Here is a 57,671-nt window from a genome sequence, read left to right on the forward strand (position 1 = left end):
TGACCCTCTGCTCTTTGACTTAAGTTACGACTATGTTGGCGAAATGAGCGAAACCGTAGCGCACTTGTGGTCAACATGTTGTGATACGCCCACTAGTAATAACCCTCACCTTTCACTGCCAAGCTTGAACGAAGTGGTGACTCAATTTACTGAGCTGGGTAAAGATGATGCTAGCGCTTATTTGGTTCAGCTACTTAATATAATGACGCCTACACAGCGCTGGGCACTTTTAAAACTAGGTACTAAAGGGCTTAGAATAGGCGTGTCGGCTCGCTTTATTAAAAAAGTACTAGCCCTTTATGCACAAGCGAATAATCAAGATATAAGTATAGAAGAGATTGAACGAATTTGGCATGGCGTTACCCCGCCATATTTAGATTTATTCGATTACTTAGAAGGCCTTGCGCCGGCACCGGATGTGAGTAACAAACTTACGTTTCAACCTCTTATGCTGGCACACCCTATAGATGAAGCTACCTTAAACACGCTAAATACCAATAACTGGCAGGCTGAATGGAAGTTTGATGGAATAAGAGTGCAACTCCTTAAAAATCAAACCGGCATAGCCTTGTATAGCCGAACCGGTGACGATATTTCAGGGAGCTTTCCTGATTTGTTAGCGGCTTTAAATGACATGAAGATTGAAGGGAGATTTGATGGCGAGCTGCTTGCGCTAAATCCTATAGATTCAGTTGAAAATGGGCAGGCTGATTCTTTTATGAACCGTGTAGCGAGTTTTAATCAACTGCAGCAACGTTTAAACAAGAAGAAACCCAGCAAAAAATTAATGCAAAGCATTCCTGTGGGCATCATTGTTTATGACGTTTTGCATATTGAGAGCCTTGATATGCGAGAGCGTCCATTACATCAAAGAATAGATGCCTTACATGCTTATTTTAAGCAACACCATAGCGATATCAACAACAGCATTGGAGTCTCCCCCTTGGTGCCATTTACCGATGCGGCGTCACTGCAAAATTTAAAGCATCAGGCCAGTAGCGGTGAGTTTGCTTTTGTAGAAGGCCTAATGCTTAAACACAAGCAAGGTGCCTACATATCGGGGCGGCCAAAGAATCAATGGTATAAACTCAAGCGCGACCCATTGCTAATTGATGCAGTTATTATGTATGCCCAGCGTGGGCATGGAAAACGCTCTAGTTTTTATTCTGACTTTACCTTTGGTTGCTGGGAAGGTGAGCAGCTGCTCCCAATTGGTAAAGCTTATTCAGGCTTCACCGATGAAGAACTTAAAAAGCTAGACACTTGGGTTAGACGTAACACCCTAGGTAGATTTGGCCCCGTAAAAGAGGTGAAAAAAGAGCTAGTATTTGAGGTGGCGTTTGACTCGGTGCATCACTCTAACAGGCACAAATCAAAACTTGCCTTAAGATTCCCACGCATACATCGTATTCGCTGGGACAAACCTGCCCTTGAAGCGGATCATGTAGAAACGCTTAAAGGGCTAGTTCGTTAACTTATACTACCAACCGCACTGGCGGTCTGCATTTTGCTCATCAAGCCAAACTTTTAAAGGAGCAAAGTAATCGGCAATAGCTGAGGCATCCATATTAGGAGCGCCTGTTAATACTTCCATCGCTTCTTGCCATGGGCGGCTTTTACCCATTTCAAGCATATTATTCAGCGCAGTTCCCGCTTCTTTACTGCCCACAATAGAACAACGATGAAGCGCCTCTTCACTTCCGGCTATATCACATAAGGCTTTGTGAAACTGAAACTGCAAAATATGGGCTAAAAAATAGCGCGTGTATGAAACATTAGCCGGTACATGGTACTTAGCACCTGGGTCAAAGGCATTTGCATTTCGCTCAATAGGTGCGCCAACGCCTTGATATTGCTCACGTAGCTCCCACCACAACCGATTATATTCTTCGGGGCTAGCCTCACCAGCAAGTACTTTCCAGCGCCATTGATCAACCATTAATCCAAAGGGGACGAAAGCAATTTTATCTAGCGCCACTTTAAGCAACATACCAATATCATTAGACTCATCTGGAATTTCATCTATCAGCCCTACTTGTTTAAGGTAAGTAGGCGTAATAGACAAGGCTATTGTATCGCCAATTGCTTCGTGAAAGCCTGAATTAGCAGAGCCTCTATATAACATAGGCTGGTCTTTATAAGCGCGCTGGTAATAATTATGGCCTAACTCATGGTGAATAACATTGAATTCTTCGCCAGTTTTTTGAATGCACATTTTAATGCGTAAATCATCTTTATCATCTAAGTTCCATGCAGAAGCGTGGCACTGAGCCTCGCGGCCTTCTGGCTTTTGAAACATTGAACGTTCATAAAAAGTATCTGGCAGGGGCGCAAAACCTAAAGATGAAAAGAAGTTTTCAGCTTGCTTTACCATGGCTATTTCGTCATAACCTTGGGCGTTTAATGCGGCGGTTACATCAGGTACATTCATTTTTTGTTTTGGTTTAACTATGTCGTAAATATTCCCCCAACTTTGGGCCCACATATTGCCTAATAAATGCGCGGGAATGGGTTTATCAAGAGGAACAACATCTTCTCCATAATGATCTGACAACTCAGCTCTAACATGGCAATGCAATGCTTCGTAAAACGGTTCTACTTGCCCCCATAGGCGGTCAACTTCTTTGGGAAAGTCGTCAGCTGGCATGTCGTATTTGGCGCGCCAAAGTTCAGAGGTATTTGCATATCCAAGTTCTTGTGCACCTTCGTTGGCAATGCTTACTTGCTCAGCAAACATGCCTTTCATAGGGACTGACACTTCACGCCATGCATTCCAAAACTCAAGCATTACTTGTGGGTCACTGCCGGTAGCCATTTCGTTACTCATATCTACCAATGAAAAACATTCATTTTCATTACGGCAGTACTTGCCCGCGCCATACATACCTGACATTTCAGCACCAATTTCGGCGAGTCGTTCCGCCTTTTTTGGATCAGCTGGCGGAGCTATTTCTAAGCTCGCTTTAAGTAGTTCTAGCTGGCGGCGGGTATCTGAATCTAGTTCAAGATCATTAAATTTAGCGGCCTCAATCGCGTACTTTGCCACCAACACCGAATATTGCTCATTAAAATAAGCATCTACCTGAGCATTGTCATAATTGATATTAGTCGCATAAGCCCACGCTGCATGGGCCGCTGGCTTGCTTAACTTTTCAATATCACGCTCTACTTTGTTTAAAAAGTCTTTTGCGTCTTGCGCGCTAAGCTCTGGCGATTCATGGGCTAGTTGGGCTTGCTCTGTTTGATCTGTGCAAGCGCTAAGGCCTAGGCACGCAATAGCAACGGCCGCTGCTAACAAATTTGTTTTTATTATTTTCATTTGCTTCCTCTGGTGGGGATATTAAAATTTAATGACAAGGCCTTAAACGAACATTAGGCCTTTGCCGATGGTCGGCTACTCACTTTATCGTACCATTTGGCTAAGTTTAAATGGCTTTCATCCATTCGCACGTCAACCACTCGTCCGAAATCAATTGCGCACATAGCCGTTATATCGGCAATACTAAAGCTATTACCTGCCATAAATGGATGTTTGGTAATTTGCCGCTCAAGAACGTTTAAGTATTTTTGCGCGTTAATACCCGATACTTTGCCAAACTCTGGCACTGGCGTCATGCGGTCTTTAAAGTAGCCGGTGGTATGCTGAAAACACATACCAATTTGATTAAACAAGCACATCTCAATTTGGCGCTGCCACATTGCTATTGTGCCTTTTTCAAGAGGTGTACTGCCAAAAAGTGGAGGCTCAGGTTGTAGCGCTTCAAAATAAGTACAAATAGCGTCGCTTTCACCGATACACGAGCCATCATCAAGCTCAAGCACGGGTACTTTACCAATTGGATTTTTAGCTCGCATTTCTTTACTTAAATTCTCTCCCTTGGCTAAATCAACTTGAATGTAGTCCATATCAATCCCTTTTTCAGCTAGGAATATGCGAACGCGTCGGGGAGTGGGTGCAGTTTTAGTGTCGTAAATTTTCATATTTTTATTATCAGTATCGTTGCGCATTAAATGCCGGTGTTTCTACCATACTCTTGTTGGTAGTTAAGATACAAATAACGATTGTTTATGATAGTGGGCTTAGTCTCTTATACTGCCTAGTCGTTCGTATACTTGTACGTAATTAACCGCTAAGCTTGAACTAGTGCGCCACTGTTTTGTGAATAAATTATATTTCATTCCCATTTCAGTTATCAACTTTGTGCGCGCTATTGACGCCATACTGTTAAGCTCAAAGGGCGTTACAAATAAGTACCAACTGTGCGTGCCTATTGGCAAATATCGCATTATGTATTCGGCACCTATAATTCCCACTAAAAACGATTTAAGCGTGCGATTTAAGGTTGCCATTATCAAACATCCACCAATTTTGGTTAAATCACTGCATTGTTTAACTAACTCTTTTTGATTGGGCACATGCTCTATTACTTCGGCATTAATTACTACATCAAAAGGCTCATCGTTTTCTTCTACTGTTTGCTTTGCGTGTTGGTGTATATACCTAATATTCAGGCCTGATTTAATAGCATGCCTTTTGGCGACTTGAATACTCATTTCACTTACGTCTATTCCCGTTACTTCAGCTCCGGCCTTGGCCATTGCCTCACAAACTAAACCGCCGCCACAGCCCACATCTAAAATCCGCAAGCCTGCTAAAGGTTGCGCCTGGTTTGTATGGCGCTTGTAGTGCGCACAAATTTGTTCAATAAAATATTCAACCCGCGCACGGTTAAATTCCAATGCCGTTTTGTACTGGCCATTTGGGTCCCACCAACTTTCAGCTAAGGCATCAAATCGAGCTATTTCTTCTGGGCTAATGTTGTTGCTCTCATCTTCTACATTTTTTTGTAAAGAGCTGAGCTTACTTTTATCTAACATCGTATACTGACCTAAATATTATCTTTTATAAATGAAGGCAAACGCTAATGGCTAATCAATTTAACGTGCTTGGAACGCGTTTACAATTATGTTGTGGTAATACGGGATATACCCGCGAAGGGTTTTGTTATGTTCCCGAATCCGATCGCGGTAATCACAGTGTATGCGCAATTATGACTGACGAATTCCTCGAATTTTCAAAATCCCAAGGCAATGATTTAAGCACACCCAATCCCATGTTCGAATTTGATGGCTTAAAAGCCGGTGACAAATGGTGCTTGTGCGCAATACGCTGGTATCATGCAGTTGCAGCAAATGTAGCCCCGCCTGTTGTACTCGCGGCAACCAATAAGAAGTCTTTAGAAATTATTCCAATTGATGTTTTAAAAGCACACGAATACCAAGCATAATTAAAAGGCAGCACTAAATCGCAAAACGAGCCTTTAAAGCCCGCACTTATGCTTGTTTTTGCTCACCTTCCCAAGCCTTGATGCGTTGCTGAGTAAGCGCATCAATCTTGTCTTTATTTTGCGATACCCACCATTTTTCCATAATGCGTACATTGCGCAGGTTTGCTTTAAAGAATATATCAACAATATCCCCTAAAAGAGGCACAAAACCTAAGCCATAATCTATTAATGAATTTCGTATCATTATTGTTCGTAAATCGCTGGGAACACCCAGCTTATGGCCTAAGTAAATAATGCGTATTGAAGCAAGTAGCATAATGGTATCGCCAATGCCTGGAATCAATCCAACTAAGGAATCTAGGCCCACTCGTAAACCAATAAACGGTATTTTTACCGCCGTATCCAAGGTATTGGCTAATGATTGTGCTTTAAGCAACGCTTTGGGAGCCGCGAAATCCTCATCAACCTCAATTGGATCAGGCTTGTTAACTATTTGGCCATCGGGAGAATAGGTTTTTACGCCATTATTGTGCTCTGTAGTCATCATCAATCCTTGTTATTCACTCAATTGCTGTTACTTCTCAGCGCCCATTTGTTTTGCCATTTCACCGCGTTTTAGATAGTCATCCCCTACTTGCCAACCGTGTAAATTCTGCTCTAACAATTCAAACAACATATTTAAGTGCTCACTTGAATCATTTAAAGCCGGGATATATTCGTATCGTTCACCGCCATTTTCCATAAAATACTCACGGTTCTCTTCGCCAATTTCTTCAATGGTTTCTAAGCAGTCAGATGAAAAGCCAGGACAAATCATTTGTACTGATTTAACACCTTTGCTTGGCATACCCTTTAATGTTTCATCGGTATACGGTTTGAGCCACTCTTCTCGGCCAAAGCGTGATTGAAAGGTAGTTAGGTATTCGCCTTCTTTTAAGCCCAGTGCTTGCGCAACTAACCTGGTGGTTTTGTGGCATTGGCAATGATATGGGTCACCATTTAATAGGTAGCGCTTAGGAATACCGTGGTAGGTAAATATTAGCTTGTCGGCTTTTTCGTGAGTAAGCCAATGTGCTTTTATAGAGTTGGCTACACATTGTATGTAAGGGTCATGATCATGGAATTGGTTAATAAAGCGTAATTCTGGCAACCAACGGCGTTTAGTAAAATCATTAGCTAAGGCATCGAAGGTAGAGCCCGTAGTAGACGCACAATACTGCGGGTACAAAGGGAGCACTACAATTTTTCTAGCGCCCTGCTCCAGTAATCGATTTAACGCGTTTTCAACACTTGGCTGGCCATAACGCATGGCATACTCAACCACTACGTCGTCACCGTACTTTTCACTAAAACGCTGTTGTAAACCTTTGGCTTGATTTTTAGTGTGTACTAATAAGGGTGAGCCTTCTTCAGTCCATACCGTTGCATACGCCTGCGCCGATCGCTTAGGGCGAAAATTCAAAATTATGCCATTAAGCACAAACCACCAAATTAGCTTGGGAACTTCTACCACTCTAGGATCAGATAAAAACTGCTTTAGGTATGGCTTTAAAGCTTGCTTTGTAGGCGCCTCAGGCGTGCCTAAGTTGCTTACTAAAATGCCTATTTTATCGGCCTGAGTATGTGTAAACGCAGTCTGCGACTGATATTTCATGTCTAAATATTACCTTTTATAACGCTATAAAATAAATACGCTTAATGTCATATTTTGGACTACCCAAAATCAGGCCTTTAATTATTTAGCCTGCAACTGGGTAGTAAGTTGGCGCACCTGGCCCTACTGGTAAGCCAAACATGAACACCCACACATAAAACAATAAGGTCCAACCCACTATGAATACTAAGGTGTATGGCAGCATGGTGGCTATTAGCGTACCTATGCCTAAGTCTTTTTTATAACGTACACCTATGGCTAATATTAAGCCGAAGTAACTCATCATTGGGGTAATAACATTTGTGACTGAATCACCAATTCTATAAGCCGCTTGAATCACTTCCGGTGAATAGCCAATTAACATCAGCATGGGTACAAAGATAGGGGCTGTAATAGCCCACTGCGCTGATGCACTGCCTAAGGATAAGTTAACAATGCCGCACATTAATATAAACAGTACAAACACTTCAGGACCGTCTAATCCGGTTGCTTGAAGCGCGGCAGCCCCTTTAATCGCTAACACGGTGCCTAGGTTTGTCCATTTAAAAAACGCAACAAATTGCGCTGCAAAAAATACTAATACTATATATAAGCCCATAGAGCTCATGCTTTTTGCCATGGCATCAATAACATCACGGTCATTTTTCATCGTGCCAACAATTTTCCCGTACACAAAGCCAGGAATTGCAAAGGTAACGAAAATGTATACCACAATACCTTTTAAGAATGGCGAGCCTTTGACTAAACCGGTTTCCTGATTGCGCAAAATCCCGTTCTCAGGAACAACGGTAAGGGCAAGTAATGCAAGAAGCAGAACAAAACTTAATCCCGCCCATTTCATCGCTTTTATTTCAAGTGCACTGGGTTTTTCAAGTTTTTGCTGGCCTAAGTCAATTGATGCTTCATTCGGGTTGTAAACACCTAAGCGCGGTTCAACTATTTTTTCGGTCACGTATGCGCCCATCGCAGCCACTAAAAATGTGCTAGCAATCATAAAGTACCAGTTAATTTCAGCACTTAACGTATAGCTTGGGTCTATGATTTGCGCCGAACTTTCAGTAAATCCCGCGAGTAAAGGGTCAACCGTACCTATTAGCAAGTTGGCGCTATACCCTGCTGACACACCAGCAAAGGCCGCTGCTAAGCCCGCCAATGGATGCCTGCCTAATGAATGAAAGATCATAGCAGCAAGCGGCACCATTACCACATAGCCTAGCTCAGAGGCTGTGTTAGACAACACACCAGCGAACACTATTACAATGGTTACACTGCGTTTAGATGCGTTCATTACCATTGAGCGCATTATGGTGCTTAACAGGCCCGAATGTTCCGCCAGTGATACCCCTAGCAGGGCAACTAATACCGTGCCAAGGGGAGCAAATCCGGTAAAGTTTGTCACTAAGCCGGTGACGATTCTGCGCAAACCATCAGCATCCAGTAATGACACCACTTGAATTACGCCATCTGCCGCGCGCCCCGATGCTCCCTCAGGACGAGGATCAAGCACGCTTATATCAAAGTATGCTAGCACTCCGCTTAGCAATACAATGAAAATAGAGAGTATGGCGAATAAAGTAATTGGATGAGGAAGTAAATTTCCAAACCACTCTACAGTGGCCAAAAAACGTGAAAACCAACCGCTTGGTTGTGCTGCTGGTTCAATTGCATTGTTATTATTTTTATTATTGGTCGACAAAACGGCCTCGTTATATATTGAGAGTATGCAATTAAATGCACACTACTTTTTTGATTATTATTATGTTGCGCAATGTTCTTCGCTATTAATAGCTTGAATATACTTTGCATAAGCAAAATCATACCTAAATTTTCGCTATTTTTCATGTTTTAAACATCAAGGTATTGATACATAAACGTATAGCGAAAAAAAAACGATACAAAGTGTGGTGAAATTACTGTATTTTTATAACTTTCCAGCTTTGTATACCAAGGAAGAAATTATGTCGAGTAATGTTGACACAGTCACTTCACAAGACGCCTCAAACGAGGCACTTAATGAACTTGAGCAACTTCGCTTACTTGTTTTTGGCCAAGCAAAACAAGCTTTAGACTCGCGAATTGACAAGCTTAGCCAACTATTAGCTCAAGAAACCCAAACCTTGCAAAGCAATTTTGACGAGCGTTTCTCGGCTTTAGAGCGCTCATTAAATAAACAGCATGAAAGTATGCTCACGCAAATTAACGATTTAGCTAACGTACAAGAAAGCGACAAAGCCGAGCTGATGCAATCTCAAAATAACATGTTAAGCCAATTAGAAATGGCTGAAAACGCATCAAAAGATGACTCTACACTTATACACAAGCGTATTGATGACGAGGTTACTAAGTTAGAAGCCGATGTGGATAAAGCTACGCTAGAAATATTGGAAAAACTAGAGCAAGTAACAAAAGAGTTGTCAGGCTCTAAAACTGACCGTAAAAAACTTGCACTGTTGCTTTCAACAATGGCTAGCAACCTTGACGCAGACGACTAGTTTTTATTAAGCCAAGCACATATTTGGCTTAATAAAAACGGACTTTCACATGAAAGAATCTAAAGCGAGCCAACCGAATCAACCCGATAGCAAACTTGCTCAAAGCGAGCTAGAGCGTATTCGCTCAATTATAAATGCCCAGGCTTTTCAAAAAGAAGCGAAAAGACACGACGAAAATGCGCGTGATTATGTTAGCAAAGTGTTTACAGAAGCGCTTCACGATAGGCAGCAAAAAGACCAAAGCCTTAGTAAAGTTTTAGTACCTATCGTTGAAAAATCTGTTCAAAAATCCATAAGTCAAAATCGCGCTCAGTTTATTGATTCACTTTATCCATTAGTGGGTGATTTGGTACGCAAATATACAACTGCCTTGCTTCGTGATTTCATAGAAAAAACCAATGAGTTAATTGAGAAAAGCGTTACCTTTAAAAGTATGGCTTGGCGCTTTAAAGCATGGCGTGCGGGGGTTAGCTACTCACGATACCTAGCTTCACAAACCTATCTTTTTCAAATTCAGCAAGTTCTATTAATTCACCGCGAAACCGGGATGTTGCTTAATTCAGCTAGCATCAGCACGCTCAATGATGAAAACTCTGACTTAGTATCGTCAATGCTTACTGCTATCAATGATTTTGTGAGTGATTCTTTCTCATCTCAAACCAGCGGCGAATATTTAGATGAAATTAAAACCGATAATTTTACGCTCTATTTGCGCAAGGGCCCCAGTGCTTATTTAGTTGCTGCGGTTACAGGCAATATATCGCCCAAAGCTAAGCACAAATTGCAGGCCACTTTAGAAAACATTCACTCGTTGTATTCGAAAGAACTAAAAGCTTACCAAGGTGATAACAGTATATTTGACCCTGCTCATAGCGAACTTAGTGAATGTTTGATTGCGGAAGAAAAGCAGCCCACTAAACAGAAAAAACCTATTCTAGCGACTTTATTTATGTTGCTATTATTAAGTGCCGCTGCGTACTGGGTATTTTTAAATTGGCAAACCAATAGCGCTATTAAGCGGATTGAAACACTGGGTACCCAACAAGGAATTGTACTGCTAAATGCAAAGCACAGTGCGGTACATAATATTGATGTATCCGTACTGCGTGACCCACACGCCATGCCAACAAATGATTGGTTAGCCTTAGCAAAGGTTAATCATGAATGGCTAAATATAACTGAAATACCTTATGTTTCTTTGGCACCTAATGTTATTAACGAAAGAATTATTCGAGCAATAGCCCCCTTCTCTGATATTAATTTAAATCAAGCAAATAATACTATTTCAGGTAGTATCAATACTTCTGAGTATTATTCACTGCTTGAACAATTAAATAAAATACCGGGGATTAACAACTATTCGCTAGAATTTAATGTTTTAGGTTCTCTGAATGAGGCAAGTAGCGAAGCTTTAAACCAAGCTATTAATGTTCTGGCTGCAGAAATAGGGCAGTTACAACTTACGTTCTCTGTTGCGAGTGCGCAAATCGAGCCATCGCATTTAAAGCAATTAAGCCAAGTGGCTGAAAAAGCGAAACTATTGCAGCAATACGCAAATCAGCGTAATCAGAAAGCCGTATTGCTAGTAATAGGTACAAGTGATCAAGTAGGTAACGCGCAAGTAAACGACACACTGAGTTTTCAAAGGGCAGAAAATACGAAGCAGGTCCTCATTAGTGCCGGCTTAGGCGAAAACGATGTACTAGCATCTGGCCATGGTAATATTAACGTTGAACAACAAAATGTTAATGTCAGAAAAGCTTTAATTACTGTAATTTATAATAACTTATGAACATGCTCATATAATAAATAGGAAAAAACAGCGCTTATGTTGCAAAAGAAGGTTTGTATTTTGGGACCCACTGGTGTGGGTAAAACCAGTCTTATCAAGCAATATGTTGAGGGTATATTCTCTGAGAAATATCAAACCTCAATAGGCGTGAAGATTGACAAAAAGCTCGTTTCTTCTGGATACACCCCGGTGCAACTAATGATTTGGGATTTAGAGGGTATAGATGAATACTGCGGGTTTAATCCACGCTATTTAAGAGGTGCGTCAGCACTGGTATTTGTGTGCGATCAAACACGTTTTTCTTCTTTGGCACAAGTAATGGATATTTTATCTATTTGCCGAAACCACTCTGATATTCCAGCCATATTGGTTTTAAACAAAAATGACTTAGTGCCCGCTACCAATTGGGATGATGCTGAGCTTCAAAAACAAGCTTCGAAATTTAAAGACGTATTTTTAACCAGTGCTAAAACAGGAAGTAACGTTGGTAAAATGTTTGATGCGCTAGCCAATATAGTGACCTATTAAAATGAATGCTTCAATATTATCAACATTAGGCATAGTGGACTGTGCCGTGTTATTACGTGATGAAACCGGCTCATTTGAGCTAAAAGAAGGCGGAAGTGATTGGCTAAGCGCTTTAATTCCTAACGCAAAAAACCAACATAATTTTGAATTAGGAGACACCTCTTTATTTTTGGCTGATTTTTTAATTGACGCAAACCAATTGTGGCAATCAAGCGACCAAAATGACAATTTAGGCAGTGGTATTTGGACCGAAGAACTTCCGCAACTCACCCTATATCTTGAAGCTTTTGCCTGCAAAATAGATGGCGAACATTTTCTTATCATAAAAAATGCTGAGCAGTTTTATTTTGAACGTCGAGAAACCTTGCAAATAGCACGAGAGCTTTCTATATCAAATGACAATATGGTTGAACGCCATGATTATTTAAATGAGCGTTTGCACTCTTTGCTAGTAGACAACGCAAATAATGAAAGCCGCCTGCCACTTCACGAAGCTATTAGGTCTGCTAGTATAGGCGTGATTATCACCGACCATCATTTACATGTTCAGGATATTAATCCCGTTACTTACAAAATTTTTAATCAGCCGGAACATCAAAGTCATCATCAAATTTTATCAGACTTAAAAGATAATATTGAGCGCCAATATCCTGAAAAGGATATTTTTACAGCTAACATTCCTTGGCAGGGAGAACTGTTTTTTCACACGCCTCATAACTCAAGTAAGTGGATCAAAGTAAATGTGAATCCTGTTGTGGCACCTAATGGGAAAATAAGTAATTGGATAATAAGCTTGAGCGATCAAACCCGCTTAAAACATTTATTGCAAACCAATGAAACGCTAGCCTTACACGACCCCTTAACAGGCTTGCCCAATAGGCAGTACTTTTGGCAGAGCTTGCAAACAAGCATCAATGATGAAAGCCCGTTTTTTCTTATTAATATTGACATAGTAAACTTCAAAAATATTAATGAGGTGTATGGCTATTTAGCCGGTGACGAACTTCTTAAACAAGTTTCGAAGCGTATTTCTAGCGAACTACATGAGAGTGACTTTATTACCCGCTTTGGCGCTGATGAATTCATGATAGTTAGATATGAAAACCCAAGCGACTTAGTGTCAAAGGGAAGAAGTTTCGAAGAAGATACTTTAGCAATAGCAGAGTCACTGCGAACTGCGTGTGAACAAACTTTGTATACGTCTGATTTTAGGCGATGTGAGTTATCAGTAAAAATTGGGCTTGCCCAATATCCACAAGATTCAAGCCGTGCTGAGGAATTATTAAATTTTGCAGATTTAGCGCTTAGCCAAGCAAAACTAAAATCAAGTTCGGGCATTGAGCTATTTAATGATGAAATTAAGAAAGCCTCTAAACGACGCGTATTATTAGGTGAGGCAATTCGCTTAGCTATTGATAACAACGAGTTAGAAATTTACTTACAGCCTATTTTTGATATGAAATCTGGTAAGGTTGTGAAAGCAGAGGCTTTATTGAGGTGGAAGCTAGGCAACGATTTAGTGATGCCTGATGAGTTTATACCCGTTGCTGAAAATTCAGATATGATAAACGTATTGGGGCGCTGGGTAATTGCAAGAACTTGTGAGTTATTAAAACAATTAGCCGAACAAGATATTCATATACCCATTAGTGTTAATTTTTCGCCCAAGCAAATTTACGATGTAAACCTAGTAGGCTTTATTAAAACTAACCTTGAAACAATGGGCATAGACCCTCAGCTATTAGACTTAGAGATAACTGAAGGCGTTCTGATTAAAAACCATGACAAAGTAAGTGCTTTTCTGCGTGAGTTAAAGCAAATTGGTTTGTCTATTTCTGTTGATGATTTTGGCACCGGTTATTGTTCATTGGCATATTTGAAAAACTTGCCTATTGATACACTAAAAATTGACCGCTCTTTTATAATAGATATAGCAACTGATGAAGGTGACCACGCAATTGTAGAAGCGATTATTGCGTTAGCACAAAAGTTAAAATTGAATGTTATTGCAGAGGGTATTGAAACATCTGAGCAGCAAAACATGCTATTGAGTGATCAGTGCCAAAATGCGCAAGGCTTCCTATATTCCAAGGCACTTCCTATTAAAGATTTTATGCACTTTATTAAGCATTAACTTGCATGTACTTTATTATGTAAACATAAAAAAACCGAGCTTAACGCTCGGTTTTTTTTGTTTACTTACTTATTACTTTTTACCGCTACTTGAATTTAAATAACGGAAAAAGTCGCTGTCAGGCTCAACCACAAGTACGTCTTGTTTACTATTGAAGCTGTTACGATACGCATCCATACTTCTTAAAAAGCTATAAAACTCAGGGTTTTTATTATAGGTTTGCGCATAAATTTGTGCAGCTTGTGCATCCCCTTCACCTTTTAACTGGCGTGCATTACGTTCGGCATCAGCAAGCATTATTTCAACGCGAGCATCAATGTTCGCTTTAATAATTTCACCTTGCTCTTTACCTTCTGAACGATATTCACGGGCAGCAGCAGCACGTTCAGCGCGCATACGGTCAAATATGGAGTTACTAATCTCAATAGGTAAGTTGATTTGCTTAACTCGCACATCAATTATACGTATGCCTAGTTCATCAGAACTACCCGACGCTTGGCTCATAGCAGAATCCATTAGTTCACTACGCTCACCAGACACTATCTGCTGAATTGTGCGAGTACCAAACTCAGAACGTAAGCCGTTATTTACTTTTTGCTTCAGTAAGCTTTCAGCTTGCGCTTTGTTGCCACCGGTAGATAAGTAATAACGACCAAAATCTTCAATTTTCCACTTCACATATGAGTCAACAATCAAATCTTCTTTTTCGCTGGTAACAAAGCGGTCAGCACGCTCATCCAATGTTTGGATGCGGGCATCTAATGGTTGAACGCGGTCAAATACTGGAATTTTCCAATGAAGGCCTGGTTCGTAAATTACGGCCGTTCCATCACTTTGCCCTTCAACTTTACCAAAGGTAATTTTAATCGCGCGGGTACCTTCATACACAACAAATAATGAGCTGTATAAAAGTATTCCTATAATCACGATAACAACTGCTAATAAATTTTTCATGATTTAGTTTCTCCCTGAGCGATTAGAAGTGCTGCGAGTTACTGGTAAGTCTGGTAACTGGCTTTGTAAGTCAGCTCCTTGATTGCGTAAACCTTCTAAGGTTCTACTTACATTCGCACCCCCAGAACTACCTTGTCTTTCCATGATTTTATCCAAAGGTAGGTACATCATGTTACCGCTCCCCTCAGTGTCTATCATCACTTTGGTTGTGCTAGAGAACACTTGTTCCATCGTTTCTAAGTAGATACGCTGGCGAGTTACCACTGGCGCCGCCTCAAATTGCGGTAATAATTCTTCGAAACGAGCAACCTCACCTTGCGCTTCTAGAATAGAACGTTCTTTGTAAGCTTGCGCCTCTTCGTTCATTCTATTCACTTGTGCACGTGCACGTGGCTCAATTTCTCTTGAATAAGCTTCCGCTTCACGAATAAAACGCTCTTCATCTTCTTGTGCTGCAATTGCATCATCATAAGCGGCTCGCACTTCTTCAGGCGGGCGAGCGTTTGTAAAGTTAAGCTCAATTAAATCTACACCCATGTTGTAAGGTTCAATAATGCTTTGAAGTTCCTCAAGTACGCGTTGACGAGCTGCTTCTTTACCATTAGTAAGTACGTCATCCATTTTTGAATGGCCCACTACATAACGTATCGCACTATCAAATGCTTGGCTTAAGCTTTGCTCAGGAGAAACCACTGCGAATACCCATTGTTTTGGATCAACAACACGATACTGCACTTCCATTTCAACACTAACCACGTTTTCATCTTCGGTTAACATAGAGCCCGATGAAGCCTGGTCACGGATGCTTTGAATATTAACTGGAATTACACGGTCAATAAAAGTTAAACGCCACTGTAAACCCGGTTGAGCTAAAGAGTGGAATTCACCGAACCGCAACACTACGCCGCGCTCAGCTTCCTTTACCGTATAAATACCACTTAACAAATAAATGATAATTGCGAGAACGGCAACTAAACCAAATCCTTTGCCCGATAAACTTGGACCTCCAGATTTGCCGCCACCATTGTTATTGCCACCTTTTGAAAATTTTCCAAAAAGATTTTTTAACACATCATCTATATCAGGTGGACCTTGCTCTTTTCCACCGCGATTTTTCCAAGGGTCGTTTTTATCACCACCCGGCTCATTCCAAGCCATACGTTTACTCCGAAAGTTAACAGTTCTAAATAAAAGTTACATAAAGTATATACTAGTTCATTCTGCGAATAGATTGTCTTTTTAGTAAAAATAAATTCTCACTACACATTATTCTTGTATGTAATCGCTCAATCGATGCTCTAATTTTTTGTCAATTCTATGCCAATCAGCGGCTAGCATAGTAATATTTACAATCCAATCACCGTTTTCAGCATAACTCTGAGAGCTAATACAATTTAGCTCATACAACATACCACGTACCTTTCCGTCTGATTGAGGAACGTGTAATTCGTAATTAACCATTTCTTGGCGTAAACATTCAGTGAGGGCATCTTTTAATAAATCAATCCCTATTCCCTGTTGCGCCGAAAGCCATACTCTTACTGGACGGCCTTCATCATCACGGTCAATCTTAGGCTCTACGCCTTCTAAACGGTCAATTTTGTTACAAATTACTAATTGAGGTACTTCATCAGCGTCAATTTCCTCAAGAACCTCATTCACCTGATCCATATTTTCTAAATATTGGTCATCGGCGTAATCAACCACGTGTAATAGCAAGGTTGCCTCTTGAGTTTCTTGCAGCGTTGCTTTAAATGCAGCTACAAGATCATGTGGTAAATGGCGAATAAAACCTACTGTATCAGCCAATATAGCTTGGCCTACTTCGTTTAATTCAATTTTGCGTAGGGTTGGGTCAAGAGTCGCAAATAACTGATCTGCGGCGTATACACCCGCTTCAGTGATAGTATTAAATAGCGTTGATTTTCCAGCATTAGTGTAACCCACTAAAGAAAGCGTAGGAATTTCTGCTCGCTTTCTGGAACGACGACCTTGCTCACGCTGTTTTTGAACACGCTCTAAGCGCCTTAAAATGGCTTTAATACGCCCGCGTAATAATCGACGGTCGGTTTCAAGCTGAGTTTCACCTGGCCCACGTAAGCCTATTCCGCCTTTTTGGCGTTCCAAGTGAGTCCACCCTCTGATTAAACGTGTAGATAAATGACGTAGTTGCGCTAATTCAACTTGCAATTTACCCTCATGAGTTCGAGCTCGTTGCGCAAATATATCTAAAATTAGGCTGGTTCTGTCGAGGACTCGACATTTACATAAACTTTCTAGGTTTCTTTCTTGCGAAGGAGATAGAGCATGATTAAAGATAACAACGTCAGCCTCTAGGGCTTTAACTGTATCAGCTATTTCTTCGGCTTTACCACTGCCCACAAAGTATTTAACAGAGGGGGCTGCGCGCGAAGCTGTAATTATAGCAACATTGTTAACACCCGCAGAAGATACGAGCATTTGTAATTCATCTATATCTTCTTTGTTTTGTTCGTCAGAGAAATCAACATGTACCAGCACGGCCTGTTCGCCGGCTTCGTAACGATCAAACAAAAAATAACTCCAATATAATTATTCGGCGGCGCCGTCTTCTGGATGGTTTGTAGGCATGCTTATTGCGCGAGATGGCACAACCGTTGAAATAGCATGTTTATAAACCATTTGGCTTACTGTGTTTTTTAGCAACACAACAAACTGATCAAAAGATTCAACTTGGCCTTGTAGTTTAATACCATTTACTAGGTATATAGCAACTGGGATTCGTTCTTTTCTAAGTGCATTTAAAAATGGGTCTTGCAGAGACTGACCTTTCGCCATTAGTCGTCCTTATTTATTATTATGAGGTGGTTCAACCTGACTGAATTCAGTGTACACCAAATATACCTTAGGTTGCACCTAATTTTTGTACTAGCTTGTTAATATTCGAATTATCACCGCTTTCTAAGGCCAAAACATCAGGCCAACCGCGCAACCACGTGAGTTGACGTTTAGCCAGTTGCCGAGTAGCAATAATACCTCGTTCACGCATATTATTATAGTCGAGTTCCCCTTGCAAATACTGCCAAACTTGCCTATAGCCTACGCTACGAAGGGATGGCATGTCAGGATGCAGGTTATATTTTTCGCATAAATATCGCACCTCTTCTACCAAACCATTTTCTAGCATTTGATCAAATCGAAGGGCTATATTGGTGTGCAAATCGGCTCGTTCCTTGGGCATAATGGTACATTGCACGAAATCGTAAGGTAGTTGCGATTTTTCTGCTTGTTGCCACTGCGTGAGGGTTTTACCACTAGCACGATACACTTCAAGGGCGCGCGTTGTGCGTTGTAAATCATTCGCGTGAATGCGTGCAGCGCTTTGCGGGTCTACTTGAGCTAATCGCTCATGCATTGCGGGTAAACCAAACTCTTCAATGTCAGATTGTATTTGTGCTCGCACTTCTGGAGCACTTGGTGGTAACTCATTTAAGCCTTTTATTAAGGCATTGAAGTACATCATAGTACCACCGGTTAAAATAGGTAATTTGTTACGTTTGAGTATGTCATCTATCGCTAACTGCGCATCTTTTATAAAATCAGCAACGCTGTAACTTATTTCAGGGCTGACAATATCAATAAGATGATGCGGTACACCGTCTTGTTCTTTTGCATCAGGTTTTGCCGTGCCTATGTCCATGTCTTTATAAATAAGCGCTGAATCTACGCTGACTACTTCGGCATTTAAGGCTTTTGATGCTTCAATCGCTAAGGCTGTTTTACCAGAGGCCGTTGGCCCCATAATACAAATAACTTTGGCTTTATTTACTGATTCAGGTGTTAGCATAGAATTTACTGTGCTCTTAGCAATGGCAATATTTTATCACCTATGGATACAGACATAACATGCTCTTTTAATAACGTGTCTACACTTTGTGTACTTAATTCACTTAGCCAAGTATTGACAGTAGCAAGCATTGAAAATTGGCTATTAGCCGATTCATTTTTTTGCGCAGGCGACAGCAGCTTCAACCATACGCTTGCTAATTCATCGCAAAATAGGCGTGAGAAACCCTCACTGCTAGAAAAATCGCTATTCGCAATTAATCCTTCAAGGACCGCCGAAAATACACCTGACCACGGAAGCTGGCGCAAAGTAGAAGGAACCTGTTTTAAAATTACTTTTTGTGACTTCCTGTCAACCATAACACCAAGGGTAAGTAAGTGCTCACAAATACTTTCCATGGCATTTGCTTCCAGCGTTTCATTTTGCCCAACAGACACAGGCATCAATAAGGGTTGAGAAGCACTTGATTGCTTAATTTTTTCCTGTAAATATGCACTTAAAATACATTGTAGGTGCAGCGATTTCACGTCAGCTTGCTGAATAAAAATAAGCTGATTTTGCAAAAGCGCATAAGTTGAAGCGTTTAAAATATTTGCGTTTAATTGCTTATCTATATTTTCGTCGCTGCTTGTAGGCGAAGAATTCCCCGCCTCACTCCGATTTTGCATACTTTGATAAAAGCTGTGATTTGCTTGTTTTTCTACAGCACTTACATTTTCGCCACGATAAGGGGATAACCTTGCTTGGCCAGTACTTTGTGCGCGAACACTAGGAAAAGGCGATGCCTCACGAGCTTCATTAGAGTAGGTATGGCTTGCAGTATGCTCAAGAGGCTGTATGTAATCATGATTACCGTAATTATGTGCCGCTTCAGTGGGCTCAAGTGTATGAGGTTTGGCCATATTGGCAATATCGTTTTCATCCCCCCCTTGCTCGGTATGAAAAGACGTAGATTGAGCATCGGTAATAGCTTTAAAGACGATGTCATGAACCTTGCGTGATTGATGAAAGCGTACTTCATGTTTTGCTGGGTGAACATTAACATCTATTTGATCTGCCGGCACACTCACAAACAGCACGTAGCTAGGAAAGGTTTGCGGTGCGAGGGTATCTTCAAAAGCCTGGCGAATTGCATGCGACAACAACTTGTCACGCATCATACGCCCATTTACAAACGTGTATTGATTGTCACGCGTGGCTGCGCCCACGCCTAAGCCACTGCACCATCCTTTAATGCTCATATTCTCAAAGCTATAATCAACGGGTACAGCGCCCTCAAGTATGCTTTTCCCGCACACTTGTTCAACCCTTTTAGCTAAACTGCTGCAAGCCGCATATTTAAAAATCTGTTTTTGATTATGAATCAATGTAAATTGCACATCTTTTCGCGTTAGGGCTAGGCGCTTAACAATATTTTCAATGTGTTGTAATTCAGTTTTTCCCGAGCGTAAAAATTTGCGCCTTGCGGGGGTGTTGAAAAATAAGTCCAATACTTCAATAGAGGTGCCATCAGGGTGAGCCGCGGGAAGTACTTGTACTTCCATATTCGGTCCTTCGGCACAAGCTTGCCATGCCTCACTTTGCTCGCTAGGTTTGGACGTTAATTGCAAACGACTTACCGAACTAATACTGGCAAGTGCTTCCCCCCTAAATCCCATGCTCACTATATTTTCAAGGTCATTTATATCTGATATTTTGCTGGTTGCATGGCGGCTTAAAGCTAAGCGTAACTCATCTTTAACTATACCTTTTCCGTCATCGCGAATTAATATACGTTTTTGACCACCTTGATCAATTTCAATATGAATTCTTGTCGCTTTAGCGTCTAAGCTATTCTCAACAAGTTCTTTAACCACTGACGCAGGGCGTTCAACTACTTCACCCGCAGCAATTTGGTTTGCAAGCTGAGCCGAGAGTACTTTAATAGAAGCATGCATATTTGAACTGGAATTACTCAATTACAATTACCTTGGTATATTTAAAACCTGACCAATGCGGACAAGATCTGAGTTTAGGTTATTTTGTACTTTGATTTCGCGTACCGACACACCGTATCGTTGCGCCAATAGCGACAGCGACTCTCCGTTTGCTACCGTGTGACTAATAGGAGCTTTACTTTTCCATTGGGCCCATAAGGTGCCATCAGGCGGCGTTTTTTGAAAATAACGTTTAATAGACGTAAACATTGCCGCAGCCAAACGTTGACGATGCAATGCCCAGTTTAGGTTTTTCTCTTCTTGAGGATTAGAGATAAACCCCACTTCAACTAAAATAGAAGGCGTTTCTGGCGCAGTTAGCACCGCTAAACTAGCACTTTGTGGGGTTCTTTTGTGCATTTTAGTAATGCTTTTCATTTCTTTGATCACTTCGTTACTTAATTCGTAACTTAAGGCTCTTGATAAATCCATCGACATATTAAATATGGTTTCAGCAAAATAGCGTTCGGTGTCTCGGTCATCTATTACGTCAGCAGCTGCACCTAGTAACTGCGAGCTTCTTTCTGTTTGTTCTAATAAACGCCCCAGTTCACTGTCGGCTCGCCCTTTAGACAATACCCAAACTGAGCCCCCTTTAGGCTGCGGTGTGGTAAAAGCATCGGCATGAATAGAAACTAATAAATCCGCCTTTTCTTTAGCCGCAACTTTAGGGCGATCATTGGGAGATATGTAGTAATCCCCTTTTCGTGTTAATACAGCGCGCATGCCTGGCTCTTCGTCTACTAACTTGGCGAGCATTTTGGCTATACTAAGAGTAATATTCTTCTCATAAGTGCCTGTAGGACCAATAGAGCCAGGGTCGGCACCACCATGACCTGCATCAATCACCACAATGATATTCTTGTCGCGGTTAGGCCCTGAGTTATTAATAGTAAAAGCCGGCGGCGGATTAGGGTCTACAAGCTCAACAACCATTCGATGAGAATTCCCATCGCCGGGTTCTAATAAATAGATTCTAGGATTAAGTTTTTTGCTGGTTTCAATCACTATTCGCGTATCACCTTTCGATTTAGGCGTACTATGGCGAATTCGATTTACCTTATTACCCGTTAGGTTCAAATCATTAAAGTTATAAGCTTTTGGCACGCCTTTTATATCAACAACAAGGCGATCAGGATTTTTTAAGGAAAAGTATGAGAAGGTAGGCGCTTGCTTAAGCTCAAACACAATGCGCGCTGTATCACTAGAGTCTGAAAAGCGTGCTTGTTCTATTTTATTCGCCGCTAAGACAGTAAATGCACAGAAAAAAACAAAGCAAGTAATAAAAAATCTAATCACGCTTTGTTTTCCTGTATAAGCGAAAAACATTGCTCAGCAAAGGCCGAGCATGCTTCAAGTTCAAATGAGCGACCTTCATTTTCGTAACGAATATCAATAATTATATCAGGCTTAGGCAACAAACCCTCTCCTCTGTCAGGCCACTCTACCAAACTTGCACTCAAATCGTTGAAGTAGTCACGAATCCCCATGAATTCGAGTTCTTCGGGATCAGCTAAACGATATAAGTCAAAGTGATACATAGTAATATCACCTAAATCGTAGGGCTCAACTAATGTGTAGGTGGGGCTTTTAACTTTACCTTCATGCCCTAAGGCATGAAGTAATGAGCGACTAAAGGTTGTTTTTCCTGCACCTAATTCTCCGCGTAAATAGCAACATGTGCCGCCATAGCCTAGTTGAATAAAGGCACGGCCTAGACTAAAGGCCAATTCACGTGAAGCTGTTTCATTTGCGCAGTAACGTTGTATTTTCATTATTATTCGTTTATTAGCTTTCTTACAGTGTTGAACAAATCGCTCGCTAGCAATCCGCGTTGCCCATATTTTTGCGCTACTATATCACCCGCTTTGGCATGAATCGAGACACCATATTGGCAAGCCATTTCACTACTTAAACCTTGTGACATCAGCGAGCCTAATATTCCTGCTAATACATCTCCCATCCCAGCGGTTGCCATACCTGGGTTTCCATGCCTGCAAACCCAAGAATGTGACTGGTTATCTACAATACTTCCTGCACCTTTTAATACACAAACAGCATCATAGCGCTGGGCGCATTGGCGCGCAAAATTAAACCGATTGGCTTCAATTTCTTCTATCGAAACATTTAACAAACGCGCCGCTTCACCCACATGAGGCGTTACCACGCAGTCAGTCAGGGCAACAAAACTGGTGTTAACCGCCTTCAGGTTCAAAGCATCAGCGTCAATCACAATGGGTTTATTATGTTGCTGGCAATAATCCATGGTGGTATCAAAGGTGTCTTTACTCCACTGGTTTTGCCCTAAGCCTGGGCCAATAACAATACAAGTGGCCCATTGCAAAGCTTCTTTAAGACCTTCGCTACTGACCATAAGTTCCGGGCGGCCAGCGCTAATTTGGCGAACAGATTCTGGGTGAGCAAATACTTTAACAAGGCCTGTACCAGTTCGCAGCGCTGCTTCAGAGCTTAAGCGAATTGCGCCCGACATCCCTTCATTTCCACCAATGCAAAGTAAACGACCATACGTACCTTTATGGCTATGCACGGGGCGAGGAGCCAAACCTTTAAAATGTTTAAAATCAAGAGCGCTTGCATCGCTTCGGGCGTACTCGGCAAACACCTTACCAATGCCAAGGTCTTCGAATATAAGTTTGCCCGTGGCTTGCTTACCAGCCCCTGTGGTTAAGCCTAATTTTATACCTACAAAAGTTACGGTAGCGGTTGCTTGAACACACTCACCTAAAGTATTTCCCGTGTTGGCATCTAAGCCGCTTGGTACATCAATACTTACCACGGGGCAACTATGGTGATTAATCTCTTCAATAATAGTAGCAAACTCTTGTCGAATCACACCATTAATGCCAGTACCTAGCAAGGCATCAATTACCACATCGGCTTTATCAAGGGCATCTTTGGAGTACGCATTGACCTTAGCGCCCGATGCTAGCCAAGCAGCCTTTGCCTTCGCCACATCACCTGACACCTCACGTTCTGGCTCAACGGCACAAAGGGTGACATTTTTGCCTGAATTGGCAGCTGCCAACGCGGCAACGTAGCCATCACCTGCATTATGGCCAATGCCTACTAACACTAAATAGTTGTCTACATTGGGGAACAAAGACACGCAATGTTGATAAACACTCGCTCCCGCGCGCTGCATTAAACTGAACATATCAACGCCTAATGCTTTGGCTGCGTCCTGCTCATGCAATCTAACTTGGTCTGCGCGATACAATTTTTGTGTTAAGCTATTGCCACGTTTTTTTTGCAACATAAGTGCATGTCCTTCTCTGAATCAAATTTAACCAGTGCAAACAGTACTGATGCATTGTCTATTGCTAACCATATCAAGGCTTGTGCAAAGGCGCTAGGATTTCAACAAGTTGGCATATGTGATATTGACGTAAGTCAACACAAAGAGGCCCTTGAAACCTACCTTGCGAAGGGTTATCACGGTAATATGTCATTTCTAGAGCGCAATGTTGATAAACGCTTACAACCCAATCAATTACACCCAAATACCTGCCGAATCATAAGTGTAAGAATGGATTACTTACCGCCAAATGCACAATTCGCTAATAATTTAGCCAATGACTCGCTTGCTTATGTAAGCCGTTATGCGCTAGGGCGTGACTATCATAAATTAATGCGAAATCGCTTAAAACAGTTAGGTGAACAAATAAAGACGTTTTGTGAAGACCTAGACTATCGGCCCTTTGTAGATTCGGCCCCTGTACTAGAACATGCTATTGCAGAAAAAGCAGGCATTGGCTGGACGGGCAAGCACACCTTAACACTCAATAAAGAAGCTGGCTCTTGGTTTTTCTTAGGTGAGTTGTTTATTAATTTACCACTGCCTGTTGATACACCAGCACAAGAGGCTTGCGGATCTTGCACAGCATGCATTAGCATTTGCCCAACCAACGCCATTGTTGCCCCTTATACACTTGATGCTAAGCGATGCATTTCGTATTTAACGATTGAATATAAAGGCGTAATTCCCCATGAATTTCGGGAAGCTATGGGCAACAGAGTATATGGATGTGACGACTGCCAATTAGCATGCCCGTGGAACAGATACGCCGAAGTTACGCAAGAAAAAGACTTCTATGCTCGTGAGTTTTTACAAGGTGCTAGCTTGGTGAATTTGTTTGAACTAACGGAAGATGAGTTCTTACAGAAAACTCAAGGCTCCCCAATTCGCCGCATCGGATTTCAAAATTGGCAACGCAATTTATCTATCGCAATGGGTAACGCAGCCTATAAGATTGAGATTTTATCGAGCCTTCAGAATGCCTTGCAAAATACAGATGATGCCGTACTTATAGAGCATTTTGAGTGGGCAATTGAACAACAATTTGCTAAAAAAGAAACGCCAGCTTTAGCGCAAAGCAAAAGGCAGCATCAGCGTTTGATTCGAATTGTGGAAAAAGGCCTTCCGCGAGACGCATGAGATATTAGCCAAAGCTAAGCACTAGCTTTGGCTAATTGTAAACTACTTTATTTGCTGTGGTACGGTTTTGAAAATTTATGTACCGCTTCAACAAAGTGACCTGCATTTTCTGGCGGAACATCAAGGTGAATACCGTGTCCTAGGTTAAACACGTGCCCTTCGCCCTCACCAAACCCTGCAAGAATATCTTTCACTTCTTGCTCTATACGCTCTTTAGGCGCATACAATACACTTGGATCCATATTACCTTGAAGTGCAACTTTATCACCAACGCGAGCTTTTGCATCGGCAATATCAATGGTCCAATCTAAGCCCAAAGCATCACAACCAGTAGCCGCAATAGATTCTAGCCACATACCGCCATTTTTGGTAAACAAAGTAACCGGTATTTTTTGTCCTTCGTATTCTCGCGTTAATCCATCTACTATTTTTTCCATATACTGCAAAGAAAATAATTTGTAGTCACGCGGGCTTAGTACGCCGCCCCAAGTGTCAAAAATCATAACTGATTGCGCGCCGGCAGCAATTTGCGCGTTCAAATAGGTAATAACTGAATCAGCTAGTTTATCAAGTAACTTATGCAGTATAGCTGGCTCACTAAAGGCCATTTTTTTAATTTTAGTAAAGGCTTTACTTGACCCACCTTCCACCATGTAAGTGGCTAGTGTCCACGGGCTACCCGAGAAACCAATTAGGGGGACTTCACCTTTTAAGTTTTTACGAATAGTACGTACTGCATCCATTACGTATCCAAGGCTCAATTCAGGATCGGGAATAGGTAGCTTATCTACATCGCTGGCACTTGAAATTGGACGTTCAAATTTGGGGCCTTCGCCTGTTTCAAAGTACAAGCCTAAACCCATAGCATCTGGGATAGTCAATATATCTGAAAACAAAATAGCGGCATCTAAATTAAACCGGCGCAATGGCTGTAAGGTCACTTCACACGCTAGTTCTGGATTAGTACAAAGCGCCATAAAATCACCGGCTTCTGCTCGGATTGCTTTATATTCAGGCAAATAACGCCCTGCTTGTCGCATCATCCATACTGGGGTGTAATCAACAGGTTGCTTTAGGAGTGCGCGAATGTATCGGTCGTTCTTGAGTGCTGTCATGTGCGGCTAATCATCTCTTCTTGTTTCAATAAATAACGAAAATATTTAATACGTAAGAATACGCTATTTTGCTTTGTCTTGCTTGATTCTGCGAATGGTTTCTTCAATTAATCGCCCCGCAATTGAGAATTTAGGTGGAATTAATGGCAAATCATCAATATCAAACCACTGCGCATCCACTATCTCTTTTTCTTCAATCTTAATATCACCAGATGCATACTCTGCAATGTATCCGCACATTAATGAATGAGGAAATGGCCAAGGTTGGCTGTCAATATATTCAATTTTGCCAAGCTTTACTCCTACTTCTTCGAAGACTTCCCTATGAACGGCTTGCTCTAAAGATTCTGCACTTTCTACAAACCCAGCTAACGTTGAATAAAATTTAAGCGTTTGTTGACGCACTCCCTGGGCCAAAAGTATTTTATCATTGTTGTGAATAGCAACAATAATGCACGGTGATACTCGGGGATAAACACGATGAGCGCACTTATCACAGTGCATGGCCATTTCCCATGATACTTGTCGAAGTTCGTGGCCACAACGTCCGCAGTATCGATGGGTTCGTAAAAATAAAGCGTATTGCCACGCTTGCGCAATAAACTGAAAATCATCAGATGGAACTTGCGTAAGTAATTCACGCAAGGTAACTAATTCGTAGTCTGCGTGCTCAAAGTCGGTATGGTGAATATCGAGTAACGAGTGGTGTCCGTAAGTACTTTCTACGCCCAAATGCTTTTTTTCATCTTCAAAATGCGCCAATTCAGAGGGAATGAGTGGTAAGGAGTTTAAGCCGCTTAATAAACGCTCTGATTTCGAAATCAAAAGTTTTTCATTGATAAAAATAAAGGTAATCGGATTTTTTTGTTCTTGTGGAGGCATAAATTTAACTGCTTTTAAAAAATTAGCATAATTGCACTAACTTTACTTGCATTGTGACTTGTTCACAATGCAAGCAATGATATACTTTAACAATAAATTACCAGCAACTAGGTGTTGGTTATAGGCTAAAGTAGAATAAATCTGCTTAGTCAGCAAGTAAGGTAAATATTTAGAGTGAATACAGAGTTATCTAAAAGTAAGCAAATTTTGTTTCGTAAGGCCCGTGCATTTTGCGAAGACCAAGGAGCCCGATTTACTCCCTTACGCGCTAAAGTTTATGAAATACTATTACAAGAAGACGCTTCAATAGGTGCGTACGATTTATTGGATAAACTTAAAAAGATCGAAGACTCAGCCAAACCGCCTACGGTATATAGAGCCCTCGATTTTTTCTTAGATTTAGGCTTGGTACACAAAGTAGAATCTACCAATACGTTTAAGGCTTGCCATCATTTTGGTTGCTCTCATCCAGTTCAATTTTTGATTTGTGACCATTGCGGTGACGTTCAAGAAATAAGCTCAAATGGAGTAGAATCAACCTTAGCGGCTCAAGCCATGGAAAATGATTTTCAAATAGTTAGCCAAACCATTGAGGCACATGGCGTTTGCGTAAAATGCCAAAAAGAGCCAATTAACACGTAGGTGACTACAACAAAAACATAAGGCCGTATAAGTATTATGAAGGTTGAGTTTATAAACCCGTTTATTGCATCACTAAAAAACGTTATTGGCACAATGGCGCAAATAGATTTAGTTGTGCAAAAGCCCCAAAAAAAAGGGGATGAGTTAGCCCGAGGTGAGGTATCAGGTATCATTGGCATGATAGGTCCGCAAGTGAAGGGCTCTATGGCCATTACCTTTGATAAAGCACTTGCCACTAGTATTATGAAAAATATGCTAGGGGAAGTAACTAACTCTATTGACGATGAAGTGCGCGATATGGTGGGTGAAATGACCAACATGATATGCGGCGGCGCCAAGAGTTCGTTAGCCGAACAAAACTATGACTTTGAACTAGCCACCCCTGTAATAGTATCAGGCACTGACCATACTATTCAGCATAAAGTAGATGGGCCAAAGATAATTTTAACCTTCGCCAGCCCTTCGGGTAATGCATATTTAGAAATTTGCTTCGATAAGTAGTATACTACGCGCTGGAATTTACAAGAAACGCACTAATAATTACATAACAATCATTAAAAAGGACATTGCTTAATGAAAAAATTATCCATGTTGATCGCTGCTACTCTTGGCTCTATTGCCATGACTGCACAAGCACAAGAAGCGCCAGCCTATGAAAATTGGGTAGGCGGTTTCGCACAATATTACAACGCTGATGGCGCTAAAGGCGAACCATCAGGCGGCCTTGATGACGGAAGAGGCTTTGGTGGTGAACTTGGTTTTCGTTTTGACCCTTCATGGGCAGTTCGCTTCGAGCTAGGCCGTGTGTTACTTGATAACAGTAATGGCTACAATGACGATGGCACACAAGTTGGTGCTGACGTAATGTATTTCTTCGAAGAAGATGCAGCTTACTTGTTTTCTGGTTTACGCGAACAGTCTTTAGACTCAGAAAGTTACAGAATGCTTAGTGCTGGTTTAGGTAAGCACTGGGAACTAAGTGACAATCTACGTTTAATTACTGAAATAGCGACTTATTATGACTTTGGTCAGCGTTATAAAGATTACAGTGCTAAGTTAGGTCTTGCATATGTATTTGGTAACGTAAGTAGCACACCTACTTCTCAACCTGATTCAGACGGCGATGGCGTTTATGACGCAGTTGATCGTTGTCCTTCATCTCCAGCTGGTACAAGCGTTGACGCTACCGGTTGTAACATCGATATGGACGGTGACGGCGTAAACAACGCTCAAGATCAGTGCCCATCAACAGCTGCTGGAACTTCGGTTGATGCACGTGGTTGTGCAATCAAAGATACTGACAACGATGGTGTTGTAGATAGCAAAGATGAGTGTGCAAACACACCTTCTAGCGATAAAGTAGATGCACTTGGTTGTAGCGTATTTGAAAAAGAAGAAGTGTCTGTTGAATTAGATATCTTGTTTGCAAATAACAGCAGCGTAATCTCAAATGCTGATTCTGCTCGCATTCAAAACTTTGTTGATTTCATGAACCGTTACCCTAACACTCAAGCGGTAGTTGAAGGTCATTCTTCTTCTGTAGGTAGTGCAGAGTACAACCAGTTCTTATCTGAAAAACGTGCTAAAACTGTTCGTCAGCTATTAATTGATGATTACGGAATTGACGCTGATCGCTTAGAAGCACAAGGTTTCGGAGAATCTCAGTTAAAAGATACTTCAAACACTGCTGAAGCACATCGCATAAACCGTCGTATTGAAGTTAAAGTTACTGCTCTTGTTGAAACAAAAGCAACACGTTAATTTTCATTAGATGTAAAAAAAGCGAACTATGTTCGCTTTTTTTGTGCCTGCTATTTATAAATACCTTGCTACGGAGTTACTCATCATCGTAAGCAGGTCCTGCATAATTATCAAAACGCGAGAATTGGCCTTGGAAAGTTAAACGAGTTGTACCAATAGGGCCGTTACGTTGCTTACCAATAATAATTTCGGCAATTCCCTGTAATTCACTGTTTTCATGATAAACCTCATCACGATATATAAACATAATAAGGTCGGCATCCTGCTCAATTGCGCCTGATTCACGCAAATCTGAGTTAATGGGGCGCTTATCGGCTCGCTGCTCTAGTCCACGGTTTAGCTGTGATAGGGCAATAACCGGGCATTGGAGTTCTTTTGCCAAAGCTTTTAAAGAGCGTGATATTTCAGAAATTTCTAAGGTTCGGTTATCCGACAATGACGGCACCCGCATAAGCTGCAAGTAATCTATCATTATCATAGAAATTCCACCGCGGTCTCGCGCTAATTTACGCGCACGGGTTCTTACTTCCATAGGTGTTAAGCCTGACGAATCATCAATAAATAAGTTGTCTTTGTCGTTAAGCATTTTAACGCTTGACTGAATACGCGCCCAATCTGCGTCTTCCAGCCTGGCGGTTCTAACCGAAGTTTGGTTTACGCGGCTTAGCGAGGCCAACATCCTCATCATAATTTGTTCAGCAGGCATCTCCAAACTAAAGACCAATACCGGCTTTTCTTCAAGGAGCAAGGCATTTTCAACTAAGTTCATAGCGAAGGTGGTATTGTGAACACATATATCTTGGGCAATAAAATTGTGCACTTGCGGAACACTTAAGTCATAAACCTGCTTTACGCCCATGCCTTCTATGCTTACTATTTCATCCCAGTACACGTCTGATTGCGCAATATTTTTAAGATAGGCATCATTTAACAAGTCACCTATCGCTTTCGCTGAAGCTCTTGTAAGTGCGCCATTATTGAGTTCTGGTAGTGTTTGGTTTTGCTCACAAACACTCATCGCATACTGATAAACACTTTGCGGTAAGGGCTCTGAATCATCAAGATTAGAATCAAGTAAAATACTCTTTGCTTCAGAAACTTGGAAAGTTTTACCAAAAATGCCTACTTTCTCTAAAAAGCGAGCAAGATGTGAAGGTGAAACCACGCTTAAGCAATGTTGCTGAGCCTTAGCTCTTTCAACTACCTGACGCTTAGCAACTACACCTAGCCTTAGCAATAAGTGCTGTACTTGCTGCACGAGCTTTGCGCTTTGGCTTATGAAAGTAAGTCGAACATCCTTGCTTTTTTTGCTATCAGCAAGTGTAAAAAGATGGCCGTTACAGGCAAATAAACGATTTAGCAGTAATGCTAAATTGGATTCACATAGCGAAAACACCGAGTCAGGCAGTACTTTACTCTTAAGTGATATTGAAAATGCACGGCTTACTTGCTCTTCGTTAGCGATTTCATATTCACTTTCGCGATTAAATAAGTTCGCTAACTCATGAGCAACCGAGGCATTTACATGCTGGTAAATATCACAAATAGGAGAAAGGGCAAACGTAGGGCTTTTAGTATCAGCCTGAGTATCAGATCCAACGCCGTAATCATTATACAGTTTGCTTTCTTCGATTGGCTTGGCTTCAATACTCACCGAGTAAGCTAATGACGCAAGCGCTTGCTTTGTTAAGGTTTGTTTACCAAATATAGGTAAGGTTCTAGGCACACCTATCAAATCCCCTGCCTGTAGCTTACCTAATGGTTGCCATCCATCGCCCGACAAAAACGGATGCGTAATGGTCGTTTCAATTTCTTTACCTAAAGCTGTTTTCACTTTAAACACAGGCTTGAAACCATCATCAACAAAATCTGAAACCTCTCGTGTTTCAAGTTTAAAGTCATTGTTTAAACTAGTAACACGAGCACGTTTATCTTTCACCATTTGGTCAATGGTCAGTAATTTACCGCTACCGGGTTCAACTAATGTTGAACCACTCACAATACACTTACCCATTGAAGGACGAGCGGCCACAATAATAAGATCAGAAGGCTGTAAGCCACTGGTTTTTTTATCTAAATCAGTAAAGCCCGTTGATACACCGGTTACTTCTTTGTCTTGGCCGGCGAGTTCTTCAATGCGCGAAATAGTTTTACGCAAAGCTCCTGAAACACTTATAGGGCCTTCGTTTGCTGTGGTACGCTTTTCAGCAATTTCAAATACTTTGGTTTCAGCCAGATCAAGCAATTCTTTACTGTCACGGCCTTCAGGGTTAAAGCTGATGTCTGCAATGTCGTTAGCCGCCCCTATCAGCTCACGGACTACAGCTCGCTCTCTTACGATGTTCGCATAAGCACTAATGTTGGAAGAACTAGGAGTGTTACGTGCAAGCATTACAATGTAGTTGAGGCCACCTACGCCCTCTAGCTCATTGTGCATTTCGAGTTCATCTTGCAAGGTGATTGGGTCGGCAGCACTGTTTTTGGCAATTAAGCGCGTAATAGCAGCAAAAATAACGCGATGAGAACGATTGTAAAAATCTTCTTGGATTAGGATTTCAGCAATCTTATCCCACGCATCCACAGACTGCATAATACTGCCTAATACGGCCTGTTCAGCCTCAATGGAATGCGGGGGTGTATTTAGCTGAGCAATCTCATCATTACTAGATTCTTTTTTATTTGACCCTCTTGATTGAAAGTCATTAGGTGGTTGCGCCACACGAGCCTCTAAAAAACGAAAAACAGTCTCTTATTATGCGCTAAGCAAATTAATTTGTCTTGTCTGAATTAGCACTTTAGCACTGTAAATTTAGAAGCGCTGTTAGTCACCCTGTTCTTGTAAATCTTGTGCATAACGCTTTGCGTTTTGCTGATAATGCTCAGCTGATTTTTCAAGCATTAGCGCTTGTTCAGGGCTTACTTGCTTGACTATTTTAGCCGGCGAGCCCATCACCACTGAATTATCGGGAATCTCCATCTTTTCAGTGACCAATGCGTTTGCGCCAATAACGCAGTGTTTACCTATTTTCGCCCCATTCAATATAACCGCATTAATGCCCACTAAACTATAATCACCTATGGTGCAGCCGTGTAGCATTACTTTGTGGCCTACGGTAACGCCTTTACCTACTTTTAGTGGAAAGCCATAGTCAGTATGCACTATGCTGCCATCTTGTATATTGCTGCCTTCACCTATTTCAATGGTGTCGGTATCACCGCGCAAAACCGCATTGAACCACACGCTAGCATTATCCTGTAAGCTTACTTTCCCAATAACTTGTGCACCTGGAGCTATATAAACGTTTTCGCCAACGCTTACTTTGTCTTTACCTAACTGATATATCATCTTTACGCCTAACCACTTTTCATTTTTTGAAACTGTAACATAATTATAACAAGCTTCAGGCTAAAGTCTTTTCTCTTTTCGAATTATTGTTTATTCAACTCAATTCTTCCATGCACGGTTGATATATCTACCGTGGCGGTAGGTTTGCCGTTAGAAAATCTTAACCACTTGCTAGGGCCGTACTTGGCGCTTTTTGCTTGTTGGTCGGTAATTCTGTTTTTAATAGAGCCCCCCGCGTGAGCTTCTATATTAAACCTTGCTTGTACATCTCTTTGGAAAGCAAATTCTATTGTGCCACCTACCGAACTTGCCCTCACACTAGCTCCTTCCATTAATGATAAGCGCATATTGATATCACCATTTACCGTGTTAGTTTGTACATCTATTACTTTGTCAAAGCGCATATCTATATCACCATTAACCGTTTCGGTAATAATTTCACTGGCACTTGAATCAATGTCAATATCGCCATTTACAGTAGTTACTGTAATGCGCTCACCGTTTATTTGGCTAGCACTTATATCGCCATTGACCGCATCTAAAGACAACTCACCTGATAGTTCTTCAGCGCGAATGTCACCATTGACGGTTCGTAAACTTAACCTACCTTGCAACTTATTAGCGCTTAAATCGCCATTTATCATCTCAATATTTACACCGCCATGAATGTTCTCAATGTTCAAATCGGCATTAGGAGAATCATAGTCGACTCTACTCTTATATGGCACATATATAGTTAGCTTGTCGCCTGGGCCCGAGCTTTCAGACCAAGACCAAGATTGACGCACTGAATCCACTTCAATAATAACCGATTTTCCGTCGCGTTCTAATTTGATTCCTTCAGAATCTTCGCCTAGTTCGCCTTCAATTTTTACTTCATTTTTGTCCCAGCCAATCACTTTTGCGTTACCTCGAACATGTTCAATTTCTATTAAACTGTTGGCGTCAACTTGTAAACTCTCATCAACTTTTTGGCCAGCGAATGAGTTAAGGCTTAATAACGCTAAGCCAAGTAGCAAGCTTATGTTTCTGAACGATGGGTTTAATTCGTATTTTTCAGCACGGGTTTGAGTGAACATTGTGATACCTCGTTATATCTTTTGCCATGCGGGTGTATGTACCCGCTCAATTAATGCAATTTGCTGCTGATGCACTTGTTTTAGCATTTTCAGTAAAGCAACATTGTTTGGTTCATTCGCCAAAGCTTTTTTAATTGCAATGGCGGCTTCATCTAATTCTTGTAATTGCTGTTGCCAGTTTTGGGTAACCGCAACTTGGTCTTTTAAGCTCACCAACAAAGCATCTTTTTGCTTCACATGCTGTTCGCTCAGTTGTTGCACCAAGTTATTGCCCGACACTTGCTTACCACTTTCAAAGCTCAGCAGCGCAATAAACCCTACCAACAAGATAGAAGCAGCTATGCCCCAAACAACATGTTGCTTACTAAATTGCTGTGAGGCTTGTTTACTATTATCCAAGGCAAATTCAATGCCTGGCCATAAGTCACGTGTTGGCTCTAGCTCTTTAGGCGCTTTAGCGATGAGTTCGTCTAATTTTGCTTTTTGTGATGGCGCTGATTTGCTACTCATCCATCCACTCCTGTAATAATGTTCTTGCTCGATGATACTGCGCTTTGCTGGTACCTTCTGCCATATTTAGCATGCTTGCGACTTGATTATGGCGATACCCTTCTATGGCATGTAACACAAATACCATACGAGCTCTTTCGGGGAGGCGCATGATCAAGCCCTCAAGTTGATTGCTACAATGCGTGTTTTCATCACTGAAGGGCTCTATGCCTGCATCTTCAATATTCATCATCTTTTGCCACCATCCACGCTGCTTTCGAATATGTGAAATAGTTACATTGCTTGCTAAACTGTGCAGCCACGTTGTGAACAAGCTATCGCCGTTAAAATTTTCTATTTTCCGCCAAACTTGAATAAACACTTCTTGAGTCGCATCCTCGGCTAGCGATTTATCAGCACATAAACGAAAGCACAAAGCATAAACGCGATTTAAATGCGCCTTATACAACAACTTAAACGCGCCTTTATCTTTTGCTTGCGCTGCTGCAACTAATTCAGCTTCAGAGTAATCCTGAATAGTTTTTGCAGCTTGAATAGGCTCAATTGCCAGTGTATTCGCTTCCATTTGAAAAATGTGTTTGCTCGTTTTTGTTAGTCATAGTGTTTGTCGCAGCGTAATTTAAAAAGGTTTAAATTAAATATAAATCAATGAATAATATTTGCCGTACAGTGTTATAAACACTACCATAAAAAAATGTCTAATTAAGAGATTAGTATATGCAGATCAGCCATTTATTTGCGGGTAAGCCCCAAGCTTTTGGTAGCCGAGGGGCGCCAAGTAGCATTATAAAAAAGCCGTACAAAAGTCTAAATATTAAGTTTGATGGTGCAGTTGAAGACGAACAAGGAAATAAAAAACTGCATGGCGGCCCTTTTATGGCATTGCATCAGTATGCGCAAAGTTCATTTGATGTTTTAGCGGCCCAATTTACAAACACTCAGCTTGCTTTCGATATTGGCTCAATTGGCGAAAATTTATCTGCACCGAGTATGGATGACGAAACGGTATTTATTGGCGATACATATGAGGTAGGTAGCGCTATTTTACAGCTTGTTTCCCCCAGAGCGCCCTGCTCTAAAATAAACACACGATTTGGTATATCTAGAGTCGATGCATTTATATACGAAAAAAACATTACTGGCTGGTATTACAGTGTACTTAAAGAAGGTGAAATAGCCTGCGGTGATTCTCTTAAGCTAGTTGATAGGCCAGAAGATGCACTTTCAGTTAGCCAAATTTGGCAGCTGCGTAAATGTATTAAACAGCTGCCGGCTGAAGCGATGCGTGAATACTGGTTAAATATAGCCGATACCGCTATTAACACGCCAAGCTTAGCACCCGAATGGCAAGCTTTTGCTAACAGAGCCGCTGTTAAATTGAGCCAATAAAAATACTAAGCCTTTTTGTAAATCTGGTGTTATAGTTTATGTTGCAATTAATTGGCTTCGATTATAAACAACTAATTTAATTGCACATAAAATAAAAATACTTCGATGAATATAAAGGAATAGCAGTATGAAAATAAAACAAACCGGATGTGTCCTCGTTTCAGCCCTTGTACTAATTACCAGCGGTTGCGCCACCACCTCTTCTAGCGTCGTGGAAACGCCCAAAGTGAATAGCTATAACACCTCCTACTCTGGTGTTAAAAACAAAATAGCAGTTGGATCTTTTGTGAATCGTTCTAGCTTTCAAAACGGTATATTTTCAAATGGCACCGACCGACTTGGTAGTCAAGCGAAAACAACGTTGATGGGGCATCTCCAGCAAACTAATCGATTTACTGTATTAGACCGTGACAATATGGAAATGCTAGCAAGTGAAGCTCAAATTACAGGAAACAAGCAAACACTATCGGGTGCTAAATACATAGTAACTGGCGATGTGACTGAATTTGGCCGCAAAAACGTAGGGGATAAACAGTTGTTCGGTCTATTGGGTAAAGGTAAATCACAAATTGCTTATGCAAAAGTGACTTTAAATATCGTAGATGTAACAACATCTGAACTAGTTTTTTCATCAGCAGGAGCGGGCGAATATAGCTTATCTGAACGTGAAGTGATTGGATTCGGAAGTTCAGCTGGATACGATTCAACCCTGAATGGCAAAGTGCTAGATTTAGCTGTAAGAGAAGCTGTAAATAATTTAGTTAACGGTATTGAGAGCGGGTCTTGGGATATATAAGCGTTCATGCTTATTTTAGGAAGTAGTTTAAGTTAAAAGGAATATCAAGATGAAATTTAATGTAGTAAAAATGTTTATATTAGCAACTCTTGCTGCTATTGCCTTAACCGGCTGTAAAACAACAGAACCCCCTCTTTACTATTACGGCGGTTATCAAACTAGCGTTTATAGTTATTTTAAAGGTAATGAATCAACTCAATCTGAACAAATAGCTGTTTTAGAACAAGCTATAGAAACTGCGAGTATTAATGATAAAGCCATAGCTCCTGGCGTTCACGCTCACTTAGGTATGCTTTATTTTGAAGCAGGAAACAGTGCCGTAGGTTTGAGCCACTTTGAACAGGAAAAGTTTTTATTTCCTGAATCAGCTTCCTTTATCAATTTTCTTATTGCTAAAACTCAAGGAGAGTAACAATGAAAAGGACATCAACGTTAATTCTGATATTAAGCACGCTCATTATGAGTGCTTGTACAAGTCTACCACCGGCTTATGATTATTCTCAGTTTAGAAACTCAGATCCAAAATCAATCATAATATTGCCTCCAACTAATCAATCTACTGAAGTTATTGCACCATATAGCCTAATGACTCAACTTACTGCACCAATTGCTGAGTCCGGCTATTACGTATACCCCGTAGCCTTAGTTGACCAAACATTTCAAAACAATGGTTTAACGGTTGCTGAAGATATCCATGCGGTTCCAACAGCTAAACTTTATGAAATCTTTGGTGCTGATGCTGCTTTGTATATTGATATAGTAGAATATGGAACAAGCTATGTTGTAATATCGAGTAATACGGTTGTTACGGTAGGTGCTAAATTAGTAGATTTAAAAACTGGAGATCTTTTATGGGAAGGCGCTGCTTCAGCTTCAAGTGCAGAAAACAGAAGCAGTAGTGGCGGTGGGTTAATAGGTATGCTTGTTGAAGCGGCAGTCCATCAAATTATAGAAACTGTAGTTGATACTGGCTATGACGTTTCTGCTATCGCATCATCACGCTTAGTTTCATCAAAAGCGCACAATGGTCTTTTGCATGGCCCTCGTTCAACTAAGTATGGGCAACCGGCCACAAGTGAAAAAGTAAAGTAATTTGTTTGTTACTGAGTAGGCGGCTATATAAATAGCCGCTATTATACCAATGCGAAGTCTTTTAAACTTTGCCCAATATCTCCACTAAGCAATTAGCGTCATTTCAGCATCAAACTCAACCGCTTCTGCTGGGCGACCTAAAAAGAAGCCTTGGCCGTGGTCAATATTCAGCTTTTTGCACATATCTAAGTGCTCTTGAGTCTCAATACCTTCGGCCACTACCGTCATTCGTAAACGCTTTAACATTTCCGCTAGGGCTTCAAATACGGCTTTGCGCTTTTGTTCACCTTCTTCTGTTTGGAATAATGATTTATCTAGCTTAACAATGCTTATAGGGTATTCAATTAAATGAGAAATTGAAGAATAGCCAACACCAAAATCATCTAAAGAAATTAAAAATCCGTAATCTGAAAGGGTTTCAATTGAGCGTTTTATCTCAACTTCTTTTTCAAACAATGCAGTTTCTGTTATTTCTAATACAATGTTTTGAGGATTTACCGAATACGCTTCGGCTCTGTTTATCAAATATTCTGTGATGGTGTGATTTTGTAGTTGTACCGGCGAAATGTTGATAGCTACAAAACGGTCTTTTGCGTGACGTTTTTGCCAATTTGAAATTTGTCTAATGGCGCGATCTATCACCCACTCACCAATGGCATGAATATCACTATTTTTTTCTGCAATAGGGATAAATTCATCGGGCACAAACTGATTTTTCATATTTGGCCAACGAATCAGTGCTTCAAAGCCAATTTTCTGATTCGTTTGTAAATCAACCACGGGCTGAAAATGGATGTTAAAAGCAGCTTCTTGAATCAATTGCTTCATACCATTTTGGATATCGTACATGCGGCTGTATTGCTCGCTCATTACCGGATCGTACAACTCCATTTTACCTTTGCCATTAGCTTTAGCTTGATACATAGCAATGTCGGCATATTTTACTAGGGTATCTTTATCAGCTGCTTGTGCAGGATACACCGATGCGCCAATACTGGCTTTAATCACTACTTCGGTTTGTCCTAGCGTTACTGGAACTGACAAAGCATTTTGAATGCGCTGAGTCACTAGGCGCACTTGCTGCGTTGACTTAATTCCATTAAGCACAATGGCGAATTCATCCCCACCTAAGCGAGCAAAACTTTCGTGGCGACGCAATAATTTCTTAACACGGGTAGAAAATTCTATAAGTAGCCTGTCACCAGCGTCGTGGCCTAAGGTATCGTTGACGTATTTAAAATCATCTAAATCTATTAGCAATAGCGCCATTTCTACTTTCGAGTGCTTGCCATTTTCAATTAACATGTCAATTATTTGATTAAAATGGTGTCTATTGGAAAGGCCGGTAAGTGGATCTTTTTCTGCAAGGTGTTTTACATTTAAGTAATTTTGGTGAAGTTTGTGCTCAAGCTCAAATCGTTTTTGTGCATGAATAATAGCTCGATGAAGGTTTAAGCGTTGCAGATCGGTTTTCTGAATGAAGTCTTGCGCTCCAGATTCAATGCACTTAACCGCTAAAGATTCGTTTTCAGAAGCGCTCATCATTACAATCGCAATACTGCCAAGATCAGGGCGAGAACGTAATTCCTGAACCATTTCAATGCCAGTTGCACCAGGCATTCGGTAGTCGAGCAAAATCACATCAAACTTGTGTTCCTGTAAAAATCCTAAGCCTTCAGCGACAGAAACGGCTTCAGTTACAATCACTTCCGTTGCATTCTCTGCTAGTGTACGTTTGATGATTTTACGATCTGCCATATCATCATCAACCAGCAAAACATTAAGCCTTCTTCTCATTTCCATAATGTGATCACTTCACTTTGAGTCTATATTGAATGTTAATCATTTAAATTGCTCAATACCGATTGTGCAATATTTGTTGTAGGCCAAGTAACAATAAACTTTGTGCCGCGTGGTTGATTAGTTTCTACTGTAATACAACCACCGTAATGCTCAACAATTTTTTTCACTACTGACAAACCCATACCACTTCCTTCAACCTCATCGCGAGGTTTTAAGGTTTCAAAAAGCTTAAATATGCGCTCGCGATTATGCTCTGCAATTCCTGGGCCATTATCTTGTACTGTAATAGTGGCACCTTTTGCTCCGCGCTTCGCTTTTATTTCAATTTTGGCATTGCCTGAATCATGATGCTTTATAGCGTTATTGATTAAATTCAACATCACAACATTAAAAGGTACTGCTGGAACTGATATATAAAGGTCATCACAATTCACAACAAACCCCATTGGTAAATCAATCAGCGATAAAAGCTCTATTACTAATGACTTTAAGTTTACTTCGCCATTGGCTTGGTAATCTTTGCCTAATCTTGAATAACTAAGAAGGTCTACTAGAAGTTTCTCCATGCGCGTGGCTCTATTTAGCACTAAGGCAAGGTTTTCCTTACTATCTTGCGGGAGTATCTCTTGGCAATCTTCTAACACCCACGAAACTAAGCGTTTAATAACATTTAGTGGCGATTTTAAATCATGTGACGCAACGTAGGCAAAGTTGTCTAGATCGTCATTTGAGCGTTTCAAGTCGTTTATCAATATTTCTTTTTCAGTCACATCCCTTGAGACCGACATAATATAAGTGTTCTTATCACTACCAACGAAAGTCTTTTTGGTTGTTTCTAATATCTTATCTTGCCCATTGGCTAAGGTAATTAATTGATTACCCGAATAAAAGCCATGCTCTAGGGCATGCAAATCAGAATCAACAATCGTCGCACTGGTTTCTGGCTCATAAAAAAGCAAATCAATGTTGCCTATAACCGTTTGCTTCAAATTAGTCGGGAATGTTTCTAGCATGGCATGGTTGGCATAAACAATTTTGTGGCGATTGTCTTTTACGCAAATGTAATCCTGATTAAGTTCTGAAATTTGTACGTAGCGAGATTGCAGCTCTTTTAGCTCAAGTACTTGCTCTTGAAGGCCAAGTAGCTGGTTTAAGTCGTCTTTAATCAGCAGTAGTAAGTCTTTGGTATTTGTATCTAGCGGCCTATTAATAGGAAAGAAAGTACCGAAAATAGCACGGGGATTTTTCGCTTCATCTTGTAGTAAAAATACCGCCAAAGAATGGGTGCTTGGGGTATACACATCATCGACAGGTGCGTCAATTATTTCAAATTGTTCTTGGCTATTGTTTAAGTAGACAAATAAAGAAGTGAAATTTAAGCTTTCGCCTAAGGAACATTTACCATGTTGAATATATTGGCGCTGGGGGATAAGGTAAATAAAGGCGTTTTGATTTTGTGCCACACTGGCAGCTAAAGAAAGTTTGTTAGTAAACAATTGAGCGTCTAACGGATCGGTCGATAAAATTTCTGCAGACACTAATGCAGAGCGTTTTAGACCTGTTGTAAGAAACTCAGCTGGCATGGCATTACCTTAGCATGATAATCGTCCACATCCATGTAATTGCGATATCTAGCGTTGAAAATATTGTTCAAAATTCAATCTAGATTAATATCATAAAACAGATAGCTTTGTATGTAACTATCTATCTATTGCATCCATGCTTTTTTGTTATTATTTATATACTTAATGTAGCAGGGATGCTTAGTAAGTCAACAAATAGGGGATTACTCCCCTATTTTGCTTAATTTGTACGCAAGTTGCTTAATTGTTAATTTCAAACAAGCTTGCAGCACCCATGCCGCCGCCTACACACATTGTGACAACCACGTATCTCACACCACGGCGCTTACCTTCAATCAAAGCATGGCCAACGGTTCTTGCGCCAGTCATTCCGTAAGGATGACCAACTGAAATTGCACCACCATTTACATTGTAAATTTCTGGATCAATACCTAGCTCGTCTCTACAATATAGCGCTTGGCATGCGAATGCTTCGTTTAATTCCCACAAACCTACATCGTTTATACTTAAACCATGCACTTTCAATAGCTTTGGTACAGCGTATATAGGGCCAATTCCCATTTCTTCAGGTTCGTTACCCGCTACCATCATGCCGCGATAGGTACCTAGAATATCTAAACCACGTTGTTCCGCCAATTGTCTATCCATTACTACGCAAGCTGAAGCGCCATCTGATAATTGGCTTGCATTTCCGGCGGTAATGCAACCACCATCAATAACTGGATTTAAAGCTTGTAAGCTTTCAAGCGTGGTTGACGGACGGTTACCTTCATCTTTAGTAATAGTCACATCTTCGAAGGTAATTTCTTTCGTTTCTTTGTTAAAAATACCTTTTGTTGTGCTAATAGGCACAATCTCTTGGTCAAAACGCCCAGCGTCTTGAGCAGCAGCGGTACGCATTTGCGATTGAAACCCATATTCATCTTGTGATTCACGCGAAATATTATACTTTTTAGCAACGTGTTCAGCGGTGTAAAGCATTGGCATATAAGCGTGCGGAGCATGTTCAGTCACGTTTTTATCAACGCATTTGCTCACCCAATCAAAATACTTTTGTTGCACTTCAGAAATGTTTTCTTGGCCACCGGCTACTACTACTTTCATGCCATCTACCATAATTTGCTTCGCAGCAGTTGCAATAGCCATTACGCCAGATGAACATTGGCGGTCAATAGTTTGGCCTGAAGCAGTATAAGGTAAGCCTGCAGCAAGCGCAGCTAAACGAGCAACGTTTGAACCGGCACTCCCTGCATTTAACACAGAACCAATAATCACGTCATCAATTTCGGCACCATCTACGCCAGAGCGTTCCACTGCATGCTTAATAGCATGCGCTGTCATAGTTGGAGATTTTGTGTTGTTTAAGCCGCCTTTGAATGCTCTACCAATAGGCGTACGTGCGGTTGATACTATTACAGCTTCTTTCATAAATAAGTCCTCGGTTCACTTAAATACGGCTTAGCGCGGTGCCTTGTCGCATTTGTTTATGTAAAAAAATCGTTAACGCATCATAACCGAGGTTTATGCTTTTAGGTATTTTGAATACTTATAAGTAATTATGGTGATAATGAATATGGCGATAAGCATGGTGCTTACCACCTACCATTTATTCTTCTATCTCTTCTTGAGTGCTTAACATGTCACGGTACATAGAGGTTGCATCGTCAGGCAAATCCACGTCGTTTGTTTTTGAGAATTCATACAAACTCGTTGTGGTATCCATCCATGATTCACCTACAGAGTACATGCCGTCATATACGAACGCCAACGTGCTGCCCTTAGAGGCTAATTCTGGTATTTTATTTAACCAATCCATAGCTGAATTAGAGCTATTTTCTTTGACTTCCTCTACTATTTTTAATGCGTGTTCATAGGTTTGAGCGAATGTATAAGAGCCGCCAATATAAGTTGAAATACCTATAGTTAAATTTTCACGTTGTTGAGGAGTGAGTGCATCAATGCCTTCCACGGTTTCTTTAATCGCAGCTGACGCTTCCGTAGAATATTCGCGATGCTTTTCCATTTCACTAGAACTAATACTGGTTCCGCCTATTAAAATCTCGCGCTCTTCTTCTAGGTCACTAATTAACTCTTTAAGCTCCAATGCTTCAGCTAAGCAAAGGTTTGCTCTATTCACCAACACCGCTGACAATAAATAATTCTCTAGGGTTTTCATGCTAGCGTCATCAGTGGAGGTATTATTTGCTGAGCTTATGTAATAAGTATTAATAAAGCTGGCAATATTGTCGTAGCTAAATGTATTACACTCATTGCCTTTCACTAATGGCTCATTCTGCCAAGGCTTCGATACCTCAATAGTTTGATTGAAGATATTTACTTGGCTTAAATCAGGCATAGATGGTGTGCTATCACAGCCGCTCAAGGCGATAGCTACAAACATAGCACATGTAAAACGAGTAGTTTTGTTGGTACGAAGGGTCATGTTTTTATTCCTTATTTAAACTTACAAACTGTTTGCGCGAGCTTGACCTGCAAGCACTTTAGCGGCCGCGGTGGCCGCTGATTTTAATGCGTTGTTTCGCGCAACTGCATAGGTGGTTCCCTCACCAAAATACTGCACAGGGCCAACTGCAGCGACCCGTGAACCACGTTTTAATACATTTAAAATTTGCCCTGTAACCGACACAGCCACCTTAATGTTACCTGATACTGGGTCAACGAATGAACGGTCAACATCAAGCGTGCCTAAAGCAAAAAAATTAACGGGAGGGTCTAACTCTTTAAGCCCCACAATAGCTCGCCCTAAGGTTTCACTGCTTACGTCATCGCCTACTTCAAAGTCTTTTACAAAGGCGCTCACTTGTAAATCACCGTCGGTTTCAAGCTCTAATACGGCAGGGCTGACCACATTAAAATTATGGTCGGTAAATACAGCCCCCATGGCCACATCAATTTCTTTTGTATTCATAGCTCGCCATTCAACTTGTGTCTTTTCATTCTCTGAATAATCGTCAAGATTCTGTGCTGTGTCTTCTCTGGCTACAAAAATAAAGGTCATTTCGGCAGAGTCCATTTTAGAATCACTACCATTTAATATGAGTAATAAGGCAGGTTCGTTAATTTGAGCTCGCACAGTTACAGCATATGATTTGTTGTCACTATCAATGTCTTCTGAAACAATTTTTTCACTTAACAGAAGTTCGTCTAAATTGTCATTAATCTCTTCTTTAGTGGCATTGTAGTTCCTGACTAAATTAGGCATTTTTTGTGCTACAAACTTTCTGACTAACCCTTCTTTTGCAATGCGCAATGCTTCGCCTCGCTCTTCTGCATCTAACGAACGCGAATAGCTCACCTTGCCTTGAGCAACGCCTTCAATAGTATTATTATTATCTAAAATAACGCTTGCTTGCTCTTCGCCAATATCGGTAATTTCCGCGGTTTCAGGAGCAGGTGTTGAGGTAGAACCACAAGCCACCGTTAAACTAATAAAGCAAGCCAGTAAACTAGCACGTAAAATTTGTGATTTGATGTTCATTGTATTATTCCCTAAATTTATAAAATTAAATGCTTAGTGTCTGTTTAAATTGTTTAAGTTGAGCACAAGCCGCACTACCACTTGAATAACGCTTACACCACTTACTACTTGGGTTTGAAAATTGTTTTGCCCAATCAGCTAAGCTGCTCTCAATGGCATCTTCAAAGGGTGCCCATTGATCGAGTGCTTTTTCTTTTGTATTCGCTTTTACCTTGCTGGTATAAAACAAAGGCATATTCAATACCGACTTATTGTTGAAACTTTGCTTTGCCGCTATATCAAACTTCACGCCGTAAATATTCCAGTGTTTTTTAGCCATTAAGTCGGTTCGTTGTAGAGTAATATCTAGTTCGTAATCTGCTTTAGGCAGCACTAAATTAAATGCACTGGTGTCGTTTAATCGAATTGCCATTTGCCGCCCAATTGTGGCGCCTTTTGAGAACGGAATAATATTTACCTTATGCTTTCCCAGCATAGCTGATGCATATTGCCCAATATATTCTTCCATAATTAATTGGCTATTAGCTTGAGGTAAGAATTTTTTAGCGCCGTCTTCTAAGCTCACACTTGCCACTTGTAGGCGAATGCCTTCAAAGTCACTCAAGGCCAATGTTTTAAGCTTATTATTAGCAATATTAAACAGCCCTGTTTTGGAGAAATAAGCTTGTTCAAATAGTTTTTCAATATCGCTTTTGTTATCAGCTCCTTTAATCCCTTTAAAGGCAACGGGAATATGAAGGTTCCCAAGCAAAACTCGGCTCTCATAATCAAAGAACAAAAGCTGCGCGGAAATTTCGACTATTGGGTTGTTACCGCGATCTAATGATAAGGTTTCTCGCTCAACCGACATTGCCAGCATTAGCGGCCTGTTTCGGTTTTGATCAACAGAGTTAAAATTAACCACTATATTATTAAAGTTCTGCTGTTTGAGTTGCTCGGTAAAATACGCGGTTAACCTGCCAATTTGTCTGCCCTTTTGCTGATTCAGGCGCGCAGCATGTGGGAACTTTTCAGCAATGTTGTCAAAGCGCCCCATAAAACCAAAGCCCGCATAGTACACCGTGGTTTTGGTACTATTGTCGTCAATTTTAACGCTTGAAGTGCAAGAAAAGCTTGAGGCAACTAACACTATTATTAGAAGGAATCTTGCTATTGTTTGATGAGACACACGGTATAAACTTAAGTGTAAAAATAGCATGCTTATACCCCACTCTCATCTTCAGCGCGCAAGCTAAACTTCAAATGTAATAGTTCTGAATACAGCTTTGGTGACTGCTTACGCAACTCATGCCACTGTGCTACTGACATTTGATCTGCGTACATCAACACTCTATATAGCGCCATATTTGCCTGAGGCACAAAACAGCGATTTCCTTCATTTAAATTGCTTGTGCTAAATACTGAATAATCAATTTGCTTATTTAAAGTAGGCGATTGGGTGTTTGCTTTGGCACTGTAAATAAGTGAAAACTCTTTACCCACCTCAGCACTGTGGCCTGGCACCATTAGTCCATAATAGAGTGAGAACATCATTTCTACAGGTAATGTAATTCTTTCAGCTTGATCATTGTGAGCTTGTTCTAGCAGATCTTGTAAACTTGCCGTCATACTATTGATTTGTGTTGCATTCGCTTCTATGGCGCAGCTTACTTGTTTCGCCACTTGCTCATTTTTAGAAGCAGCCAATACAGGTTCTGCATTGCTTACTTTTGCTCGCTCAGTATCATCAAGCTCACTGTTCCATAACGCGCACGATGGCAGGAGCATGCAAATTAGGGGTAAGGCAATAAACTTTTTAAGGTAGCTTATACTTGCCAAGCGTTTTTTATTATTTAAGTACATTGAAAACCACCTTACCTGCATAGTAAGAATAATTGCTAGATGCTTGGTTTTCGGTGATATTAGCTTTACCTATTTTTATAGCTCGTGCCATACCTGGGCTTACAGGTTCAAATGGGCTTAATCTATTACCTTGTTCGTCATGGTTGAACGGTGATTTGTTTTTGGTGTTAAGGGGCCTTGAGGATACAACCGCCACTACAATAGCTTCGCCCAATGGTTCAGCACCTAGTAAGTCAAAGCCTACGCTTGCATAATTAACATCAAAGTTTTGCCCTGCTGATACTTTGTTGTTTGCATTAAATTCATTAGGAAATAAGATACTTGAGTTGTCGTATTGATCTACTGTGAATAAGTATAAATATCCATTGGCTGGTACATTTACACTCAAGGGTACCGCTTCATCAACTTTGTAATTGAGTTTAGGCGTTTGAATCGTTAAACCTGGATTAGCAGGAACTAAAGCAGCCATTTCTTGCCAAACTTTTCCACGTTTGCCTGGAGCCTGTGTTTTTAAGGTTTCTTTTAATAATGCTTTGTTACCCATAATATTGGGGGTGTAGTGATTTTCTTGATTCGTGAATTTATCAATAACCGCTTTAGAAATAGTATATAAAACCTCTGGCGTAACCGGCTTTTGCTCATTTAGCATTTTTTCAATGCCATAAGTAAAGCCTAAGGTAAAATAGCTTCCTTTAGGCGAAGCAAGCGCCGATTCGTCATCTTGCGCCGCAGAAATTACAATGTAGTTAAGGCGATTTGATGTACCTGTTTTTTCTTGACTATCATCCATAGACACGCTTCTACGGGAACTGCGACTTTTTGCACTGTCACTGACCTGAGGCATACCCGGATAGGTAGCAAACTTAGGGTAAGCAATATTTTCACCCATGCTCAAATTATTATTAACAAAACTACGCGAAATAGTTCCGCTGTGGCATGCGTCTACAAAAGCAAATACATTGTTTGAAGGAATGGATGTGAGCAATTTATTGAACTCGTCATCAGTTAATGCACCGGGTTTATTGCCTCTGTGGTCAAATTCATATGTCACTAAAAATTCATCAAGCCTGTCACTTTCATCTCCGCTGGTATCGGTCATTTGGCTGCCATGACCTGAGAAATAAACATACACTTTGTCGTTAGGGCCAACACCGTCACGTAAAAACGTATTAAACATACGTGTAATGTTGGCTTCAGTGGCGTTTTCGTTAAATAAGGTGATAACGTTTTTTTGCTCAACACCCAAGCGAGCAAGTGCCTGTTGGACATACCCAACATCCAAACCAATGCCTTTTAAGTTTAGTCTCGGATTTTTGTATTCTTCAATACCTATAATCAGCGCTTTGTCAGCGGCAATAGATGAAACACTAAATACAACAGCTAGAATCATTAGGACATATTTAGGGAACACTAGTTTTTTGTTCATAAAAGTTGCCCTTTTTAATAAACCGCTAAGCCAAGAACGGTGAGCAAAATCTAGAGCCTGAGGTGTTTGTAGTGATGCTTCGTTGTGCCGCGCCGTATTGATGAAAGTTTTCATAAATAATCCTTTGTTAGATGGTTGATATAATTGCTAGACGGCACACAAGCAAAAAATAAACACAGTGTTTTTAAAAATCCTTATTTTTTTAGAGTAAACTAAACTGTGTTATTTTTGAACTAAATATGTTTATATTTTAAACTTTGGTATATGAGGTTAATGATCCTTTTTGGCATTAGCATATGAACACTAGATCACTTCAACACATAACGGGGCAGGATAATTGCGAATGGATTGGCAAAGCTTAATTTTTGATCCTAAAACTAATTTTTTACAAAGTATGGACAACATTGCTGCCAAGCGATTTTTTGATGCTGAGCTAGCGCGCACAGCGGTAGATGAGTGCCTAGATCTTATGAGACAGGATAATTGGGCGAAGCTTAATGCGTACGAGGGGCGTAATTCGGCTAGCGCTAAAACCTTTTTTTTTATTGTTTACCGGCGATGCCTAGAAGATTACTATCGCAAGGTGTTTGGCCGCTGTGAACCTCCCGCTTGGACGAAGCAGCTAGGTGAGTTTTGGGTAAGATTATACAAACAACTGTGTTGCCAAGGCGCGAGTGTTACTACCTTAATTAATGCGTACAAAGAGTGCTTCAGTTCTGACTACGTGCAAAAAAGCATTTCAACCATTCGGCAAAAAGATCCTAAATGCCACACCCGCGGCAAACAAATAGTTGCTAAAAGTATCGAAGTAAATGAACAAAGCGATAGCACTATTGATTCAAGCAATATAGAGGTTTCAAGTACCAATGATGCTGACACTCTTCACGCTACAATATTTGAGCAAAGCTTAAATGCAATTCATTTATGGTTGGGCGAAAACTTACCTGAATCGCACGACGCCACACAGCTATTAAACAAGTTAAACGAACTTGAACTGGATATAGAGAGCAAACTTCTGCTGCGTTTGGTATATCAAGAAGGTTTAAAAATTCCTGCCGCAGCAGCGTTTATTCAAATAGAAGCATACACCGCTAGAAGACGCATTAAAGATGCATTAGCGGCCATTAAAACCTGTTTTAAAGATTCTCCTTTGGACTACTAATATGTCAATTAACGCTATTTAATCCGTCTATTACTATGACAAATATTAAAATAAGGCAACATTACCTGTGAGGATAGATGCAAATATATAAAGAGCATGCGCAAATAATGGCAGCTTTAGCAGCGTTACAACAATCTAAGAGCAAAGCCAGTGAGCAGGCTATTACTGATTTTCTGCACGGGGATTTGTCAGAAGCCGCGCGTGCTGAGATTCTAGAAGATTTAGCCAATGATCCAAAGCAATTAAGCGAAGCGGTAAAAGCTTTCTCTCAGCTAGAAGAGGAGAGGCGCCTTGTTACGCCAAAAGAGAAATCTAAGCGCCCTTGGGCTTGGCTGAGCTTTGGCAGCAGTGGCTTACTTGGCTTGGCAGCGGTTGCCTACTTTATGTTTATTCCTGTGATGAATATTGAGCAAATTAATCAGCAGCTTACATCAAGCTACAGTAAAGCTAATTTCAATAAACAGCAGGTAATTGACAATTTAAGCATGGCAAAGCATTTTGCTCTGAATATAAGTGCTCTTAAAGAAGATATTGAGTGGGGAAGCAATTCAGCGCGCGTAAGTTTAGGAGTTGAAACAAGCGAATACTTGCCGCGCGAATGCACTGCCAGTGAGGATTGCGAAATACAACAACTTGCTTTTGTATTGGGTAAATGGCTTGGCCTTAACGCTATTCAATGCTCATCTGCTGAACGAGTAGATACAAATTATTGGCAGCAACAGGGCTTGATTTACAATCAGCTGGCTGAGCTACTTCAGCCTAAAGTGTCGAAGCAACTACCACTTAGCAAAATAGATGTTAGCAGCATTGACTCAGCAAGCACTGCAGTGTGCAAAAAGGTTAATGCCATTAATAAAGCAAAATATTGAAAATTAGGAAACAAGATGAACGACATACTTGTTCGTTTTTAGCGACTTCGCCGTCTAAGTAGTTTAAATAGTAGAAATATCAATTTTAGGTGCTAAGCGTTTATAAAGCGCTCGTACATATGTTTAGAACCAAGGCAGATTTGGAATAACGAAAATGAAAAAAGCAAAAGTGCTAGACCTACATAAACTGCTCATAAGTAAATTAGGGTTTTGTTTCACTCTTTTTATATTGTTAGTATGCGGCTTGGCTAATGCACAAACTAGCCATGCCTTAAAACAGCAAGAACGCGCTATAGCCGCAGGCATAGCCAATCCGGTTACCAGCCCTGTTGATAGCGCAAAGGGTAAGCGTGTTGCACTCATTATTGGCAACAGCCAATATATTAATTCACCTCTAGCGAACCCGGTTAATGACGCAAAAGCTATGTCTAGTAGTTTAGCGAATTTAGGCTTTGAAGTAATAGAAGTACTAGATTTAGATAAAGCGCATATGCAGCGAGCAGCAAGCACCTTCATAAAAAAAATTGAAAATGCTGAAGTTGGCCTGTTCTTTTTTGCCGGACATGGCATGCAAGTAAAGGGGAAAAATTATCTGATTCCGGTAAACCATGGTATTTCTTCTGAAAAATCAGTGCCTAAAGAAAGCTTTTCGGCCAATGATTTGATGCGCGACATGGAAAGAACAAAAGTAAAAACCAGTATTATTATTTTAGATGCATGTAGAAACAATCCTTTTGAAACCGCTTCACGCTCATTTGGTAGTTCATCTACAGGTTTAGCTAGAATGGATGCTCCCACCGGTTCCATTGTAATATATGCCACCGCTCCGGGGAGAACCGCATCTGACGGTAAAGGAAAAAATGGTTTATTCACAGGTCACTTTTTAAATAATTTACATACGCCTGGCGCGTCTATTTACGATATCTCAATTGCGACCCGCCGGGCGGTAATGGCGGCTTCGAAAGGAAAACAAGTCCCTTGGGAATTAAGCAGTTTAGTTGAGCAATTTTATTTTCAGCCTAGCGACACTCAAGCGCAATTGGCTTCGCTAAATTCACAAAGTACAAGTGCATCGGACGCAGCGCCAAGCGCACGCCCTTTAACTGTATTAACTAAGCCTAGCAAAGCAAAGCTTACCTTATTAGATAGCGCCTATACTTACCAAGATGGCATACGCTTGCCAATAGCAAAATACAAAGTACAAGCTAGCTTAGACGGTTACGAAACCATGACGCGTGAAATAGACCTGAGCAATTCAGGTGCCTACGAATTTGTGTTAAGCCCAAGTTTGAGTGACCAAGAGTACAAAATTAACGGGGAATCATTTTCAATGATTGCAGTGCCAGGGGGCGAATTTATGATGGGCTGTAAGCGGGCAAACAGAAATTGCCCCCGCTCATCTGAAAATCCACAAAAAGTGTATGTAGATGGTTTTCGAATAATGGAAACAGAAGTTACCATGGCCTTATATAAAAAATGTATCGATGATGGTGTTTGCAGCGAAGAAGCCTTTGAAGATCTAAAATACAGCAGCAATAAGCCTGTGTCTCAAGTTAGCTTCAATGATATCAGTGAAGCCTTCATTCCTTGGTTAGAATATAAAACTAATGCACGCTTTAGCCTGCCATCAGATGCACAGTGGGAGTATGCGTTTAAAACAAGAGGCCCAGTAAATTTCGCCAGTAGTAAAGCCTGTAAATTTGCACACATTTCAGAATCTTCTGATAATGGCTGCCAGTCTAATACTGCGCCTACTAATGTAAAAAGTTATAAAGCTAACGGCTACGGCTTATATGACATGTTCGGCAATGTAGCTGAAATGACGCAAGATTGTTATACCCGAGATATTTCATCAATACCGCTAGATGGTACAGCGCAAACTGGTGGTGACTGTAACAGCAGAATTTATAGAGGCGCTTCGTTTAAAGATAAAGGCAGACAAGCGAATCCTATGCAACGTCTTCATTTGAGAAATTCTGTAGGCAAAGCGAATGTAGGTTTTCGCTTGGTGCAAAGCGCTAATATGCTTGCTCAGTAAATTCAAGACAAAAAAAACACCGCGTATAGCGGTGTTTTCTTAGCATAACTTGCGATCAGCGATTAAGCTTCAGCGATAATAGTTACGGTAACGTTAGCCATAACGTCAGCGTGTACTTGAATATCGATGTTGAATTCGCCAGTCTCACGTAAAGTACCTTCAGGTAATTTAACTTCTGCTTTGGTTACTTCTACGCCAGCAGCTGTGATTGCATCAGCAATATCACGAGTACCAACAGAACCGAAAAGCTTACCTTCGTCACCAGCTGGTGCCGCGATAGTTACGTTTTCTAATGCATTTAGTTTGTCAGCACGGGCTTGTGCAGCTGATAATTGCTCTGCAATCTTAGCTTCAAGCTCAGCACGACGCTGTTCAAACTTCTCTACGTTAGATTTGGTTGCAGGAACTGCTTTTCCTTGTGGGAAAAGGAAGTTACGTGCGTAACCAGATTTAACTGTGACTTGGTCACCTAAACCACCTAAGTTGGCGATTTTGTCTAGTAGAATGATGTTCATTCGCTACCTCTTTAAATTGCCAATAATTACTTGTGTGAATCAGTGTACGGAAGCAAAGCTAAGAAGCGAGCACGCTTAATGGCTGTTGACAACTGACGCTGGTATTTCGCACTAGTACCGGTGATGCGGCTAGGTACAATCTTGCCACTTTCAGTGATGTAGTTTTTCAATAAAGAGATGTCTTTATAGTCAATTTGAGCTATGCCTTCAGCTGAAAAACGACAAAATTTACGACGTCTAAAAAATCTAGCCATTATTCGTCTCCTTTCTCTTCAGTTGCAGGTGCTTCAACCGCTGCTTCTGCTGCCGGAGCTTCAGTGCGAGCTGGTCTCTCTTTACGCTCTTCGCGACGCTCTTCTTTCGCCATAGGCGATTGCTCAATTTCTGCGTTTTTGGTGCGCATAACTAAGTTACGTAGAATGATGTCGTTAAAGCGGAAAGCATTTTCTAATTCTTCAACGGCTTCAGCAGTTGCTTCAGCATTGATAAGAACATAGTGTGCTTTATGAAGTTTTTCGATTGGGTAAGCCAATTGACGACGGCCCCAGTCTTCTAAACGGTGGATTTTTCCGCCGTCAGTTTCTAGAATACCTTTGTATTTTTCAATCATACTAGGTACTTGTTCACTCTGATCAGGGTGAACCATAAATACGATTTCGTAATGACGCATTACTGCTCCCTACGGTTGTAGTCTCGGGTAGTGCAACCGTCTACATAGAGACAAGGAGTTTGGATGTTGGTTGCAAGGGCGCGAATACTACAGAATATTCGCCCCCAGAGCAAGTTATTTCCTATTTATTTAGGCTGTACTAGCAAAACGCCAACGTCACTTTGAGTGACTTCAACTAAAGTGCCTTTGCTAATGTCTTGATAGGCGTTTAAGCGCCAAGCAATGCCCGAATATTGATAACTCGGTTTTTGTTCTAGCGGTGAACTAGCTTGAATGTTGTCAGGCAACACAAAACTGTGCCCTACAATGTCATTGCTTACGTGTTTTGTGTCTACGTCTTCTTGCATTCTAGCTAAGATTTTCCAAAGTAAAATGGCAAACAAGGCTGTAAACCCAGCCACTGAGAACACCGCATATAAATAGGTTTCAGGCAGCAAGCCAAGCCACATACTTACGGCCGTTGCGACTGCTGCTAAACCAGCAAAGAACAAGAAAAAAGTGCTAAAACCTAGTATTACCACTTCAATAATCAACAAAACAATACCAATAATAAGTACGGTTTCTATAATATTGTTGGCAAACCAATTCATATTAGACTCCTTGTTTTCCAGTTAGCGCACTTATAATACTAGTTGCTTGAGCTACAACCGAAGCGGCTTCGGTGCTTGAATCAGGAAGCAAAACTACCGATGACTCTTTTGCAATGGCTTGTTTGGCTTCAATTGCCTTGCTTGCTAAGTCTAGCTGGATAGCTTTTTGGCCTTCATCAGTGTTTGCTGATTTACCTACTTTTTCAAGTGCTTCGGCTTGCGCTTCAGCAACCGCAATAATAGCAGCGGCTTCACCTTCAGCTCGTAATATTTGTTCCGACTTATCACCTTCGGCAGCAAGTACCACTGACGCTTTTTCACCTTCAGCGCGGTTTATAGCGGCTTGTCGGTCACCTTCTGACTCTAAAATTTGTGCACGCTTAACACGCTCAGCTTTCATCTGCGCTTCCATCGCTTCCATTACTGATGAAGGTGGAATAATGTCTTTAATTTCATAGCGCATTACCTGAATACCCCAAGGATTTGCGGCACTATTAATCGCGCTAACAATGTTGGTGTTGAGCACATCACGCTCTTCAAAGGTTTTATCAAGTTCCATTTTCCCCAGTTCTGAACGCATGGTTGTTTGCGCTAACTGAGTAACCGCGAATACGTAATCTTCAACGCCATAAGTGGCCTTGTATGGGTCCATTACTCGAAAATAAAGTACGCCATCAACCATTAAAGAAATGTTGTCGCGAGTGATTGCACTTTGCTCGGGTACGTCAACAGCTTGTTCTTTTAACGAGCGGTCAGCTGATATTTGATCAATAAATGGGAATATAAAGTTTAAACCCGCTTCTTTTGTAGATTGAAATTTACCGAAACGCTCAACAATATAAGCGCGGTTTTGTGGTACGAATTTAATACCACTTTTTAGAATAACTAACACCAAAACGATAAAAGCAACTTCTACCGTTAATATATAATCAAATAACACATCCATTTTGTACTTCCTTCTATAGTGATTACGTTCTATTTCGCTAAGCAATAATTGCAAATAGCATCAATAGGACACTGCTTTAACAGAAAAATTCCTAACATTCAGATTAGCATATTCTAAAAATTCAACCAGCAAATAAATGTAAACGCTTGTTACTGATAAATTGATAAGGAAACTAAAGGGCGAGTTCTGTATGGGCTAAGCGATACTGAGCAATAAACTCGTTATATTCTTCTTTACCCAGTGCATTGGCAAGTATCTTAATTTGGTTTTTCGCTTTTGCAGACTTAGTTTGCCATAAATCGAGGCGCACCTCGGCTTGATCGCTAAAATCCAAATCAGTAATTTTACTGGCTTTTTCTTTTGCGATAAAAAAATCAATCACCCAAGCGATAAGCCGGTTATGGACGGTGAGTAGTTGCTTAGTATGCACTTTATACACAAATTCTACATTCGAAATTGATTTCTGAAAATCGTATTCAGATAAGCCTTGAGTTGCCGTAATAATACGTTGGCTAGCACCTGAACATTGCTTGATAAGTTGAAGATGCGCTTTAAGCAAACTATCGTCAGATTCGGTGTCGACTTCAATATCTTCAAGCTCCTGCTTTAAGATATCAAAAGCTATAAGCTCTCTGACTAAGTTGGACATAAGTGAATGGTAAACCTCTACATGAAATACAAGAGAGTTATAATAGACCTTGCGGGGCTTAAACTAAATATGTTTATGCATTTAATTTTGAATATTCATGTTACACACAATTTAAGCTGGCTTAAAAACAAAAAAAGCAAGCCGATTAGGCTTGCTTTTTGACTGTGCTAAATAGTAGCTTTTAAGAATACTTAGAAGCGGTAGCTTGCACCGAATGTGATACGACGGTCTGTGATACCTTGAGCACATAGTAATGCGCCTTCGTTAACACATGATTGCGTAATATCAGACTCTGTTAAGTTAACGGCTTCAACACCTAAGTTTAGTTGCTCGTTTACGTCATAGCTAATACTTGCATTAAGCTGGCCACGGTCATGCGTTACAACAGGGAAACCTAGTGTAGAGTTAAGGCTTGCACCCGCTGCGGTGTCTTCTGTGCGGAAGGCTTCACGCCATGTGTAACGTACGCGAGCAGAAATACCGTATTTCTCATAGTATAGTGCGAAGTTATACGCATTTTCAGAAAAATCTAATAAACCTTGGTTCGACGTAACTTTTACAAAAGCAGCATCATCGTAAACACCATTATTAGCATTGAAAATATCAGTACCACGTGTGGCTGAAGTGTAAACAGCTGAACCACCATCAAACTCTTGGATAGTATAGTTGGCAATAACACCAAAACCTGAAGCCCAACCTAAGTCATCTTCAAAGCTTGAAAGGTCATATTGAACAGCCATTTCAATTCCTGACTGCGTAGTAGTAGCTGAGTCGTTAAATACAGTTTCACGGTCAACACATAAACCGGTGGTGTCAGGGTCACCTAACACATTAGGTTGAGCTGCTGGATTGTATATTCCGCCACCAGAACAAGCCGGGTTCGCGTCGCGTAAACCGTTCGCATCAAGAGTCGCAAAATCAACACTAGTTACGAATAAGTTAGTACGCTCTTTTCTGAAGTAACCAATACTGGCCACTGCAGCTTCAGCAAAATACCATTCAGCAGAAAGGTCAAATGACGTTACTTCTTCTGGCTCTAGTGCTGGGTTACCAATTTCAACCGATTGGTTTTCATTAGTACCATAAGATACCGACGTATTTAGGTCACCAAAGTTAGGACGAAGTATATCTTTACCCCAACCTAAACGAACCACAACATCATCATGCACATCGGCAATTATGTTTAAACGGGGCAATATAAAGTCATAGTCACCTTTGTTAGTTTCTGGTGACGCCACGCCATCAATTACGGTGTTTCCGAATGAAGAAATTTCTGTACTTATATAACGAGCACCTATGTTACCGCGTATCATTTCATATTCGAAGTTAGCTTGTGCGTAAAGCGCATGAGTTTCTTCTTCAATACCAAAGATTTCGTTAGCCGCGGGCTCTAGGTTAGCTAAATCTTGATTACCACCGTGCGCAATAATCGCCGCTTCTAGTGTGCTTATTACGCCATTGGCATCGCTATAAGCAAGCTCTGGATCAACAATTAAGAAGTTACGTAGGGCTAGCTCTCGTCCGTCAGACTCACCAAAGTTATCTTGGCCAGGTACTAAAAGACTAGAGAACAATGAACCGTTCGGGCTATCTACTAGTTTGCTAAAACCACCAATACGATCTGAAATGGTTACTGAATCATGTTTGGTTTTATTATAGCGGTAACCAAAATCAACTGAATTAACAATTTCAGTATCTAAGTAATAAGTAAAATCAGTTCTAAATGCGTCTTCTGAGTTTTCAACTGAGCTGCGGCCCAAATCAACTTGGTCAAGAACCACATTGTTAGGGTTTAGCAAATCAGCCACTGTAGGTGCAAATGGTGACGCAAAATCAATTCCAAAACTAAGCTTGTTACCCGTTAGATCGTAAATAAACGGAACCGCGTTGTCATTACTTGTATCGGCAGTTGTGTTACCTTCATCATCAAGGCCATCTAAAGGTACATTTGGGTTAATAAAATTTAACTGCGTATTAAGTGATGGCGTTTTAGTATCAGAGCTTGTAGTTGAAATTTCAGCACTAACGAATAAGTTATCACCCTGCCATTCACCGCCTAAACGGAACAACTGAGTATCGGTAACCCGAGCGCCGGTATCACTGTTAAAACGTAAGTTTGGATCATCATCATCTACTGAAAGATCAGGTTGAATAGTCCCTGTAGTTGCCGCTTGAATGCTACCCAAATTAACGCCGTCTAATGAGCCAAAATTTACGGTTTCAAAAGAAGTAGGTAGGTTATAATTAAGCACACTACTTACACCTGAAGCTTGAACACGCGTACTTTCTTGGCGACGCTCTTGCTCAGTAAGTACTACATCAAAGAAAAACTTCATGTTGTCATTTGGCGCAAACTCAAAGGTAGTT

At 40.8% G+C, this 57,671-nt stretch carries 54 protein-coding genes (2 of these 54 cut by a window edge); 17 read left to right on the forward strand and 37 right to left on the reverse strand.

Annotated features, from left to right (window positions below; translation table 11 throughout):
* Positions 1-1,474, forward strand: partial view of a cisplatin damage response ATP-dependent DNA ligase gene (locus tag ACOI22_RS08560; RefSeq protein ID WP_420671606.1) — the 3' portion only. Its footprint begins 194 nt before the window's first position; the window shows 1,474 of its 1,668 coding nt (coding positions 195-1,668); its start codon lies beyond the left edge, outside the window; its stop codon occupies positions 1,472-1,474.
* Positions 1,475-1,480: 6 nt separating this feature from the next.
* On the opposite strand, the gene ACOI22_RS08565 is transcribed toward ACOI22_RS08560, so the two are convergent.
* The 3 genes from ACOI22_RS08565 to ubiG form a co-directional block, all read right to left on the reverse strand.
* Complete coding sequence (locus tag ACOI22_RS08565; protein WP_420671607.1) at positions 1,481-3,319, reverse strand: M2 family metallopeptidase; 1,839 nt, start codon at positions 3,317-3,319, stop codon at positions 1,481-1,483.
* 53 nt (positions 3,320-3,372) lie between these two features.
* The gene (locus tag ACOI22_RS08570) at positions 3,373-3,981 is read right to left on the reverse strand and encodes a glutathione S-transferase family protein (protein ID WP_420672346.1); all 609 of its coding nucleotides are present in this window, start codon (positions 3,979-3,981) and stop codon (positions 3,373-3,375) included.
* A gap of 99 nt (positions 3,982-4,080) precedes the next feature.
* Positions 4,081-4,878: a bifunctional 2-polyprenyl-6-hydroxyphenol methylase/3-demethylubiquinol 3-O-methyltransferase UbiG gene (ubiG, locus tag ACOI22_RS08575; RefSeq protein ID WP_420671608.1), complete on the reverse strand. Its 798-nt coding sequence runs from the start codon at positions 4,876-4,878 to the stop codon at positions 4,081-4,083.
* Positions 4,879-4,925: 47 nt separating this feature from the next.
* On the opposite strand from ubiG, the gene ACOI22_RS08580 reads away from it, so the two are divergent.
* A complete protein-coding gene (locus tag ACOI22_RS08580) occupies positions 4,926-5,288 on the forward strand; it encodes a DUF2237 family protein (RefSeq protein ID WP_420671609.1) in 363 nt (120 codons plus the stop codon).
* Between the two features lie 46 nt (positions 5,289-5,334).
* On the opposite strand, the gene ACOI22_RS08585 is transcribed toward ACOI22_RS08580, so the two are convergent.
* From ACOI22_RS08585 to ACOI22_RS08595, 3 genes are all read right to left on the reverse strand, one after another.
* Positions 5,335-5,832: a DUF4112 domain-containing protein gene (locus ACOI22_RS08585; RefSeq protein WP_420671610.1), complete on the reverse strand. Its 498-nt coding sequence runs from the start codon at positions 5,830-5,832 to the stop codon at positions 5,335-5,337.
* 30 nt (positions 5,833-5,862) lie between these two features.
* Entirely contained in the window at positions 5,863-6,942 is a 1,080-nt protein-coding gene (gene hemH / locus ACOI22_RS08590) for a ferrochelatase (RefSeq protein WP_420671611.1), read from the reverse strand.
* A gap of 85 nt (positions 6,943-7,027) precedes the next feature.
* Positions 7,028-8,638 (reverse strand): AbgT family transporter, encoded by a 1,611-nt coding sequence (locus ACOI22_RS08595; protein ID WP_420671612.1) that lies wholly within the window; start codon positions 8,636-8,638, stop codon positions 7,028-7,030.
* Positions 8,639-8,900: 262 nt separating this feature from the next.
* On the opposite strand from ACOI22_RS08595, the gene ACOI22_RS08600 reads away from it, so the two are divergent.
* From ACOI22_RS08600 to ACOI22_RS08615, 4 genes are read left to right on the forward strand one after another with little or no spacing between them, the layout of a single operon-like run.
* Positions 8,901-9,434, forward strand: coding sequence for a hypothetical protein (locus ACOI22_RS08600; RefSeq protein ID WP_420671613.1), 534 nt, complete (start codon positions 8,901-8,903; stop codon positions 9,432-9,434).
* Between the two features lie 49 nt (positions 9,435-9,483).
* Positions 9,484-11,226 (forward strand): OmpA family protein, encoded by a 1,743-nt coding sequence (locus ACOI22_RS08605; protein ID WP_420671614.1) that lies wholly within the window; start codon positions 9,484-9,486, stop codon positions 11,224-11,226.
* A 36-nt stretch (positions 11,227-11,262) separates the two neighbouring features.
* Complete coding sequence (locus ACOI22_RS08610; protein WP_420671615.1) at positions 11,263-11,754, forward strand: Rab family GTPase; 492 nt, start codon at positions 11,263-11,265, stop codon at positions 11,752-11,754.
* Between the two features lies 1 nt (position 11,755).
* Entirely contained in the window at positions 11,756-13,888 is a 2,133-nt protein-coding gene (locus ACOI22_RS08615; protein ID WP_420671616.1) for an EAL domain-containing protein, read from the forward strand.
* 72 nt (positions 13,889-13,960) lie between these two features.
* Here the strand turns inward: ACOI22_RS08615 and hflC are convergent, their stop codons facing one another.
* From hflC to ACOI22_RS08660, 9 genes are all read right to left on the reverse strand, one after another.
* Positions 13,961-14,842 (reverse strand): protease modulator HflC, encoded by an 882-nt coding sequence (gene hflC / locus ACOI22_RS08620; RefSeq protein WP_420671617.1) that lies wholly within the window; start codon positions 14,840-14,842, stop codon positions 13,961-13,963.
* A 3-nt stretch (positions 14,843-14,845) separates the two neighbouring features.
* A complete protein-coding gene (gene hflK, locus ACOI22_RS08625) occupies positions 14,846-16,000 on the reverse strand; it encodes an FtsH protease activity modulator HflK (RefSeq protein ID WP_420671618.1) in 1,155 nt (384 codons plus the stop codon).
* A gap of 108 nt (positions 16,001-16,108) precedes the next feature.
* Complete coding sequence (gene hflX / locus ACOI22_RS08630) at positions 16,109-17,395, reverse strand: ribosome rescue GTPase HflX (RefSeq protein WP_420671619.1); 1,287 nt, start codon at positions 17,393-17,395, stop codon at positions 16,109-16,111.
* Positions 17,396-17,413: 18 nt separating this feature from the next.
* Positions 17,414-17,659, reverse strand: coding sequence for an RNA chaperone Hfq (gene hfq, locus ACOI22_RS08635; RefSeq protein WP_420671620.1), 246 nt, complete (start codon positions 17,657-17,659; stop codon positions 17,414-17,416).
* Positions 17,660-17,726: 67 nt separating this feature from the next.
* Entirely contained in the window at positions 17,727-18,668 is a 942-nt protein-coding gene (gene miaA, locus ACOI22_RS08640; RefSeq protein WP_420671621.1) for a tRNA (adenosine(37)-N6)-dimethylallyltransferase MiaA, read from the reverse strand.
* A gap of 5 nt (positions 18,669-18,673) precedes the next feature.
* The gene (gene mutL, locus ACOI22_RS08645; protein WP_420671622.1) at positions 18,674-20,626 is read right to left on the reverse strand and encodes a DNA mismatch repair endonuclease MutL; all 1,953 of its coding nucleotides are present in this window, start codon (positions 20,624-20,626) and stop codon (positions 18,674-18,676) included.
* Between the two features lie 6 nt (positions 20,627-20,632).
* Positions 20,633-21,973, reverse strand: coding sequence for an N-acetylmuramoyl-L-alanine amidase (locus ACOI22_RS08650; protein WP_420671623.1), 1,341 nt, complete (start codon positions 21,971-21,973; stop codon positions 20,633-20,635).
* The gene (gene tsaE / locus ACOI22_RS08655; RefSeq protein WP_420671624.1) at positions 21,940-22,419 is read right to left on the reverse strand and encodes a tRNA (adenosine(37)-N6)-threonylcarbamoyltransferase complex ATPase subunit type 1 TsaE; all 480 of its coding nucleotides are present in this window, start codon (positions 22,417-22,419) and stop codon (positions 21,940-21,942) included. Before tsaE ends, ACOI22_RS08650 begins: the two co-directional genes overlap by 34 nt.
* A gap of 2 nt (positions 22,420-22,421) precedes the next feature.
* The gene (locus tag ACOI22_RS08660) at positions 22,422-23,921 is read right to left on the reverse strand and encodes an NAD(P)H-hydrate dehydratase (protein ID WP_420671625.1); all 1,500 of its coding nucleotides are present in this window, start codon (positions 23,919-23,921) and stop codon (positions 22,422-22,424) included.
* 6 nt (positions 23,922-23,927) lie between these two features.
* Here ACOI22_RS08660 and queG point away from each other — a divergent pair, with 6 nt between their 5' ends.
* Entirely contained in the window at positions 23,928-25,100 is a 1,173-nt protein-coding gene (gene queG, locus ACOI22_RS08665) for a tRNA epoxyqueuosine(34) reductase QueG (RefSeq protein WP_420671626.1), read from the forward strand.
* A gap of 47 nt (positions 25,101-25,147) precedes the next feature.
* On the opposite strand, the gene hemE is transcribed toward queG, so the two are convergent.
* The gene (gene hemE, locus ACOI22_RS08670) at positions 25,148-26,215 is read right to left on the reverse strand and encodes a uroporphyrinogen decarboxylase (protein WP_420671627.1); all 1,068 of its coding nucleotides are present in this window, start codon (positions 26,213-26,215) and stop codon (positions 25,148-25,150) included.
* Positions 26,216-26,278: 63 nt separating this feature from the next.
* The gene (gene nudC, locus ACOI22_RS08675; protein ID WP_420671628.1) at positions 26,279-27,097 is read right to left on the reverse strand and encodes an NAD(+) diphosphatase; all 819 of its coding nucleotides are present in this window, start codon (positions 27,095-27,097) and stop codon (positions 26,279-26,281) included.
* 174 nt (positions 27,098-27,271) lie between these two features.
* On the opposite strand from nudC, the gene ACOI22_RS08680 reads away from it, so the two are divergent.
* From ACOI22_RS08680 to ACOI22_RS08690, 3 genes are all read left to right on the forward strand, one after another.
* Positions 27,272-27,739, forward strand: coding sequence for a transcriptional repressor (locus ACOI22_RS08680; protein ID WP_420671629.1), 468 nt, complete (start codon positions 27,272-27,274; stop codon positions 27,737-27,739).
* A gap of 36 nt (positions 27,740-27,775) precedes the next feature.
* Complete coding sequence (locus tag ACOI22_RS08685) at positions 27,776-28,240, forward strand: chemotaxis protein CheX (RefSeq protein WP_420671630.1); 465 nt, start codon at positions 27,776-27,778, stop codon at positions 28,238-28,240.
* 72 nt (positions 28,241-28,312) lie between these two features.
* Positions 28,313-29,500, forward strand: a complete 1,188-nt coding sequence (locus tag ACOI22_RS08690; RefSeq protein WP_420671631.1) for an OmpA family protein — start codon at positions 28,313-28,315, stop codon at positions 29,498-29,500.
* A 76-nt stretch (positions 29,501-29,576) separates the two neighbouring features.
* On the opposite strand, the gene dnaB is transcribed toward ACOI22_RS08690, so the two are convergent.
* From dnaB to ACOI22_RS08715, 5 genes are all read right to left on the reverse strand, one after another.
* Positions 29,577-32,090, reverse strand: coding sequence for a replicative DNA helicase (dnaB, locus tag ACOI22_RS08695; protein WP_420672347.1), 2,514 nt, complete (start codon positions 32,088-32,090; stop codon positions 29,577-29,579).
* A 231-nt stretch (positions 32,091-32,321) separates the two neighbouring features.
* Positions 32,322-32,846: a gamma carbonic anhydrase family protein gene (locus ACOI22_RS08700; protein WP_420671632.1), complete on the reverse strand. Its 525-nt coding sequence runs from the start codon at positions 32,844-32,846 to the stop codon at positions 32,322-32,324.
* Between the two features lie 83 nt (positions 32,847-32,929).
* On the reverse strand, positions 32,930-33,925 hold the full coding sequence (locus tag ACOI22_RS08705) for a DUF4097 family beta strand repeat-containing protein (RefSeq protein WP_420671633.1): 996 nt from the start codon (positions 33,923-33,925) through the stop codon (positions 32,930-32,932).
* A 12-nt stretch (positions 33,926-33,937) separates the two neighbouring features.
* On the reverse strand, positions 33,938-34,435 hold the full coding sequence (locus tag ACOI22_RS08710) for a hypothetical protein (RefSeq protein WP_420671634.1): 498 nt from the start codon (positions 34,433-34,435) through the stop codon (positions 33,938-33,940).
* The gene (locus ACOI22_RS08715; RefSeq protein ID WP_420671635.1) at positions 34,428-35,000 is read right to left on the reverse strand and encodes an RNA polymerase sigma factor; all 573 of its coding nucleotides are present in this window, start codon (positions 34,998-35,000) and stop codon (positions 34,428-34,430) included. The genes ACOI22_RS08710 and ACOI22_RS08715 overlap by 8 nt, the downstream gene beginning before the upstream one ends.
* A 152-nt stretch (positions 35,001-35,152) precedes the next feature.
* On the opposite strand from ACOI22_RS08715, the gene ACOI22_RS08720 reads away from it, so the two are divergent.
* From ACOI22_RS08720 to ACOI22_RS08735, 4 genes are all read left to right on the forward strand, one after another.
* Entirely contained in the window at positions 35,153-35,824 is a 672-nt protein-coding gene (locus ACOI22_RS08720; RefSeq protein ID WP_420671636.1) for an MOSC domain-containing protein, read from the forward strand.
* Positions 35,825-35,951: 127 nt separating this feature from the next.
* Positions 35,952-36,620 (forward strand): CsgG/HfaB family protein, encoded by a 669-nt coding sequence (locus ACOI22_RS08725; RefSeq protein ID WP_420671637.1) that lies wholly within the window; start codon positions 35,952-35,954, stop codon positions 36,618-36,620.
* Positions 36,621-36,669: 49 nt separating this feature from the next.
* Positions 36,670-37,032 (forward strand): DUF4810 domain-containing protein, encoded by a 363-nt coding sequence (locus ACOI22_RS08730; RefSeq protein WP_420671638.1) that lies wholly within the window; start codon positions 36,670-36,672, stop codon positions 37,030-37,032.
* A gap of 2 nt (positions 37,033-37,034) precedes the next feature.
* On the forward strand, positions 37,035-37,712 hold the full coding sequence (locus ACOI22_RS08735) for a DUF799 domain-containing protein (RefSeq protein ID WP_420671639.1): 678 nt from the start codon (positions 37,035-37,037) through the stop codon (positions 37,710-37,712).
* Positions 37,713-37,796: 84 nt separating this feature from the next.
* Here ACOI22_RS08735 and ACOI22_RS08740 read toward each other — a convergent pair whose 3' ends face one another.
* From ACOI22_RS08740 to ACOI22_RS08775, 8 genes are all read right to left on the reverse strand, one after another.
* Positions 37,797-39,515 carry a putative bifunctional diguanylate cyclase/phosphodiesterase gene (locus tag ACOI22_RS08740; protein WP_420671640.1) on the reverse strand — a complete coding sequence of 573 codons (1,719 nt, stop codon included), beginning with the start codon at positions 39,513-39,515 and terminating at the stop codon, positions 37,797-37,799.
* Positions 39,516-39,550: 35 nt separating this feature from the next.
* On the reverse strand, positions 39,551-41,098 hold the full coding sequence (locus tag ACOI22_RS08745; protein ID WP_420671641.1) for an ATP-binding protein: 1,548 nt from the start codon (positions 41,096-41,098) through the stop codon (positions 39,551-39,553).
* Between the two features lie 240 nt (positions 41,099-41,338).
* Positions 41,339-42,526 carry an acetyl-CoA C-acyltransferase gene (locus tag ACOI22_RS08750; protein ID WP_420671642.1) on the reverse strand — a complete coding sequence of 396 codons (1,188 nt, stop codon included), beginning with the start codon at positions 42,524-42,526 and terminating at the stop codon, positions 41,339-41,341.
* A gap of 178 nt (positions 42,527-42,704) precedes the next feature.
* Entirely contained in the window at positions 42,705-43,541 is an 837-nt protein-coding gene (locus ACOI22_RS08755) for a hypothetical protein (protein ID WP_420671643.1), read from the reverse strand.
* 21 nt (positions 43,542-43,562) lie between these two features.
* Positions 43,563-44,597: a hypothetical protein gene (locus ACOI22_RS08760; RefSeq protein WP_420671644.1), complete on the reverse strand. Its 1,035-nt coding sequence runs from the start codon at positions 44,595-44,597 to the stop codon at positions 43,563-43,565.
* A gap of 25 nt (positions 44,598-44,622) precedes the next feature.
* Positions 44,623-45,795, reverse strand: coding sequence for a hypothetical protein (locus ACOI22_RS08765; protein ID WP_420671645.1), 1,173 nt, complete (start codon positions 45,793-45,795; stop codon positions 44,623-44,625).
* Positions 45,796-45,797: 2 nt separating this feature from the next.
* Positions 45,798-46,439 (reverse strand): hypothetical protein, encoded by a 642-nt coding sequence (locus ACOI22_RS08770; protein WP_420671646.1) that lies wholly within the window; start codon positions 46,437-46,439, stop codon positions 45,798-45,800.
* Complete coding sequence (locus ACOI22_RS08775) at positions 46,426-47,979, reverse strand: caspase family protein (protein WP_420671647.1); 1,554 nt, start codon at positions 47,977-47,979, stop codon at positions 46,426-46,428. The genes ACOI22_RS08770 and ACOI22_RS08775 overlap by 14 nt, the downstream gene beginning before the upstream one ends.
* A 229-nt stretch (positions 47,980-48,208) precedes the next feature.
* Between ACOI22_RS08775 and ACOI22_RS08780 the strand changes: the two genes are divergently transcribed.
* From ACOI22_RS08780 to ACOI22_RS08790, 3 genes are all read left to right on the forward strand, one after another.
* Positions 48,209-49,027 carry a hypothetical protein gene (locus tag ACOI22_RS08780; protein WP_420671648.1) on the forward strand — a complete coding sequence of 273 codons (819 nt, stop codon included), beginning with the start codon at positions 48,209-48,211 and terminating at the stop codon, positions 49,025-49,027.
* A gap of 77 nt (positions 49,028-49,104) precedes the next feature.
* The gene (locus tag ACOI22_RS08785) at positions 49,105-49,896 is read left to right on the forward strand and encodes a hypothetical protein (RefSeq protein ID WP_420671649.1); all 792 of its coding nucleotides are present in this window, start codon (positions 49,105-49,107) and stop codon (positions 49,894-49,896) included.
* Between the two features lie 154 nt (positions 49,897-50,050).
* Positions 50,051-51,934: a caspase family protein gene (locus ACOI22_RS08790; protein ID WP_420671650.1), complete on the forward strand. Its 1,884-nt coding sequence runs from the start codon at positions 50,051-50,053 to the stop codon at positions 51,932-51,934.
* A 62-nt stretch (positions 51,935-51,996) separates the two neighbouring features.
* Here ACOI22_RS08790 and rplI read toward each other — a convergent pair whose 3' ends face one another.
* The 7 genes from rplI to ACOI22_RS08825 all read right to left on the reverse strand — a co-directional run.
* A complete protein-coding gene (gene rplI, locus ACOI22_RS08795) occupies positions 51,997-52,449 on the reverse strand; it encodes a 50S ribosomal protein L9 (protein ID WP_420671651.1) in 453 nt (150 codons plus the stop codon).
* 26 nt (positions 52,450-52,475) lie between these two features.
* The gene (gene rpsR, locus ACOI22_RS08800; RefSeq protein WP_420671652.1) at positions 52,476-52,703 is read right to left on the reverse strand and encodes a 30S ribosomal protein S18; all 228 of its coding nucleotides are present in this window, start codon (positions 52,701-52,703) and stop codon (positions 52,476-52,478) included.
* Entirely contained in the window at positions 52,703-53,119 is a 417-nt protein-coding gene (rpsF, locus tag ACOI22_RS08805; RefSeq protein ID WP_420671653.1) for a 30S ribosomal protein S6, read from the reverse strand. The genes rpsR and rpsF overlap by 1 nt, the downstream gene beginning before the upstream one ends.
* Positions 53,120-53,244: 125 nt before the next feature.
* Positions 53,245-53,709: an NfeD family protein gene (locus ACOI22_RS08810; protein ID WP_420671654.1), complete on the reverse strand. Its 465-nt coding sequence runs from the start codon at positions 53,707-53,709 to the stop codon at positions 53,245-53,247.
* A 1-nt stretch (position 53,710) separates the two neighbouring features.
* Positions 53,711-54,655: an SPFH domain-containing protein gene (locus ACOI22_RS08815; RefSeq protein ID WP_420671655.1), complete on the reverse strand. Its 945-nt coding sequence runs from the start codon at positions 54,653-54,655 to the stop codon at positions 53,711-53,713.
* 172 nt (positions 54,656-54,827) lie between these two features.
* The gene (locus ACOI22_RS08820; protein WP_420671656.1) at positions 54,828-55,304 is read right to left on the reverse strand and encodes a hypothetical protein; all 477 of its coding nucleotides are present in this window, start codon (positions 55,302-55,304) and stop codon (positions 54,828-54,830) included.
* 191 nt (positions 55,305-55,495) lie between these two features.
* Positions 55,496-57,671, reverse strand: the 3' portion of a protein-coding gene (locus ACOI22_RS08825; protein WP_420671657.1) for a TonB-dependent receptor. 857 nt of this gene lie beyond the right edge of the window; only the last 2,176 of its 3,033 coding nucleotides appear in the window; its start codon lies beyond the right edge, outside the window; it ends in the stop codon at positions 55,496-55,498.

The sequence above is a fragment of the Glaciecola sp. 2405UD65-10 genome (assembly GCF_048820975.1).
Classification (GTDB): domain Bacteria; phylum Pseudomonadota; class Gammaproteobacteria; order Enterobacterales; family Alteromonadaceae; genus Glaciecola.

What these genes read in the sequence shown, in the direction of transcription:
- ACOI22_RS08565 (WP_420671607.1), bottom strand. Translation starts at nt 3,319, where the DNA reads ATGAAAATAATAAAAACAAATTTGTTAGCAGCGGCCGTTGCTATTGCG.
- ACOI22_RS08755 (WP_420671643.1), bottom strand. Translation starts at nt 43,541, where the DNA reads ATGACCCTTCGTACCAACAAAACTACTCGTTTTACATGTGCTATGTTT.
- ACOI22_RS08690 (WP_420671631.1), top strand. Translation starts at nt 28,313, where the DNA reads ATGAAAAAATTATCCATGTTGATCGCTGCTACTCTTGGCTCTATTGCC.
- ACOI22_RS08785 (WP_420671649.1), top strand. Translation starts at nt 49,105, where the DNA reads ATGCAAATATATAAAGAGCATGCGCAAATAATGGCAGCTTTAGCAGCG.
- ACOI22_RS08660 (WP_420671625.1), bottom strand. Translation starts at nt 23,921, where the DNA reads ATGTTGCAAAAAAAACGTGGCAATAGCTTAACACAAAAATTGTATCGC.
- ACOI22_RS08775 (WP_420671647.1), bottom strand. Translation starts at nt 47,979, where the DNA reads ATGAAAACTTTCATCAATACGGCGCGGCACAACGAAGCATCACTACAA.
- tsaE (WP_420671624.1), bottom strand. Translation starts at nt 22,419, where the DNA reads ATGAAAATACAACGTTACTGCGCAAATGAAACAGCTTCACGTGAATTG.
- hemE (WP_420671627.1), bottom strand. Translation starts at nt 26,215, where the DNA reads ATGACAGCACTCAAGAACGACCGATACATTCGCGCACTCCTAAAGCAA.
- nudC (WP_420671628.1), bottom strand. Translation starts at nt 27,097, where the DNA reads ATGCCTCCACAAGAACAAAAAAATCCGATTACCTTTATTTTTATCAAT.
- rpsR (WP_420671652.1), bottom strand. Translation starts at nt 52,703, where the DNA reads ATGGCTAGATTTTTTAGACGTCGTAAATTTTGTCGTTTTTCAGCTGAA.
- ACOI22_RS08790 (WP_420671650.1), top strand. Translation starts at nt 50,051, where the DNA reads ATGAAAAAAGCAAAAGTGCTAGACCTACATAAACTGCTCATAAGTAAA.
- hflC (WP_420671617.1), bottom strand. Translation starts at nt 14,842, where the DNA reads ATGAAAAATTTATTAGCAGTTGTTATCGTGATTATAGGAATACTTTTA.
- ACOI22_RS08740 (WP_420671640.1), bottom strand. Translation starts at nt 39,515, where the DNA reads ATGGAAATGAGAAGAAGGCTTAATGTTTTGCTGGTTGATGATGATATG.
- ubiG (WP_420671608.1), bottom strand. Translation starts at nt 4,878, where the DNA reads ATGTTAGATAAAAGTAAGCTCAGCTCTTTACAAAAAAATGTAGAAGAT.
- ACOI22_RS08725 (WP_420671637.1), top strand. Translation starts at nt 35,952, where the DNA reads ATGAAAATAAAACAAACCGGATGTGTCCTCGTTTCAGCCCTTGTACTA.
- miaA (WP_420671621.1), bottom strand. Translation starts at nt 18,668, where the DNA reads ATGCTAACACCTGAATCAGTAAATAAAGCCAAAGTTATTTGTATTATG.
- ACOI22_RS08765 (WP_420671645.1), bottom strand. Translation starts at nt 45,795, where the DNA reads ATGCTATTTTTACACTTAAGTTTATACCGTGTGTCTCATCAAACAATA.
- ACOI22_RS08700 (WP_420671632.1), bottom strand. Translation starts at nt 32,846, where the DNA reads ATGATATATCAGTTAGGTAAAGACAAAGTAAGCGTTGGCGAAAACGTT.
- ACOI22_RS08600 (WP_420671613.1), top strand. Translation starts at nt 8,901, where the DNA reads ATGTCGAGTAATGTTGACACAGTCACTTCACAAGACGCCTCAAACGAG.
- hfq (WP_420671620.1), bottom strand. Translation starts at nt 17,659, where the DNA reads ATGGCGAAAGGTCAGTCTCTGCAAGACCCATTTTTAAATGCACTTAGA.
- ACOI22_RS08715 (WP_420671635.1), bottom strand. Translation starts at nt 35,000, where the DNA reads ATGGAAGCGAATACACTGGCAATTGAGCCTATTCAAGCTGCAAAAACT.
- ACOI22_RS08730 (WP_420671638.1), top strand. Translation starts at nt 36,670, where the DNA reads ATGAAATTTAATGTAGTAAAAATGTTTATATTAGCAACTCTTGCTGCT.
- ACOI22_RS08705 (WP_420671633.1), bottom strand. Translation starts at nt 33,925, where the DNA reads ATGTTCACTCAAACCCGTGCTGAAAAATACGAATTAAACCCATCGTTC.
- ACOI22_RS08570 (WP_420672346.1), bottom strand. Translation starts at nt 3,981, where the DNA reads ATGAAAATTTACGACACTAAAACTGCACCCACTCCCCGACGCGTTCGC.
- queG (WP_420671626.1), top strand. Translation starts at nt 23,928, where the DNA reads ATGTCCTTCTCTGAATCAAATTTAACCAGTGCAAACAGTACTGATGCA.
- ACOI22_RS08810 (WP_420671654.1), bottom strand. Translation starts at nt 53,709, where the DNA reads ATGAATTGGTTTGCCAACAATATTATAGAAACCGTACTTATTATTGGT.
- ACOI22_RS08605 (WP_420671614.1), top strand. Translation starts at nt 9,484, where the DNA reads ATGAAAGAATCTAAAGCGAGCCAACCGAATCAACCCGATAGCAAACTT.
- ACOI22_RS08745 (WP_420671641.1), bottom strand. Translation starts at nt 41,098, where the DNA reads ATGCCAGCTGAGTTTCTTACAACAGGTCTAAAACGCTCTGCATTAGTG.
- ACOI22_RS08650 (WP_420671623.1), bottom strand. Translation starts at nt 21,973, where the DNA reads ATGTTTTTCGCTTATACAGGAAAACAAAGCGTGATTAGATTTTTTATT.
- hflK (WP_420671618.1), bottom strand. Translation starts at nt 16,000, where the DNA reads ATGGCTTGGAATGAGCCGGGTGGTGATAAAAACGACCCTTGGAAAAAT.
- ACOI22_RS08580 (WP_420671609.1), top strand. Translation starts at nt 4,926, where the DNA reads ATGGCTAATCAATTTAACGTGCTTGGAACGCGTTTACAATTATGTTGT.
- ACOI22_RS08760 (WP_420671644.1), bottom strand. Translation starts at nt 44,597, where the DNA reads ATGAACATCAAATCACAAATTTTACGTGCTAGTTTACTGGCTTGCTTT.
- ACOI22_RS08720 (WP_420671636.1), top strand. Translation starts at nt 35,153, where the DNA reads ATGCAGATCAGCCATTTATTTGCGGGTAAGCCCCAAGCTTTTGGTAGC.
- ACOI22_RS08820 (WP_420671656.1), bottom strand. Translation starts at nt 55,304, where the DNA reads ATGTCCAACTTAGTCAGAGAGCTTATAGCTTTTGATATCTTAAAGCAG.
- ACOI22_RS08770 (WP_420671646.1), bottom strand. Translation starts at nt 46,439, where the DNA reads ATGTACTTAAATAATAAAAAACGCTTGGCAAGTATAAGCTACCTTAAA.
- ACOI22_RS08735 (WP_420671639.1), top strand. Translation starts at nt 37,035, where the DNA reads ATGAAAAGGACATCAACGTTAATTCTGATATTAAGCACGCTCATTATG.
- hemH (WP_420671611.1), bottom strand. Translation starts at nt 6,942, where the DNA reads ATGAAATATCAGTCGCAGACTGCGTTTACACATACTCAGGCCGATAAA.
- ACOI22_RS08610 (WP_420671615.1), top strand. Translation starts at nt 11,263, where the DNA reads ATGTTGCAAAAGAAGGTTTGTATTTTGGGACCCACTGGTGTGGGTAAA.
- rpsF (WP_420671653.1), bottom strand. Translation starts at nt 53,119, where the DNA reads ATGCGTCATTACGAAATCGTATTTATGGTTCACCCTGATCAGAGTGAA.
- rplI (WP_420671651.1), bottom strand. Translation starts at nt 52,449, where the DNA reads ATGAACATCATTCTACTAGACAAAATCGCCAACTTAGGTGGTTTAGGT.
- ACOI22_RS08780 (WP_420671648.1), top strand. Translation starts at nt 48,209, where the DNA reads ATGGATTGGCAAAGCTTAATTTTTGATCCTAAAACTAATTTTTTACAA.
- ACOI22_RS08815 (WP_420671655.1), bottom strand. Translation starts at nt 54,655, where the DNA reads ATGGATGTGTTATTTGATTATATATTAACGGTAGAAGTTGCTTTTATC.
- dnaB (WP_420672347.1), bottom strand. Translation starts at nt 32,090, where the DNA reads ATGCAGTCTGTGGATGCGTGGGATAAGATTGCTGAAATCCTAATCCAA.
- ACOI22_RS08585 (WP_420671610.1), bottom strand. Translation starts at nt 5,832, where the DNA reads ATGACTACAGAGCACAATAATGGCGTAAAAACCTATTCTCCCGATGGC.
- ACOI22_RS08750 (WP_420671642.1), bottom strand. Translation starts at nt 42,526, where the DNA reads ATGAAAGAAGCTGTAATAGTATCAACCGCACGTACGCCTATTGGTAGA.
- ACOI22_RS08685 (WP_420671630.1), top strand. Translation starts at nt 27,776, where the DNA reads ATGAAGGTTGAGTTTATAAACCCGTTTATTGCATCACTAAAAAACGTT.
- ACOI22_RS08710 (WP_420671634.1), bottom strand. Translation starts at nt 34,435, where the DNA reads ATGAGTAGCAAATCAGCGCCATCACAAAAAGCAAAATTAGACGAACTC.
- ACOI22_RS08615 (WP_420671616.1), top strand. Translation starts at nt 11,756, where the DNA reads ATGAATGCTTCAATATTATCAACATTAGGCATAGTGGACTGTGCCGTG.